48 protein-coding genes and 2 pseudogenes are annotated in these 56,401 nt (G+C 65.7%); 38 read left to right on the forward strand and 12 right to left on the reverse strand.

Annotation, left to right across the window (positions count from 1 at the left end; genetic code table 11):
• Window positions 1–128: 128 nt before the first annotated feature.
• Window positions 129–1,265 (forward strand): thiolase family protein, encoded by a 1,137-nt coding sequence (locus D474_RS28570; protein WP_239647065.1) that lies wholly within the window; start codon window positions 129–131, stop codon window positions 1,263–1,265.
• On the opposite strand, the gene D474_RS0112730 is transcribed toward D474_RS28570, so the two are convergent.
• The 3 genes from D474_RS0112730 to D474_RS0112740 form a co-directional block, all read right to left on the reverse strand.
• Window positions 1,246–1,476: a DUF2283 domain-containing protein gene (locus D474_RS0112730; RefSeq protein ID WP_017613942.1), complete on the reverse strand. Its 231-nt coding sequence runs from the start codon at window positions 1,474–1,476 to the stop codon at window positions 1,246–1,248. The genes D474_RS28570 and D474_RS0112730 overlap by 20 nt on opposite strands.
• Window positions 1,477–1,511: 35 nt before the next feature.
• On the reverse strand, window positions 1,512–1,880 hold the full coding sequence (locus tag D474_RS0112735; RefSeq protein WP_017613943.1) for a VOC family protein: 369 nt from the start codon (window positions 1,878–1,880) through the stop codon (window positions 1,512–1,514).
• Between the two features lie 83 nt (window positions 1,881–1,963).
• Window positions 1,964–2,962, reverse strand: a complete 999-nt coding sequence (locus tag D474_RS0112740) for an aminoglycoside phosphotransferase family protein (RefSeq protein WP_017613944.1) — start codon at window positions 2,960–2,962, stop codon at window positions 1,964–1,966.
• 318 nt (window positions 2,963–3,280) lie between these two features.
• On the opposite strand from D474_RS0112740, the gene D474_RS28575 reads away from it, so the two are divergent.
• Complete coding sequence (locus tag D474_RS28575; protein ID WP_017613945.1) at window positions 3,281–4,375, forward strand: ArsO family NAD(P)H-dependent flavin-containing monooxygenase; 1,095 nt, start codon at window positions 3,281–3,283, stop codon at window positions 4,373–4,375.
• Between the two features lie 646 nt (window positions 4,376–5,021).
• On the opposite strand, the gene D474_RS34100 is transcribed toward D474_RS28575, so the two are convergent.
• From D474_RS34100 to D474_RS28580, 6 genes and pseudogenes are all read right to left on the reverse strand, one after another.
• Window positions 5,022–6,647 carry a tetratricopeptide repeat protein gene (locus D474_RS34100; RefSeq protein ID WP_338045283.1) on the reverse strand — a complete coding sequence of 542 codons (1,626 nt, stop codon included), beginning with the start codon at window positions 6,645–6,647 and terminating at the stop codon, window positions 5,022–5,024.
• Complete coding sequence (locus tag D474_RS33345; RefSeq protein WP_026118436.1) at window positions 6,587–8,182, reverse strand: trypsin-like serine protease; 1,596 nt, start codon at window positions 8,180–8,182, stop codon at window positions 6,587–6,589. Before D474_RS33345 ends, D474_RS34100 begins: the two co-directional genes overlap by 61 nt.
• Window positions 8,183–8,232: 50 nt before the next feature.
• Complete coding sequence (locus D474_RS0112760) at window positions 8,233–8,571, reverse strand: trypco2 family protein (protein ID WP_017613947.1); 339 nt, start codon at window positions 8,569–8,571, stop codon at window positions 8,233–8,235.
• 339 nt (window positions 8,572–8,910) lie between these two features.
• Window positions 8,911–9,150, reverse strand: a pseudogene (locus D474_RS34285) (pentapeptide repeat-containing protein); the annotation flags it as partial.
• Window positions 9,138–9,365: a hypothetical protein gene (locus D474_RS0112770; protein WP_017613949.1), complete on the reverse strand. Its 228-nt coding sequence runs from the start codon at window positions 9,363–9,365 to the stop codon at window positions 9,138–9,140. The pseudogene D474_RS34285 and the gene D474_RS0112770, both read right to left, overlap by 13 nt.
• Before the next feature lie 454 nt (window positions 9,366–9,819).
• Window positions 9,820–10,347 carry a DUF5753 domain-containing protein gene (locus D474_RS28580; RefSeq protein ID WP_275040788.1) on the reverse strand — a complete coding sequence of 176 codons (528 nt, stop codon included), beginning with the start codon at window positions 10,345–10,347 and terminating at the stop codon, window positions 9,820–9,822.
• A 648-nt stretch (window positions 10,348–10,995) separates the two neighbouring features.
• On the opposite strand from D474_RS28580, the gene D474_RS0112780 reads away from it, so the two are divergent.
• Complete coding sequence (locus D474_RS0112780) at window positions 10,996–12,228, forward strand: winged helix-turn-helix domain-containing protein (RefSeq protein WP_017613951.1); 1,233 nt, start codon at window positions 10,996–10,998, stop codon at window positions 12,226–12,228.
• 41 nt (window positions 12,229–12,269) lie between these two features.
• A pseudogene (locus D474_RS0112785) lies at window positions 12,270–12,464 on the forward strand (integrase core domain-containing protein); the annotation flags it as partial.
• A gap of 226 nt (window positions 12,465–12,690) precedes the next feature.
• Here the strand turns inward: D474_RS0112785 and D474_RS0112790 are convergent.
• A complete protein-coding gene (locus D474_RS0112790) occupies window positions 12,691–13,986 on the reverse strand; it encodes an IS701 family transposase (protein ID WP_017613953.1) in 1,296 nt (431 codons plus the stop codon).
• Window positions 13,987–15,609: 1,623 nt separating this feature from the next.
• Between D474_RS0112790 and D474_RS0112795 the strand changes: the two genes are divergently transcribed.
• The 8 genes from D474_RS0112795 (at window position 15,610) to D474_RS31015 (ending at window position 24,534) form a co-directional block, all read left to right on the forward strand.
• Window positions 15,610–16,746, forward strand: coding sequence for an acyl-CoA dehydrogenase family protein (locus tag D474_RS0112795; RefSeq protein ID WP_026118437.1), 1,137 nt, complete (start codon window positions 15,610–15,612; stop codon window positions 16,744–16,746).
• Window positions 16,747–16,787: 41 nt separating this feature from the next.
• Window positions 16,788–18,119, forward strand: a complete 1,332-nt coding sequence (locus D474_RS0112800; protein WP_152476773.1) for a preATP grasp domain-containing protein — start codon at window positions 16,788–16,790, stop codon at window positions 18,117–18,119.
• A 47-nt stretch (window positions 18,120–18,166) separates the two neighbouring features.
• Window positions 18,167–19,390 carry an MFS transporter gene (locus D474_RS0112805; RefSeq protein WP_083931805.1) on the forward strand — a complete coding sequence of 408 codons (1,224 nt, stop codon included), beginning with the start codon at window positions 18,167–18,169 and terminating at the stop codon, window positions 19,388–19,390.
• Window positions 19,391–19,578: 188 nt separating this feature from the next.
• Window positions 19,579–20,937: a pyridoxal phosphate-dependent decarboxylase family protein gene (locus D474_RS31010; RefSeq protein WP_161628674.1), complete on the forward strand. Its 1,359-nt coding sequence runs from the start codon at window positions 19,579–19,581 to the stop codon at window positions 20,935–20,937.
• A gap of 48 nt (window positions 20,938–20,985) precedes the next feature.
• Window positions 20,986–21,966 carry a 3-oxoacyl-ACP synthase III family protein gene (locus D474_RS0112815; RefSeq protein WP_017613958.1) on the forward strand — a complete coding sequence of 327 codons (981 nt, stop codon included), beginning with the start codon at window positions 20,986–20,988 and terminating at the stop codon, window positions 21,964–21,966.
• Between the two features lie 11 nt (window positions 21,967–21,977).
• Window positions 21,978–23,240, forward strand: a complete 1,263-nt coding sequence (locus D474_RS28590; protein ID WP_017613959.1) for an aminotransferase family protein — start codon at window positions 21,978–21,980, stop codon at window positions 23,238–23,240.
• 16 nt (window positions 23,241–23,256) lie between these two features.
• Complete coding sequence (locus tag D474_RS0112825; RefSeq protein ID WP_017613960.1) at window positions 23,257–23,688, forward strand: thioesterase family protein; 432 nt, start codon at window positions 23,257–23,259, stop codon at window positions 23,686–23,688.
• A 102-nt stretch (window positions 23,689–23,790) separates the two neighbouring features.
• On the forward strand, window positions 23,791–24,534 hold the full coding sequence (locus tag D474_RS31015; RefSeq protein ID WP_083931807.1) for a putative glycolipid-binding domain-containing protein: 744 nt from the start codon (window positions 23,791–23,793) through the stop codon (window positions 24,532–24,534).
• Between the two features lie 530 nt (window positions 24,535–25,064).
• On the opposite strand, the gene D474_RS0112835 is transcribed toward D474_RS31015, so the two are convergent.
• Both D474_RS0112835 and D474_RS0112840 read right to left on the reverse strand, forming a co-directional pair.
• Window positions 25,065–25,601: a GNAT family N-acetyltransferase gene (locus D474_RS0112835; RefSeq protein WP_026118438.1), complete on the reverse strand. Its 537-nt coding sequence runs from the start codon at window positions 25,599–25,601 to the stop codon at window positions 25,065–25,067.
• Window positions 25,602–25,610: 9 nt separating this feature from the next.
• Window positions 25,611–26,873: a hypothetical protein gene (locus tag D474_RS0112840; RefSeq protein ID WP_239647061.1), complete on the reverse strand. Its 1,263-nt coding sequence runs from the start codon at window positions 26,871–26,873 to the stop codon at window positions 25,611–25,613.
• Between the two features lie 484 nt (window positions 26,874–27,357).
• Here D474_RS0112840 and D474_RS0112850 point away from each other — a divergent pair, with 484 nt between their 5' ends.
• The 26 genes from D474_RS0112850 (at window position 27,358) to D474_RS0112985 (ending at window position 56,198) form a co-directional block, all read left to right on the forward strand.
• The gene (locus D474_RS0112850) at window positions 27,358–27,837 is read left to right on the forward strand and encodes an ATP-binding protein (protein WP_083931811.1); all 480 of its coding nucleotides are present in this window, start codon (window positions 27,358–27,360) and stop codon (window positions 27,835–27,837) included.
• Between the two features lie 301 nt (window positions 27,838–28,138).
• A complete protein-coding gene (locus tag D474_RS0112855; protein ID WP_017613966.1) occupies window positions 28,139–29,026 on the forward strand; it encodes a tetratricopeptide repeat protein in 888 nt (295 codons plus the stop codon).
• Between the two features lie 188 nt (window positions 29,027–29,214).
• Window positions 29,215–29,352 carry a hypothetical protein gene (locus tag D474_RS32700; RefSeq protein ID WP_017613967.1) on the forward strand — a complete coding sequence of 46 codons (138 nt, stop codon included), beginning with the start codon at window positions 29,215–29,217 and terminating at the stop codon, window positions 29,350–29,352.
• Between the two features lie 9 nt (window positions 29,353–29,361).
• The gene (locus tag D474_RS0112865; RefSeq protein WP_017613968.1) at window positions 29,362–30,543 is read left to right on the forward strand and encodes a cupin domain-containing protein; all 1,182 of its coding nucleotides are present in this window, start codon (window positions 29,362–29,364) and stop codon (window positions 30,541–30,543) included.
• Window positions 30,540–31,445: an aldo/keto reductase gene (locus D474_RS0112870; protein WP_017613969.1), complete on the forward strand. Its 906-nt coding sequence runs from the start codon at window positions 30,540–30,542 to the stop codon at window positions 31,443–31,445. Before D474_RS0112865 ends, D474_RS0112870 begins: the two co-directional genes overlap by 4 nt.
• Window positions 31,417–32,256, forward strand: a complete 840-nt coding sequence (locus D474_RS0112875; protein ID WP_026118440.1) for a phosphotransferase — start codon at window positions 31,417–31,419, stop codon at window positions 32,254–32,256. Before D474_RS0112870 ends, D474_RS0112875 begins: the two co-directional genes overlap by 29 nt.
• Window positions 32,257–32,884: 628 nt before the next feature.
• Entirely contained in the window at window positions 32,885–33,805 is a 921-nt protein-coding gene (locus tag D474_RS0112880) for a hypothetical protein (protein ID WP_152476775.1), read from the forward strand.
• A 382-nt stretch (window positions 33,806–34,187) separates the two neighbouring features.
• Entirely contained in the window at window positions 34,188–35,024 is an 837-nt protein-coding gene (locus D474_RS0112885) for a sigma-70 RNA polymerase sigma factor region 4 domain-containing protein (RefSeq protein WP_017613972.1), read from the forward strand.
• 78 nt (window positions 35,025–35,102) lie between these two features.
• The gene (locus D474_RS0112890) at window positions 35,103–35,543 is read left to right on the forward strand and encodes a hypothetical protein (protein ID WP_026118441.1); all 441 of its coding nucleotides are present in this window, start codon (window positions 35,103–35,105) and stop codon (window positions 35,541–35,543) included.
• Window positions 35,540–37,606 (forward strand): hypothetical protein, encoded by a 2,067-nt coding sequence (locus D474_RS31770; RefSeq protein ID WP_161628675.1) that lies wholly within the window; start codon window positions 35,540–35,542, stop codon window positions 37,604–37,606. The genes D474_RS0112890 and D474_RS31770 overlap by 4 nt, the downstream gene beginning before the upstream one ends.
• Window positions 37,607–37,630: 24 nt before the next feature.
• Entirely contained in the window at window positions 37,631–38,569 is a 939-nt protein-coding gene (locus D474_RS0112905) for a PrgI family protein (RefSeq protein ID WP_017613976.1), read from the forward strand.
• Window positions 38,570–38,646: 77 nt separating this feature from the next.
• Window positions 38,647–40,380, forward strand: coding sequence for a VirB4 family type IV secretion system protein (locus D474_RS0112910; RefSeq protein ID WP_239647062.1), 1,734 nt, complete (start codon window positions 38,647–38,649; stop codon window positions 40,378–40,380).
• Complete coding sequence (locus D474_RS0112915; RefSeq protein WP_051050968.1) at window positions 40,380–42,704, forward strand: type IV secretory system conjugative DNA transfer family protein; 2,325 nt, start codon at window positions 40,380–40,382, stop codon at window positions 42,702–42,704. Before D474_RS0112910 ends, D474_RS0112915 begins: the two co-directional genes overlap by 1 nt.
• A complete protein-coding gene (locus D474_RS28595; protein ID WP_051050969.1) occupies window positions 42,701–43,573 on the forward strand; it encodes a replication-relaxation family protein in 873 nt (290 codons plus the stop codon). The genes D474_RS0112915 and D474_RS28595 overlap by 4 nt, the downstream gene beginning before the upstream one ends.
• Complete coding sequence (locus tag D474_RS0112925; protein ID WP_026118443.1) at window positions 43,570–44,634, forward strand: C40 family peptidase; 1,065 nt, start codon at window positions 43,570–43,572, stop codon at window positions 44,632–44,634. The genes D474_RS28595 and D474_RS0112925 overlap by 4 nt, the downstream gene beginning before the upstream one ends.
• 1,688 nt (window positions 44,635–46,322) lie before the next feature.
• Window positions 46,323–46,670, forward strand: a complete 348-nt coding sequence (locus D474_RS0112930) for a hypothetical protein (protein ID WP_017613981.1) — start codon at window positions 46,323–46,325, stop codon at window positions 46,668–46,670.
• A gap of 8 nt (window positions 46,671–46,678) precedes the next feature.
• A complete protein-coding gene (locus D474_RS33350; protein ID WP_152476781.1) occupies window positions 46,679–47,572 on the forward strand; it encodes a hypothetical protein in 894 nt (297 codons plus the stop codon).
• Between the two features lie 30 nt (window positions 47,573–47,602).
• A complete protein-coding gene (locus D474_RS0112940) occupies window positions 47,603–48,328 on the forward strand; it encodes an SAF domain-containing protein (protein ID WP_083931809.1) in 726 nt (241 codons plus the stop codon).
• 299 nt (window positions 48,329–48,627) lie between these two features.
• On the forward strand, window positions 48,628–49,203 hold the full coding sequence (locus D474_RS0112945) for a hypothetical protein (RefSeq protein ID WP_152476783.1): 576 nt from the start codon (window positions 48,628–48,630) through the stop codon (window positions 49,201–49,203).
• Window positions 49,200–50,501 (forward strand): CpaF family protein, encoded by a 1,302-nt coding sequence (locus D474_RS0112950; RefSeq protein ID WP_017613985.1) that lies wholly within the window; start codon window positions 49,200–49,202, stop codon window positions 50,499–50,501. Before D474_RS0112945 ends, D474_RS0112950 begins: the two co-directional genes overlap by 4 nt.
• Window positions 50,502–50,767: 266 nt before the next feature.
• Window positions 50,768–51,391, forward strand: coding sequence for a type II secretion system F family protein (locus D474_RS0112955; protein ID WP_239647063.1), 624 nt, complete (start codon window positions 50,768–50,770; stop codon window positions 51,389–51,391).
• A gap of 227 nt (window positions 51,392–51,618) precedes the next feature.
• The gene (locus tag D474_RS28600) at window positions 51,619–52,266 is read left to right on the forward strand and encodes a hypothetical protein (protein ID WP_040703524.1); all 648 of its coding nucleotides are present in this window, start codon (window positions 51,619–51,621) and stop codon (window positions 52,264–52,266) included.
• A 217-nt stretch (window positions 52,267–52,483) separates the two neighbouring features.
• Window positions 52,484–52,888, forward strand: a complete 405-nt coding sequence (locus tag D474_RS0112970) for a TadE/TadG family type IV pilus assembly protein (RefSeq protein WP_239647064.1) — start codon at window positions 52,484–52,486, stop codon at window positions 52,886–52,888.
• Window positions 52,885–53,307, forward strand: a complete 423-nt coding sequence (locus D474_RS0112975) for a TadE/TadG family type IV pilus assembly protein (protein WP_026118448.1) — start codon at window positions 52,885–52,887, stop codon at window positions 53,305–53,307. Before D474_RS0112970 ends, D474_RS0112975 begins: the two co-directional genes overlap by 4 nt.
• Window positions 53,304–53,717, forward strand: coding sequence for a pilus assembly protein TadG-related protein (locus D474_RS0112980; protein ID WP_017613991.1), 414 nt, complete (start codon window positions 53,304–53,306; stop codon window positions 53,715–53,717). Before D474_RS0112975 ends, D474_RS0112980 begins: the two co-directional genes overlap by 4 nt.
• A gap of 18 nt (window positions 53,718–53,735) precedes the next feature.
• The gene (locus tag D474_RS0112985; RefSeq protein ID WP_017613992.1) at window positions 53,736–56,198 is read left to right on the forward strand and encodes an OmpA family protein; all 2,463 of its coding nucleotides are present in this window, start codon (window positions 53,736–53,738) and stop codon (window positions 56,196–56,198) included.
• Window positions 56,199–56,401: the final 203 nt, after the last annotated feature.

Consider the following 56,401-nt stretch of genomic DNA (forward strand, 5'->3'; position numbering starts at 1 on the left):
CGCTCACCACCAGCGGCAAGGTTGACCCGCAGCAGATCCTCGACCGGATGGAGGCCGACGATGGCAGCGTCCGCCGCCTCGCCTGACCCCGGCCCCCGCACCCCGGTGATCGTGGCCGCCCGCCNGCCATCGGCCGCGCGGGCGGGGTCTTCCGCGACACCCCAGCAGAGGCGCTCCTCGCCGGGACGATCACCGCCGTACTCGACGAGAGCGGCCTCCCCGCCAACGGCGTGGACGAGGTCGTGGCCGGCAACGCCGCGGGCCCCGGCGGCAACCCCGCCCGCCTCGGCGCACTCACCGCCGGTCTTCCCTTCCACGTGCCCGGCGTCACGGTGGACCGCCAGTGCGGGGCCGGCCTCGAAGCCGTCGTCCAGGCCTGCCGGATGATCGCCTCCGGGGCCGCAGACGCCGTGCTCGCCGGGGGAGTGGAGAGCGTCAGCACCGCACCCTGGCGGGCCGCACGCCCCGCCGACCGGGTGTCCGCGCCGGTCTTCCACGAGCGCGCCCGCTTCTCCCCCGACAGCGTGGGCGACCCCGACATGGGGGTGGCCGCCGAGAACGTCGCCCGCGCCCACGGCATCACCCGGGAACGCCAGGACGCCTTCGCCGCACGCAGCCACCAGCGTGCCGTCGCCGCACGTGAACGTGGCGCCTTCGACGCCGAGATCGCCCGGCTCGGACGCTTCGGCCCCGGCACCGACCGCGACGAGTGCCCGCGCCCGCGCGCCTCCGCAGAACGCTTCGCCCGCCTGCGTCCTGCCTTCGTCGAGGGCGGCACCGTCACCGCGGGCAACTCGTGCCCGCTCAACGACGGCGCGAGCATGCTCCTGGTCACGACCGCCGAGCGCGCCCGCGCCCTCGGGTACCTGCACGCGCTCGCCTTCACCGGTGCGGCCGCCGCGGGCGTGGACCCCAACCTCCTCGGGATGGGCGCAGTCGCCTCCACACACAGACTCCAGCGGCGGAACCCGGGGACGCAGCCCGCCACCGCGGACGTGGTCGAGTTCAACGAGGCATTCGCGTCGCAGACCCTGGCATGCCTGGACGAACTCGGCATCGACCCCGCGCACGCCAACGCCGACGGGGGAGCGCTCGCCCTCGGGCACCCCTACGGGGCGAGCGGAGCGGTGCTGGTCACCCGCTCCTACACGCAGCTTCTGCGTGAGGTCGAACCCCGCCCGGGAGCGACCGCGCTCGCGACGATGGCCGTCGCCGGCGGTCTCGGGGTCTCCGCGCTCTTCACCGTCACGGCGCTGCCCGCCTGACGCGCCCGGGGTGAGCTCGACCCCGACCGGGGTGCGCGGCGCCGTCGAGGACCTCCGGCGCGAGCACCTCGGAGGCGTTGAGGACCTCGACACCCAGCAGGCGCCCCTCGGCGTCGAAGTCGAGGGTGACCTCGCCCCGGCCGCCCGGGGTCGCGATCGAGTGGATCTGCTGTGCGGCCTCGCCCGGCGCGATCGGGCGGCCCAGCGTCACGTACGTCGGCGTCGTAGGTGAGTTCCATGCCGACCTCAGTACTCCAGGCAGAACGGGTGGCCGGCCGGGTCGGTGTAAACCCGGAACCGGTCGTCGGCGTCCTCCTCGACCTTGACCTTGCGCAGCGGGTGCGCACCCAGCTCCAGGGCCAGCCGTTCGGCCTCCTCGATGTCGTCGACCTCGACGTCGAGATGGATCTGCTGGGGACGTTCCGGGTCGGGCCACTCCGGCGGCCGGTGGTCGGGTGCGCGCTGGAAGGCCAGGCCCCAGCCCTCGCCGACCAGCACGTACACCCAGTCGTCGGAACGGTGGGAGACCTCCTTGCCGAGCAGACCGGCGTAGAAGCGCGCGAGGGCGTCCGGGTCGGGGCAGTCGAGGACCACGGAGTGCAGGCGTGGGTTCATGCCCCACAGTGTCGCACCGGGCCCCGACGTTCCACGGGGCTGACACCGCGGTGCGTCCCGCCCCGTTCCTCGGGGCCGACGGGTCACCGCCGGGCCACGACCGCCCGCGCCTGCGCCAGCAGCCCGGTGTCGGAGAAGACCCCCTCGACGTGGCCCAGCGCCTCACGCCGGTCGCCGTCCGAGCCCGCCGGGTCGAGCACCACCCCGGCCAGTTCCGAGGCGTCCTCCAGCACCCGCAGGCCCCGGTAGTACGTGAGCAGGTCCGGGTCGACAGAGTAGGCCCCGTACCCCTCGAGGAACCACTCCTGCTGGCGCCCGGTCACGGGCCGGTCCGCGAGCACCCCGCCGCCCAGGACGAACATGAGGTCGCGCTCGGCGGGTGCGAGCACGGCGTCGTCGAAGTCCAACAGCACCGGGCGTCCGTCCTCGGCCACCACGATGTTCCCGAGATGCGGGTCCGCGTGGCACGGTACGGAACGGGGCAGGTCGGCCCGGGTACGCAGCCTCGCGCCGAGGTCGAGCGTGCGCCGGTGCACTTTTCTGAGTGCGGGACGGTGGGCTTGCCACAGCTCGGTCAGGCGCGCAGTGATCCCTGAGGAGGACGCTCCTTCGAGCTCGGCGTCGACCTTCTCGAAGTAGTCGCCCCAGCGGCTCGGGTCGAAGTCCTCCCGCGGTACGCGTTTGTTCACCTGGCCCACGACGGGAAGCGAGTGCAGCGCCGACAGCAGTTGCCCGAACGCGTACCATCCCGGACGGCCGAGGGGAGTGTCCCAGGCGCTGTCGCCGTCGACCCAGCGTGTGACCGACAGGCGTGCGTCACCGACGTCGACCCACAGGGACCGGCCCCGGGTGGGCACGGGGGGCGGGGCGCTCCCGGCCCGGATCGCGTCGAGTGCGGCCGGCAGCACCATCCCCGCCGGGGAGCCGCTGCCGCTCCACTTGACCGCGAACCGCCGACCCCTGGCGTCCACCGCCTTCCACAGGGAGGCCGCCAGGTCCGCGCCCCCGTCGATCGGGGTGAGCTCCAACCCCTGCAGCTCGTAGTGCTCGCCGATCGCGGTGGTGACCTCGTCCGGGACCATGTTCCTCCTCGCACGCGTGCTCCGCCCCCGGGCCGGGGGCGGTCGGCCGCGCGCAAGGCACGGCCACCAGCATCGTAGGAGGTCGGAGCCGGGGCGCCGCCTGATTCGTTCGCTCTGTTCCGGACGCTCCGGAGAAGAAGGGACACGTCTGGAATGTGTGTGTTGTGCCCGGTTTCCCAGCGGTGGGGCCGGCGCCGTCCGTCCGGAAGTGGCCGGTGCCGGGGCCCAGGGGGCGCACCCGGGAGCGAACCCGGAAACCCCCGGCTGGGATACTGTCCGTCGCTTCTGCGACCTTGGGAGGACATCTTGGGCACGCCCGTGCGCACCGTCGACGTCGCCGTCATCGGTGGCGGCCCGGCAGGGCTGGCAGCCGGGTACTTTCTCCGGCGTGCAGGGGCGGACTGCGTCATCCTCGACGGCCAGGGCGACCCGGGCGGGTTCTGGAACGGCTACTGGAACGGTTACTGGGACTCCCTGCGGCTGCTCTCCTCGGCCGAGCACAGCTCCCTGCCGGGGTGGTCGATGCCGAAGGAACCGGGGCAGGATCGCCCGTCGGCACAGCACGTCGCCGGCTACCTGGCCGAGTACGAGCGCCGCCACGACCTGCCCGTGCACCGTCCGGTGACCGTGAACGAGGTGCGCCGGGCCGACGGTGCGCTGGAGGTGGTCGGTTCCACGGGGACGTGGCGGACCCGGCACGTGGTCAGCGCGACCGGGACCTGGCGGCGCCCCCACACACCCGACCACCCCGGCCGGGAGCTGTTCGAGGGCAGGCAGCTGCACACTGTGGACTACCGCCGCCCGGAGGAGTTCGCCGGGCAGCGGGTGGTGGTCGTGGGCAGCGGAAACTCCGCGGCGCAGCTCCTGGCCGAGCTCTCGGAGGTCGCGGACACCATGTGGGTCACCCGGCGCCCTCCCCGCTTCATGACGGACGACGTGTACGGTCGCGTGCTGTGCGACACGGCCACCCGCCGCGGCCCGGCCGGGGCNCTGGACGACATCGTGATGGTGCCGGGTGTGCGCCGGGCACGGGACCGGGGTGTGCTCGAGGCGCGGCCGATGTTCGACCGGCTCACCCGGACCGGCGTGGCCTGGGCCGACGGCGGCGAGTGGGCGGCCGACGCGGTCCTGTGGTGCACGGGGTTCCGTCCGACCCTGGGCCACCTGGACCCGCTGGAGCCGTTCGACCCCGACGGCGGGGTCCCCCTCGACGGGAACCGCTGCCTCCGGGAGCCGTACCTGCACCTGCTCGGCTACGGCGACTGGACCGGTGCCGCCTCCGACACGCTGCTCGGCGTGGGCCATGCCGCCGAGGCCGCCGTCGCCCCCATCGTCGAGGACCTGAAGACAGGGCAACGGGACGCCCCGGACGCACGAGGACCCGGGGTGCAAGTCGGGGAGAACGCGCTCTGACCTGGCTACTTACTGGCTGGGGCCGGGGTGGGACCCTGATCGAATCCGCGCGTCGGAAAGGATCGAGTGGACCACGGAGTCACGCCGCCGGTGTCGGTTCGGAGGGGGCCTGCGGATGCGGCCTTCCTCGGCTATGCCGGCGCGGTTCATCACGGCTTGTGAGGCGGGTTCTCGGGGGAACGTACGCCTCAGACGCGGGCACGCCGGAGCTGCTCGAATCGAGCCTCAGCAGATGCCGGGCGAACCCTGCCTCGAAGCGTCCTCAGAGTGAGGTCCTCGGCGTGCTGGAGGCAGCGGGGAGGCAGCGGAGCACACGCGGAGCACGGCAAGGGACCCGAACGCACGAAAACCCCGGGTCCGAACGGGTGGGAACGCGTTCTGACCTGGGGTTTTCCCTGGTAGGGCCCCGGGGGATCGAACCCCGAACCCGCGGATTAAAAGTTCCCTGGATACGTGCCGCCACGTGTCACCGCGTACCGTTTCGTGCCGATCCATCCGATCCGCGGTGTCGCCGGATGCCACCCGATGCCGCCCGGTGTCGTTTCGGTACGTAGCCACGGAGCACCAACGGAGCACACGCGGGCCGGTGGCGGTATCCAATGGCACCTCGCGAGGTACTCGTCGGACACCCTCCCGTGTTTCCCTTCTATATTCCACCAGGCCCGGGATTTCTTAGTTTCGCTAACAGTTGGCGAGACTCCTCCAGGTCTTCCTGGTTGGTGGGGTGCTCCTCTGCCAGGATTATCCGGATCTCTACAGCTTGAGTTGTGGAGTTTAGTGCTTCCTCGGTTCGTTCCAGATGTGACAACGCCACAGCTTGTTTATGCAGGGCAGCGGAGAAAATGGACTGATGGGAGTCTGGGTTTTCTTTCGTCAGAGTACGGAGGATCCCGACTGCGTGGTTTATGGCATCAAGAGCGCTCTCAGCATCCCCCAAGGCGCTTCGGCCAGTGGCTTGATTGAGTAGGGCTAAAGCGAGGAGAGAACCGTAGGCCGTGGGTCGATGTTTGGCCAGCGCCTCGTATAGGGGTACCGCTTGGTCGCTTGTTTCGAGCGCTTCTTCGTACCGGCCAAGGCGTCCCAGGTCGGCGGCTAGGCTGTTCAGAGCATGGGCCAGCTCGGGGCGGTATGCATCGGGGTTTTGTTGGTCCAGCTTGCGGCGGATGCTAAGCGATTGTTTGGTTGCACCAAGTGCTTCTTCATGCCGTCCAAGGGCGGACAGGCGATTGGATCTGTAGCTGAGTGATGCCGCCAGATCGGGGTGATGAGTGTTGGGGTTTTGTTTAGCCAAGCTGTGGAGAATGCTGAGAGCTTGGTCGTTTACATCGAGCGCTTGCTTTTCCCATTTCAGGGACGCAAGGCTAATGGATTTGCTGTGTAGGGCTATGGCAAGATTGGGATAGTGGGAATCGGGATCAATTTCGACCAAGGTTTGAAATATCCCGACTGCCTCGGTGCTGGATTCGAGTGCTTTTTTATTCTTTCCAAGTGCCACTAAATGGCTGGCTTTATTGTTCAGGCACTCGGCGAGACTGGGGTGGCAAATTCCGGGGTTGTTTTTATCTATAATGCGAAGGACGATGAGTGCCCGGTCGCATTCTTCGAGTGCTTTTTCGTATCGCCCCAGGGCCGCCAGGCGAGTGCCGTGATTTGTCAAGTATTTGGCGAAGGCGAGGAGATAGGAACCAGGGTTCCGGACTGCTCGTTCTCGAAGTGCGTCGACTACGCGTGCAGTCAGGCGTTCTGCCCACTCATCCAGGCGCTGAGTGAAGCGGGGGAGAGTATCGATGAGCTGTATGAGGATCTCGAGTGAGGTCTCAAGGCTATCTGTGATCTCCTCCAACGCTCGGATGAGCGGTCCAGGGTTCTCTAACTGGGTGCTGACCTCAATAACCGCTGGGGCCAACGTGCGAATGTGTCGTGTGCACAGAGCGGTCAGGCAGCCACTCAGGCAGGCCAGAGCGGAGTGTGCGGCCGCTCGGGCGTACAGGGTCACCAGACGTTCGGCGTCCGTCGTGGTGATGGTGTCCAGGTGCGCGTCGAACAGCCCGGGGTTGCGCTGGAGGCGTTGGCCGAGGAAGTACTCCAACAGCCGGTCGGGCTGAAGCTGTCCGCACACCCCAGGGCCGTCCGTGGGGTACAGGCCGGTGACCCACCGGCGGACCTGGTGTCTGCGGGCGGTGGTCTGTCCCTCCAAGACGGCCGCATCCTTTAGGAGCTGGTCTGCTCCCTCGATGCTGGTGGGCGTGAGGGCGAAGGCCAGGGCCAGCACGTCCCGCAGCGGTTGTGCGAGCTCGGCCTCTCCCAGGCTGTGGGCGGCGGCGGTCTGGTCCCAGTACCGGTACTCGTGGGCCAGCACCCGCCCCTCCACTGCACCGTCGGCGGTGACACTCGTGGAGGCTTGGCTTGCGTCGCATCCAGAAGGTCGGCCAGTGCGCGCATGTGCACACTCAGCACGGTGCCCCACTCGGAACCCGACAGGTCCGGCTCCGTCAAGTCGGCCGCGATCTGGGCCCAGTCGGCCGGCCCCGGTGTGCGGGCCGCCGGTAGAGCGCGGGCCAAGTGGTGCAGGGCGGTGCGGTACTCCCGGGCGCGCTCGACGGTGCGGGGCGCCATAGGTGGCAGGGCCAGTTGTTGGGTGATGTCGGCCAGGAGGTGACCGGTGGCGGTGTTGACTTGCTCCCACCACTCGCCCAGCGTGCGCACCAACAACAGCAGGCGGACGGGGGAACTGCCCGGGGGCCGGTCGCACAGCTCGAGCAAACGGACCAGTTGGGCGGTGCGGGTCTCGGCGTAGTCCAGCACCAGCAGCAGAGGGGCCGTGGTGTCCTTGATGCGGTCGAGCTCTTCGGTGGTCGCGTTGTCCCTGAGCCACAGGGTGGCCCACCGCCGCTCCTGGGCGTCGGGGCGGGCCAGGCGTGCGGTGAGTTCATGGCCCAGTCGGGTCTTGCCCTGTCCGCCGGGACCGTACAGCACCATGGCCGAGAGCGCCCCATCGTCACCGCACCACTGTGACAAGGTGTCCATCACCTGTTCGCGGCCGTGGAAGTCCACCACCCGGCGGTGCGCCTCCAAAAGGGAGGCCGGCGAAGGGCGCTGGTGTGGGCGCGGGCTGTGGGCAAGATGGGTGAGCTCGGCCGGCTCCAACACTTGGGACACACCGTGCTCGGCCAACACCTTCCGGAACCCCGGGTCGTCATGCAGGACGTAGGCGGGAACGATTTCCAGGGCGGCGTGGTCGCGGTGCTCGAGGTCGGCGGACACCACACCCACCAGCACTTGGCCGTCGCCACAGCGCATCGCTGCCCCGGACAGCCCCGCCCACAGCGAACGGCCCTGCTCCTGTTGTCGGAACCCGTGTTGGTGCCGGTTGGGCGGGTGGTCGCTCAGGTCCATCACGTGCCGGTGGTTGACGAAGTGGTTGCCCGGAGCGACCGTGCCCACCAGTTGCGCGGTCTCCACAGCCCGACCGTCGCGTTGCACCAGATCGGGAAAGCCCCACACCTCACAGAGCGTGCGGGGAGCGGTGGTGACCAGCCGCCCCCACCGAGTGGTCACCGCACGCTCGGTCCAGTCCGGGTCAGTGACCTCGACCAGAGCGGCGTCGTCAGGGCCCTTCGGGGTTCCGCGCCAGATGACTGCCCCGGTATAGGGCCGGTGGTCGGTAGCGGTGCGCACCCGTACCTGACCACCGACTTCGGGGACCACATGGGCGCCGGTCAGTACCAGGCGGGGGGCGATCACGTACCCCGAACCGTTGCTGGTGGGGGTGGTGATGCGGGTGATACGCGGGGCGGTGTCCACCATGTACTCCGGTTACCGACACAGGACCAACGGCTCAGACGGGTGCGGGCATCTCAGCGGGTGAATGACGGGGGCGGGGTGTCCTGATCGGTGTCGCGTCGGGTGCTGTTGATGGACACGTCACCGCCGGGGCGAGCGGCGTTGTGCGGGGTGAGAGTGAAGGCGACCTTGTGACTGCTGGTGCGCCCCGCTCCGACCTCGGCCTCGCCAGTGGCGATCCAGGCCGAGAACCCGCCCTTGGCCTTGGCGTCGGCTCGGAACTGGACCTCGAACTCCATCTGGATCGGGCCGACCTCGAAGGTCAGGTCCTGGCCCTGGGCCTGTTGGGCCGCCTGGTCGAGTTCGTAGCGCAGGGTCTGGACAGCAGCGGCGAGACGCAGTTCGTGCTCCACACGATCTCCTCAGAAGACGGGTTCCGATCACGGCCGTTTCACGATCGCAGAGCTCCTGCCGGGGACGTCTGGCTAAGCGTGGCCGCATGTGGCCACACCGTCGCCTGGTCTCGCCTCGGCGCCGCCTCCTTGCTAGGCAGGCTCTGCCTGCCTAGCAAATGGGTTCTGAAGCTTCGCCGAGCTCCACTCAGCGAATCGTCAGTCGAGGTCGAAGACCTCGGGATCGCGTGTACTGCTGTTGGTGAATACCGTTGCCCAGCGCTCTCGTGTGAAGCCGACGACCTTGGAAGCGTCGACGAAGGCGAAGCACGCCATACGCAGCCCTTCCGCGCCCCGAAAGCTCGTCCCATGCATCGTTGATCGATGAAACATTGTGCCGTCCAACAGAGTCGAAGACAGGTCAGCCGACGAGAGATCAGCATCCGCTACGAAAGCGCTTCGCATGTCGGCGCAAATCAGCGAAGCACGCCTCAGGCTTGCCTCCTCAAGGCGAGCGTCGGCGAGCCTGACACAGAGGGTTGTGCCTGCCGGGCACCTCGCGAGCGAACGCTGATCGATGCCCGCTCTCAAGCGCTCCACTCGTAGGAGAGCACGACGGAGTCACGCCAGTCGGCGTCGGTGCGGAGGTGCCTGCGGATACGGCTTTCTTCGGCCATGCCGCCGACGCAATTCCTAACGACTTGCCAAGCGGGGTTCTCGAGGGATCGTGCGACCCAGATGCGGGCGTACCGGAGCTGGTCGAACCCGAGCATCATCACCTGCGTGCGGCGCGGGAGCGCACAGCACCCTGCCATTGAGGCTGGTCTCAACGCCCTGGGCCTGGTGGCGCACCGGCAGCAAACCCCGACCGACTAGACCAATCGTGCTTCATTCCCTCAGCCTACGGCCATCCCCTTCGTCGTGAGGTTCCAGGATGCGGCGCTGCAGTGACGCAACTCCGCCCCGAATCCGGGGCTGTGGAAAACTCCGTTCCGCGACGACGGCGAGGTCGCCGAGCTGATCGGGACGTTTTGCTCGCTGGGTTCTTCCCTGTTCACCACTTGTGCCGGCCTCGCTGCTCGCCCCGACCTTGACCGCGGACGGCAGCCGGCCGAGGAGACCGTGAGCCTGATAGTCGAGACAGCCGTGGAGGACGTATAGCCGACCTCCATGCGTCCCACCCAGAGAGCTCACGGAGGCCAGCAGTGAACGGGCTTGGCCCGGAATCCCTAGGCATGGGGGTTCACGGGGAACCGCGCCCCATTAGGGTCAGTGGTCCGCCTCGGTCAGGCGCTTGATCACCTCTCGCGCATCCTCCTCCTTCAGCGAGAGCTGCAGGAGTTCGTCGTACAACGAGATGTAGCTGTGCACATCGGGAGTCTCGGAGACCGTCACTGGTTTGGTGACCGTGCCGATGTGCACCAAAGAGTCGTCGAAGATCGTGAACTCGTGCGGCACAACCGGCGAAGGCACATCATCGGGCAGAATCGCGATCTCGATCGTCCGGTACGTGGACAGGTGAAGCAGCCGCTCGTACTGAGCCACCATCAGTGCAGGTGAACCGAAGGAACGCCGCAGAGCACTCTCCGTGATGACGAAGCCGAAGTTTCGGCCCCCTTCGAAGAGGATCCGTTGGCGCTGCATACGCAGAGCAATCCCCTCGGGGACCTGTTCGGGCTTGATGGTCGGGCTGGCTTTGAGGACCTCTTCCGCATATTCCGCCGTTTGGAGGAGGCCGGGTAGCACGACGAGATGGTAACCGCATCGCTTTCGGGCCTCGTATTCCCGGTCCCTGATGTAGGTCTGCCGGGGCTCCTGCTGTGCCTCGGTCTGCTACCGGGTGAGTTCGCTCATCGATGCAGGCCTGACCCCGCTCGTCGCGACGCCGTTCCTTGCCTGCTGCGGGCCCTCAACGACGATCTTCGTGGTGGGCCGCACGCGCAGGACGCTGTTGCCCGTCGTCGGGAGGGCCGGCCAAGTCCAGGCCACGCCGCCGGAGCGCACCCAAGGGTGAGGCCAGCTTCGAGGCGGGCGCCCACGCCGTGGCCGGGGCCGGATACGCAGGTCCTCGAAGAACCGCGGATGAACACCCACGCCCACTGTCGGCGACAACCGAGAAGGTCTCTCACAGGCTACCCGCCCAAGGAGTGCAGCCGTCGCAGACATCCGCCACCGGTCAATGTTCCGCGCACACTTCACCTGTGGGTATGAGTTGGGAGCGGGCCACCTGTCGAGCAGTTGCAATGCTGCCTACGTTCGCCGGGCCGTGGGTGAACTGAGGATCTGATTGCTTGCCAACTGGCGCAAGCCATGATGAAGATGCGACATCCTGCGGGGCCGAATGTGGCCGGGACCGGTGTCTGCAACGCGGGTGCGCCCGGATTGACTAGATCGGATATCACCACATTTCTGACGCCTGAGGGGTTCCGACGTTACAGTGACGGCATGGCTGACCCACACCCCCGCCGCGACTCCGTCCTCTCCCCGCCCCAGGCGCGCCGGATCGCGATCGCCGCACAAGGATTCACGGACCCACCCCCCTCGGGCACGCCCAACCTCGCCCACTTGGGACGGGTCTTGGGCCGAACGGGCCTGCTCCAGATCGACAGCGTGAACGTTCTGACGCGCAGCCAGTACTTGCCCGTGTTCGCGCGTATGGGCGCCTACGATCCGGCACTGCTGGACCGGGCCGCCACCACCGCCACCGGTTCGAGCCGAGCCCGTCTCGTCGAGACTTGGGCGCACGAGGCGAGCTTGGTGCCACCCGCCACCCGCCAGCTGTTGCGCTATCGCATGGACGCAGAGCGGGAACGGGAATTCGAGATGGATCCCCATGATTTCGGGCTCGTCGACAAAGTCATAGCAGAGATCGAGCACATCGGACCGGCCACGGCACGGGAAGTAGAGGAGGCGCTCTCCCACGACGCGCCTCGCACCAAGGAGCACTGGGGGTGGAACTGGTCCGAGGTCAAGAAAGCCCTGGAATACGCCTTCCGGGTCGGTGACCTGTGCTCGAACGGCCGCAATTCCCAGTTCGAGCGCCGCTACGACCTGACCGAGCGGGTCCTGCCCGCCGAGCATCTGAACAGCCCGCAACTGGGCCCGCAGGAGGCCGCACGCGAACTCGCAGCAATCGCCGCCCGCTCCCACGGCGTGGCGACAGAGCAGTGCCTGCGCGACTACTTCCGGCTGCCCGCGCGTCTGTCCAAGCCGGCCGTGGCCGATCTGGTCGACTCCGGCGAACTCGCCCCAGTCACTGTGCAGGGCTGGAACCGTCCCGCCTACCTGCACCGGGACGCCCGGGTACCGCGTTCGGTGAACGCACGGGCCTTGCTGAGCCCCTTCGACTCCCTGGTGTGGACCCGCGGCCGCACAAAGGACTTGTTCGGATTCCGCTATCGGTTGGAGATCTACGTGCCCGCGCACCAGCGTGTGCACGGGTACTACGTGCTGCCGTTCCTGCTCGGCGAGGATCTGGTGGCCCGAGTGGACCTCAAAGCCGACCGTCGGGCGGGGGTCCTGCTGGCCCAACGCGTCACGCTCGAGCCCGAGGCTCCCGACGAGACGTTGCCCCAGCTCATCAAGCAGCTTGAAGAGATGGCCGCGTGGCTCGGCCTGGAATACGGCGTCTCCGGTCCGGGCCTGGATGCTCAGATGAGATCCACCGACGGAAAGTAGCTTCGAACCTGCGTGCATCCCGTCGGAAGTGGCGTGTGCCCTCGAGCAAGGTCGAGCGGTTTCACCGCACCTTGCTCGAGGAATGGGCCTACGCCCGGTTCTATACCAGTGAGGATCAGCGCCAGGCGAACTATCCCGGTGTCCCGGATCGGTACAACTACCATCGGCCCCGCACCGGGTACGGAGGTCGGACTCCAGCCGTCCGTGTCACCAACCTGACCGAACGACACACCTGAAATGTAGGTTTCGTGTATCAAGAGGGCAGCCCTGACCTGCAGTGATAGGCAAGATGCCATCACTAGCCCCTGAGAGGATTCCCTGGCCTTCTTCGACAGCTGCCGCCTCGCGCCGCGCTGATCCGAGGGTCAGGATGGAGCGCCCCGATCGCCAGCGAGGAACGAACGACCGTTGACCCCAGTGAAACCGTGGCACTCCTAGTACTCCAGTTGTAGATCCGGTTTGTCATGGTTCTCGGGCGGCCTGTCTGCGGTAATGGCACTGGCGGGCCACGGCTTGGTGCGAGCGTCTGAACAGTGACCAGCCCAGCACGTGCTCGGTATCGGGCTCTTGGGCGGACAGAGCGTTGAGCAGATGAACGATCTCATTGCAGGTCAACGCGACCAAAGCACTCGAAGACGGGCTCTGTTTGCGTCCCTGGGCGGCGGCCATGGCCGCCACGAACGCATAGGCCAGCATCGAAAACAGGCTCCACCGGTGCCAGGAGCACCAGGTGCGCACCTGGTGCTCGTCCAACCCGGCCAACCCCTTGCCCTGCTGGAAGCCTTCCTCGACCGCCCACCGGCGCCCGGCAACAGCCACCAAACGTTGAAGAGGCACCGCCTGGGGCGCGTAGCACCGGTAGAAGGCCAGCTCACCGCTGGTGCGGTTGCGGCGTATCAACACCCACCGGTGCCCCTCGGGGCAGGGCTCGGCCTCAATGAGGGCCCACTCGTAGAAGCGTTGGCCTTTGGCGCCGCTACCGGCCGAGCGCTTCTGCCAGGACTGGCGGGGCAGGAGTACCGCCAGCTCACCGACGCTGGTCGGCCGGCGGGGTAGCAGGATGCGCTCGGTGCGCGGCACGGCCACCACGTAACCGATCCGCTGTTGCTCCAGGGCTTGGCGCAGAGGGGGATTTTGGCCGTAGACCTCATCAGCGGTCACCCACGTCGCTGGGGTGCCGTTGGCCTGGGCGGCGGTGATCATCTGCTGGGCGAGTTCGGGTTTGGTTGCGAAGTCCACGTGGTCGGGGACCCCGGCCGCCTGGAGGCGCTGGGGCTCCTGGGTCCAGGCCTGGGGCAGGTAGAGGCGGTGGTCGATCAGGGCGTGGCCTGCGCCGGTGGCATAGGCGAGGTAGAGGGCGACCTGAGCGTTCTCGATGCGGCCGGCGGTTCCTGTGTACTGGCGTTGGACACCGATGGTTGTGGTGCCTTTCTTCAGGTCGCCGGTCTCGTCCACGACCAGGACCGCATCCTGTTCTCCCAGGTGGGTGCGGGCGTAGGTGTGTAGGTCGGCGATCAGGTCTTCTTCGTCCACTCTGGCCCGTGCCAGCAGGTGTTGGAAGCGGTAGGGGCTGGTGTGGCCGGCGTGTTCGGCCAGGGTCCAGCAGTTCTTACGCGCCAGCGGGGCGAGCAGGCCGCGTAGGAGGTCGCCGACGGTGCGGCGGGGCTCGGGTCGGGCCAGGCCGGGGGAGATGGTCTGGATCAGGTCGTTCAGCCGGTGTGGCCAGCGTCGTGCCGCTACGCTGAGTTCAGCGGCCACCGCCGGGTTCTTCGTTGTCTTCACAACCATCGATGATCACGCGGTGGCCGTCTGTGTGTCCGGTGAATCCCCAGATCAGCAGCTTGCCGTGCTGCCATCTCAGACATATGGGTTCAGGCCAGAGCAAACCGGAACTACAACTGGAGTACTAGGCTGGCGGAGAAGACCCCTCGACAGGTTCTGTATAAGACCGGCGGGAGAAGACCGTGCGGCTCGCGTGTCATGCGCGACGCGCGTTCAGACTGATATACGCGGGTTGGCTACCCCAGGACGGACTGCTTCGGCGGGAACGAGGCCGTGCCTCTAGAGATCGAGCGTGGCCCGCACGGAGGGCTGCTCACAGGTGTCTCGCGGATCGTTCCTCACGCGGGCTCCGTAGGCGTCCTCCCACCGGTCGGTTTTTGGAACCGGGGCTCATGGCTCCAGCACGGCCAGGCTCCAGCACCACCCGGCCAGTTCCCCGGCTACAGCCACCATGGTCACCGAGGGTTTCTTGCCGCGGGCATCGAAACGGGCCCAGCGCCGGTGCAGGCGGTGGTTACATGCACGGACCCGGGACCGGATCGGGCCGGAGCTCGCTCCCACCGTTGGCGCATCTCCCGGGTGGCGTGCCGGTGAGCACGGCGGTGGTGCCAGGTGGCCTTGACCAGCAGACGGCGCACATGCGTGTGTCGTCCTGGTGATGGGCCCCTGAACCCCGATGGGCTCCGGACGGGTGTTCGCTGGGCACCCCCACATACACGCCGATGCTGGAACCGGTAAATCGTTGCCAATCGCCGATCTCGGTGGCCAAACCGAACGCGGTAACCGTAGAGATCCCGCGCAGGCACCGCAGCCGGTTCACCACCGGACCCATTCCACCCGCCCCGGAGCCAGGTGGCAACGGCATAGCAGTCGAACAGGCTCTCGAAGTAGCAGCTCGACCCAGCCAAGTGCCTCCGCCATCGGCAGTCACACCCGCAGGAACCAGCAAAGACGTGGGTACCGGTCTCGGAGTTTGACTGAACGGGCGACTCGTTGCCGCCGCGTATGAAGGCGGTTCCATTGGCGCCGACACCAGCCAGAACTCCTGCGATCATCTCGTGGAGATAGCAGGTTGGGAGTGCGCTCTCGTTCAGTTAGCCCGTTGCGGAATCGGTGGTCAGGCCGTCGTGGGTGTGCAATGCGGAACGATAACCGTTGACCGGGCAACTGGAACAGGGCAACGCTGACCAGCGAAAACCCAAACTTTGCGCAGCATTAAAGTATGTACGCCGACCAGACATGAATATATAACCACAAGTTCACTTCCTGTCCGGATCCGGCCACAATCTTGACCGACAAAAAGGGCGCTCCTAGGATCTCTCCCTGTGCCCTTCTTACGGACAGGGAACAGGAAGTCTCCAGATAGAAGCAGGCCGGATCCCACAAAGTGAAAACGGACCGCGATAAACTGGAACGACGTTTGTCCAGCTAGGGCTATTGCGGTGTGCTGGATAACGGCCATACCCTGAACTGCCATCCCTTCGCACGCCACACTGATAGCCAGTGTGCTTTCCTAGGCCGAACCTAGGATGGTTGATTCGGATCAAAATCCCATGATCTTTCCTGTCCACGCCCCCCAATATGCAATGAGGCAAAGATATGGAATCTAACACCCAATTTCAACAGAAGATCTCAGACGACTTCGCAGCATGGGCGCGCGAATCGGTTGGCTCACGTGCAGACCGCCAGCACAGCCTTCGTGAATTCGATATCGAATCTTGGCGGTACCTGAGTGAACGTGGTATTTGGCGGATCGCGGTTCCCGCAGAACTCGGTGGCGAGAACAACACCTGGTGGGACTTCATCGCGGCTTTCCAGGGTGTAGCACGAGGCGGACGCGATCTCGGGTTTTGTCTCTCGATGGTCGCCCAGGCGGGCCTTATCCGAGCCTTGGTCAGACAGGGCACTCCCGAACAGCAAAAAACCTGGCTTCCCGGCCTTCTGAACGGCCAGGTCAGCTCCATGGCACTGACCGAGGAGAGTGGCGGATCCGACATCAGCAAAATGGCTGTGACGACTGGTCCACACGACGCTCTACTGTCAGGCACCAAGGTCCACATCACCAATGCGCCTGTCGCCGACGTGATCCTCGTGCTCGGGCGCAGCGGCGATTTGGAGCCCAAGGCGAACGCTACGTTGTTCATGGTCGATGCTTCAGATCCCAGGCTGCTTCGCGGCCCCGCCGAGACGATGTTGGGAAACCACACGAGCCCCACTGGCCGGCTCGACTTCGACGGTGTTCCGATCGCTCCCGTCAACGTGCTCGGCGAGCCCGGCAACGGGCTCCACCTCATCCACGAGATCATCGCCTTCGATCGGTTGCTCTACGGCATGCTGGCCACGGCTTACCTCGATCCGTTGATCGATGACCTCCTGAACTTCGTGCACGAGCGCAGGGCGTTCCACGCCGTGCTCGCTGACCATCAGTACGTCCAGGGCCGCATCACTGACATCAAGTTCGCCGTGGAAAGCACGCGCGGGATCTCGCGCAGTGCGATGGAGGCGGTTATGTCGGGATCAGCGGACGCGAGCCTGTTGTGCTCGATCGCCAAATACCAAGCCGCCGAATCCCTTCGGACGGGCACAGAGAACGCGCTTCGCATATTCGGGCATTCCGGATATGAGGAGGGATGGGTCTCCCGCTCGGTGCGCGACGCCCTGGGGGCTGTCATTGCAGGTGGCACGGCAGAGATGCAGAAAAAGAATGCATTCACCCAGATGGTTGCCCTCCGCTGAACCATGACATGAATTATTCACTCCACTGAAAGGGATTCATAATGCCAAAGATTATTGTAGCCAACGTCGACAGTGACGCCATGTGCGGGACGGACATGCCTCCCGAAATCCATGCCCTCAGCTCACTGTGCTGCTGCCGCCTCATCGTCATGGCGGAGGATGAGGATCTCGTAGTCCTTCCGCATGGCGTCTCGGACGCCTTCCTCGACTACGTGAACGAGTTGCTGGGCCGCAACCTGTCCAGGGACAACGTCATCCTGCCGCGCAACGCTGAGTCCGAGCAGATCATCCTCAATTTCGACTCCCTAAACGACGGTACGGTCGAGCGCCGCATCCGTGATCGGGTTGGCTCGGTCAACGGATGGAGCCTGGAAGCCTATTTCCTCGACCGTGCCGCGGTCACGCTGGCCCGGTCCCTGGAATTGGACATCGATCAACTCAACCCCGACTTTCTCCAGTCCGGCGGAGCCGAGACTTACAACAGTAAGATCCTCTTTCGGCAACTGGCCGACGTGTGCAACACCCCGGTCGCCGAAGGCCGGATCGCTGGCAGTGCAGCTGAACTCGCCCACGCAGTCGAGAACCTCATCGCACGCAACGGTCGTGTCATGGTCAAGCAGGACACCAACTCCGGTGGAGCCGGAAATGTCGCTGTGACCATGCACGGTGAAGACGAGTTGACCGGCGCGAGCCGTGTGGTTCCGGTGAAGGAAGGATTCGACTCCGATAAGTTGGCAGCCTCGCTGTGGCCCGAGGTTGCTGTGCAACGCAACACCCGTGTTGTCGTCGAGGTTTACCATCCGTCGACCATGGTGTACTACAGCGAAGTCTTCGTCACCGGTGGCAGTGAATCACCCCGCGTCCTCAACTTCGGCGAGATGCGGATGGAACCGACCTTCATCGGTTTGGAAATTCCTCCCAAGCGGCTCAGCGAGTTCCAACTGGCCGACATGATCGCTCACAGCACGACCCTCGCGTCGGAGGCGGGGCGGCGTGGGTTCCGCGGTTACATGAACATCGATTCCATTGTCACCGTGGAGGGCGATCTGCTGTTTACCGAGGTGAATGGTCGTATGGGCGACTGCACTCACCTCGACTACCTGGCCCGTCGACTGGTGGGCGAGCGTTACGGCATCACCCATACGGTGCTGACTCGCAACTGGGTTCAGGTCCGCGACTTCACTGAGCTGGTGGATGCACTGCGAGCAGAGAATCTGCTCTTCGAGCACTCGAACCGAACCGGCGTCATCCTGCCCATCGAGGACATCGAACGTTCCGGCGTCATCGACTACATGGTGGTCGGCGACACTCCTGCGCACGCTCGGGCCTTGGAGGAGCAGACGGAGCGCCTACTGGCCGGATTGCGCGCGTGAACCCATCTAAACTCGATCGGCCATCCGCCGCCTAGGGAGGCCCGACCTTGACTGAACCAGACGACGACACGAATCAGAACATCAGCCAGGATTCTCGGAAACGCCCCAGAAAAGGGTTGGGCAGTTTGCCCGTCGAGATTCGCATCGTCATCCTTGCTGCCGGCGTCCTCAACATCGGGACGTTCGCGATCGCGCCCTACCTCGCCTTGCACATGCTCGGCCTGGACTTCTCCGCGTGGGAGGTCGGCGCCGTCCTGGCGGTGAACTTGGTGGCGGCTCGCTGTTTGCCTCTGATCAGTGGCATGATCGGCGACCGAACTCGGCACGTAGTCCTGATGCTCACGGGGCTGGGATTGCGAGGTGCTGCCTTCGCGGCTTTCGCCGGGGGCGATTCCTTCGGTTGGTTCTTCTTCTGCTCGGCGATGGTCGGTCTCAGCGGCGCACTGTACGAACCCTCGGCCAGCGCCATCATGGCCGGTCAGAACGAAGAAATCCGTAAACGCGGATTCTCCTTCCTCAACCAGGCCCAGAACATCGGCGCCGTTGTCGGACCGGGGATCGGTGCCCTGCTCATCGCCCTCGACGCCCATCTACTCTTCATCGCCAGTGGCGCCGTGACCGTGCTGTTCACCCTGCCCGTCTACCGTGTCCGCCACGCCCTGCGCACCGAGCAGACCCAGGAGACGGTCACCGGATCGCTCACGCGTGTCTTCAAAAACGGGTTGTTCCTGCGGTTCGGCCTCGCGATGGGGCTGTTCTGGGTCATCGACTCCCAACTCACCACGTCACTACCGATCTATGCCAGTGCACTGTCCGGTTGGGATGAGATGGCCGGTGCCGTGCTCGCTGTCAACGGCCTCACAGGTGTGCTGGCCGTGTTCGCTCTACGCCACCAGTTCGAAAAGCGTGCGGCACTCCTGTTGTCCGCAACTGGAATGACGGTGGTCGCCCTCTCCATAGGAGCGATCGCCTTGGTTCCGGCCCTGCTATGGCTGCTGCTGTGCGTGGTGCTCTACAGCATCGGCGAGACCTTGGTCTTCGTCTCTGCCGACATCTACATCGCCGAACTTGCCGACGAGAAAGACGCCGGGGCCTTCTTCGGTGGACACGACGTCTTCTGGGCCCTTGGTGGAGCCATCGGTTTCTTCCTCGGAGCGGCGAGCACGCACAGCCCGATGACGTGGGTAGGCCTGGCCGTGCTGCCCGCTCTGGCGGCCGTGCTCATCGGTACCAACGCCTATACCGCCCGTAAGAAAACTGTCCGGAACTGACCCTTCCGTGCAAGTTCGACTGCTGAGGCCATCGACGATCGAATGGGAATGGTCCCATGTCCAATCAGCCCCCTCATCACTCGCCACTTAAAACCGAATCACTCGACCTGTCCCTAGCGGGAAACGATCCCTCCCTCACCGCGGTATCCCACCTGACCGAACACACCCTGACCGCGCTCCGTGCAGGTTTGGTACGTCGAAGCGGTCCGGCTCCTGTCGGCGGCCCGGGGGACACCTCGAGCGAACTGGCCCGTCAGTGGCCGGATCCGCTTCCCCAACGGGGCATCGGCGCAGAGAAGGCCATCGACGCACTGCTCCCGGCCGTCGCGGCGGGTGCCGTGGATCCCTCGCACCCGCGATGCGTCGCGCATCTGCACGCGCCACCCTTCGCTCTGGCCGTAGCTTCCGACCTGGCGGCCGGCGTCTTCAATCCATCCCTGGACTCCTGGGACCAGGCAGGTGCGTCGGTCGACGTCGAAACACGGCTCTGCCGGTCCATCGCGGAACTCGTGCATTCCGATGAACCTGACCCCGATGCCCTGGTCACGACGGGGGCTACCGAATCCAACCTGGTGGCCATGCTTGTGGCCCGGGAGCGGTCTAAGTCCATGTCCGAGGGCGCTATGCCGGTGGTCTTCTGCGCCGAAAGTGCCCACCACAGCGCCCAGCGTGCCGCCTGGATCCTGGAGCTGGAGCGACCGAGGATCATTCCCACCGTTGAAGGCCGGATGGACACGCTGGCGCTGGATGCAGCTTTGGCGGCCGAATCCCGTCCGTGCTTGGTCATCGCTACAGCCGGCACCACTGACCGTGGCCGCCTGGACCCCCTCGAGAGCGTCGCATCCCTGTGCCGAAAGCACGGCGCCCGCTTCCACGTAGACGCCGCCTACGGCGGTTGCGCCCTATTCAGCGATCATCATGCCCATGCGTTGGCGGGGGTGGAGACGGCGGACAGTGTCGCATTCGATTTCCACAAGTTTGGAGGGCAACCACTCGCCGCGGGCATGGTCACCTTCGCCCGCAGCGAGGACACCGCTCTGCTCTCTGTGAGCGCCGACTACCTCAACGCCGATGACGATTCCGAAGCAGGACTGCCCGATCTCCTCGGCCGGTCCCTGCGCACCTCCCGTCGCCCCGACGCGCTCAAACTCGCTGTCACCCTGCTCGCGCTGGGCCGAGAGGGCTTGGGCGCCACGGTCGACCGGTGCTGCGAGATCGCTCGATCGGCCGCCCACCTCATCGACGCCGACCCGGAACTGACCCTCATGGAAGCACCCGAACTCAGCACGGTGCTGTTCCGTCCAGCGCTCGCTGATCGGGCCGGCGAACCCGCTGGTTCCCACATCACCGCCGAGATCCGTCGATCACTACTCGCCAACGGCGACGCTGTACTCGGCCGCGCCTCCCTGCCAGATCAGGAGCACACGCCGAAGGTCTGGCTCAAACTCACCCTGCTCAACCCCCACCTGACCACTCTTGAGCTGGAAGACCTTCTGAGCCTGGTCAAGTCGGCCACTCACCGGCCGTCCGCAGCCGCGGTCACCTGAGAACACCAGCTATACGCGGCACGGATGACAACCGAAAAGGAGACTCTTATGCCTACAGGCATTCTGCAACTCGGGTCATACATCCCCGACACTGCGATCGACAACGAGGACATCGCCAAATGGACCGGTGCATCGCCCGACTGGGTGACCGAGCGCACAGGCGTGCGCACCCGGTACTACGCGGATGCGAAGACGCCGACCTCTGAACTGGCCGAAAAGGCTGTGCGCGATCTGCTCGCCGATGACCCCTACACGGCCGAACAGATCGACCTGATCGTCGTGTCGACCTGCACCCCCGACCAACCGCAGCCCGCCACCGCCTCGCACCTTCAGCGGCGGCTCGGACTCGGCCCCACCGCCGGATTCGACATCAATTCCGTATGCACCGGATTCCTCTGCGGACTGACCTCCGCCAAGGGAATTTTGGAGACGAACGGGGGCACCACCGCCGTCGTGGTGGGCGCCGACAAATTCAGCTCCATCATGGACCGTTCGGACAAGAAGACCGTCAGTCTGTTCGGTGACGGGGCCGGAGCAGTGCTGATCGGGAAAGTCCCCGAAGGCTACGGCATCCACTCCACCGTTCTGATCGGAGACGGGGACACCGCAGATTTCGTCGGCGTCGACGCTGGGGGAACCTCGCTCCCGAACACGCCCGAAGCCCTGGAACAGGGTCGGGACAAGCTACAAATGCAGGGCCCACAGGTCAAGGACTGGGCCATGACGAACGTACCCAAGCTCGTCGACGAGGCATTACAGAAGAACGGGTGGACCACCGATGACGTAGACCGCGTCATCTTCCACCAGGCCAACGTGAAGATGCTCGATAAGCTCCTCGAACTCATCGGCATCGATCGCAGTAAAGCCCCCATGACAGCGCCCGACTTCGGAAACACCGCCGGCGCTTCCATCCCGCTCACTCTGCACCAATCGCACATCGAGCGCCCCCTACAACGGGGAGAGCGAATCCTCCTGGCTGCCGTGGGTGGCGGCATGACCGCCGGTGCTATGACGATGACGTGGTACTGAGAGGGGCTGCCATGCCGGAAACACCACTGATCGATCACGCCGAAGGCGTGCACATGGTAGACACCGAGGGGCGTATCTACCTGGATGGCTGCTCGGGAGCGATCAACGCCAACCTCGGCCACGGGCACCCCGAGATCACTACGGCGATTCATGCGCAGATCGACCGAGTGTGCTCGGCCTATCGCCGGCAGTTCGGCAGCTCCGCGCTGTCGGAGTTGAGCCGCGAACTCCGTGCCTTGGCTCCAGGAGAGTGCGCCTCGGTGCTGTACGCCAATTCCGGATCCGAGGCGGTAGAGACCGCCGCACGCCTCTCCCTCGCCTACCACCACGAACGAGGACGACCTGAACGCACACTCGTCCTCACGGAGGAACCGAGCTACCACGGCATGACAGCCGGAGCACTATCACTGTCCGGTCACCCCCTTCGTCGGGTGGGCATCGAAGCTCTACTCGACAACGGATCGGCCGGTCAGCGCGTACGGCCGAAGACCCCCGGTCAGCGCGCCGATGCACACGACTGGAACCGAGCTATCCAGGAAGCAGGCCCCTCAAGGATCGCTGCCGTCATTGTCGAACCCGTCGGCGGGGCGGCCACTGGCGCTGCGGTCCCCGACGCCGACACACTGCCTGCGCTGCGCGAGCTCGCCGACCAGCACGGATTCCTCCTTATCGCCGACGAGGTGATGACAGGGTTGGGACGTACCGGCACCTGGTTCGCTTCGGCAGCTGGTGGTGCCGTCGCCGACCTGATCGCGGTAGGCAAGGGATTGACTGCCGGGTACGCCACCATGTCAGCCGTACTCGTACAGGCCGGCCTGGAACGTGAGTTGCGTAGCCCAGCCGAAGATTACGTCTTCGGCCACACCATGGCCGGCAATCCCCTCGCTGCCGCCACATCATTGGCGGTCGTTCGCTACCTCCGCCGCGAGGACATCACCGTACGCGTCAAAGAGATGGGCGAACTCCTACGAAGCCGGTTGAAGAGCCTGCTGGGCGAACATCCGGCAACCCTCGAAGGAGTGCGCGGCGCCGGCCTGCTTCAGGGCCTCGCTCTGCGCACCAGCGGACGCACTCCGCTAGCCAGCGCCGCCGGGCTGGTCCAGGCGGCTCAAGAAGAGGGATTGTTGCTCTATCCATCGGGGGTAGACAGCGCGACCGAATCGGTCCTGGTAGCACCAGCCCTGACCATCACCGAAGGTGAGGTTGAAGAACTGGTCACCCGTTTGCGCTCAACTCTCGAACTGTTCGAGAAGCGGTACCTCAATACCACCTGACGACCGAAGGAGTGTCATGACCGACCGACCCGAAGCCATCCCCTCCGGAAGCACCCCCACCGACCCGGACACGCTCGCGGGCGCCTCACACACCATCGAGCACGTGGTTGCCCCTTCTGACACCGCCGCGAACTGGGGAAACGCGCTGGATGTGCTTGCCACCCCGGTCCTGCTCTGGTTGGGAGAAGTAGCCTGCCAGCAGCTTATGGAAAAGGCCGTCGGCCCAGGAGAGATGTCGCTGGGGGTCGCGCACAACTCGGCGCACCTGGCGCCCACCGTGCTCGGAGATCACGTGAAAATCACCGCAACACTCGAGCGGTGCTCCGACCGCAAATTCTCTTTCCGAGTCCAAGCTTGGGACTCGCGCTCCTGTGTCTTGCAGGGGACACACACGCGCGCGGTGGTACAGCGCGAGGAGTTCACCGCAGCTTTGTTCGCGTCGCAGTAACCTCTGAGTTCACCCACGGCGAGTGAGGGCAACCGCTCCGTTCAGCAGCCTCCTGTGAGCGGGGCGGTTGTCCGAGCACGCCGCAAGCCTTACCCTGGGTGCATGAGAGATCACCTTATGCGCTCAAGGTTCATGCGTGCGTGGAAGATGGCCCACGACAAGGGGTTTGTCTTCGCCTGCGGAACGATCGACGGAACCTATCTACGAGCACACTCGGGCTCCTTCCATGATGAAGACGAACCCTATTTCGTCACCTTCGACCTGATCTCAGGGCCGCAATACCGAACCCGGACCATTGACGTGACAGTGCAAGGTCCCGCGCGAGATCGCTCGCTGCACCTGGAACGCTCGGAGCAGGGTTTGTGGACGGCGCTGCTGCAAACCGAAGGCGGAAGGCAGGCCGACCCAGAACTTCCCGACTTGCATGACGCTGTCGATTGCGATCTCTGGCTGTCGCCTCTCACGAACATCATGCCTGTGCGCAGATCAGGACTTGCAAAACCTAGCCCCGCAGTCGAAGAATCCATCTCCCACGTCATGGCGTGGATCGACCTGCCCTCGCTGGCCGTCCACCGTTCGAGGCAAGATTACCAACGACTCCCCTCCAATAGCGACGGTCCAGCGATGATCAAGCTGAGCGACCGGGACTCTGAATTCAAAGCGGAGATCGAGGTGGACACGCAAGGATTCGTCATCGACTACCCAAACATTGCCACCCGTGTGGGCGAACTCGAACGCATCGAGGAAATGATAACGGAAATTCCATCTGGCCTGAGGGCACCGGTGCGCGCCAAGTACGACTCACTCGTATCAGATATGGCGGGGGATAATTTCGGTAGACTGTGAACGACTGGCGAGAGCTGGCTCGGGATCCGCGTTTCAGTAGCGCCTGCTCACCTTGCACCTGCTGGGCCTTCCCACCGCGCCTGCGGCTGCAGCACCGGTGGCACATCATCGGCTCCCACACCGGCCGCAACCGCTNCGACGGCCGGGACGGCTCACTGTCGCTCGCGCGGGGAGGACTACACGGAGGTTCGCGCATGCGCAGGATTGCCCCACTCACCCCCGCTCGCGCGGGGAGGCCCGGCGCACCCCGCACCTGAACGAACTCTTGACCCACTTGGCTGTGGTCCTGGGAGGGCGGGCTGGCGCCCGCCTCACCGGCCACATGGCTGCTGCGGTCGGCCGGATGAGCCTGCAGGTATGAGTTTCCGTCTTCGGAGAAGTTTTTCTACTAAATGGACTTCGGGTTAGTCGTGGGCGACCACCTCGTGTCGGCTCGCGTAAAACGCTCGGCCGGGCGCATTCGGCCGAGCGTTTCACCATTTCCTGTCCGTGCACCGCACTTCATATGGTGCGACGGCTGGTGTACGTCTTCAGGCGCTCCACTCGTCGCAGAGGACCGAGTGCACGATTGAGTCACGCCATCCGGTGTCGGTTCGGAGGTGCCTGCGGATGCGGCCTTCCTCGACCATGCCGGCTCGGTTCATCACGGCTTGCGAGGCCGGGTTCTCGGGCGAACGTGCGCCCCAGATGCGGGCGTACCGGAGCTGCTCGAACCCGAGCCTGAGGAGGAGCTCGACGAGCTCTGCGCCGAGGCCGCGTCCCCACAAGTCATGGCGGATCGCGAACCCGATCTGAGCCGAATGGGGGCGCTCGTCCTGGGCCATACGTGCTGCGCCGACGAGCCTGCCGTCGAATTCCGCGGCCAGCATGTAGACCGTGCGCGGGTCAGTCTGTGCGTCTTGCACAGCGGAATCGATGACCGTCGAGCACTGGGTCACGGTGCGCGGAGTGAAGCTGAGGTGCTCGACGGTCGTGGCGTCGCCATAGACGCTGTGCAAGGCCTCGACGTCGTCCGGCTGCATCTCTCGAAGGGTCAGTGATGGGCCGGTGAGGGAGACTGGGAACATGTGCCGAGGCTAGCCTGCCGTGATGGAAGCGGTGGGAGTCTGGGCGTAGACGTCCATGGCTTCCCTGAGCTGTCGGACCGTTGCGCTCCCAGTGTACTCGGGCTTACGCAACGGGTCATGGACCCGCATCACGCTTCGCACGATGCCCGCGATCCTCCGGTTGGCGGGGAGGTCGAGAACTGGTGTGAGGGCCTCCTTCGCCCCTTCGATCTCCCCGAGACAGGCGTGGGCGAACGCCAGGTCCGTGCGTGAGCCCGCTTCGTCGCCGAACGCCCAGTCGTCGCTGTTCTCCTGGTGGGCTGCCTCATAGGAGGCCACGGCACGTTGCGCGGCTTCCTTCGCCTGGGGCTCATCTCCCGGGACCCATATGCGTGTCTCAGCCTCGTAGTACTCCTGCCTGCACGGTGCGAAGCGCATGAGACCGCCCATCGAGTCGAGGTCGTCGGGTTCCATGGCTTCCCGGAGCTCGGCCGCTCGGGTGAGCGTTGCAACGGCCTTCTCTCCATCGCCGAGCGCTGCCCAGGTGCGCGCGCTCTGAGCTGCGAGCCAGACGGCGCCGCTACCCGTCGTACGGCCGGTGAGGGCTTCGGCTGCGTCGGCATAGCGAGCGGCTTCGCTGGTCCAGCCGGCCCAGTAGGCCATCAGGCTTTGCTGTGCGCGCACACGGATCATGAGACCCGGGTGGTCGGCCTGCTCCGCGCAGATCGCGGCGGTCCTCGCCTGTTTCATGGCCGAGCGGGGATCCCCGGTGTCGTGGCTGGCCTTGGCGAGCATGAGGCTGAGAAGCCCAGCGAGAACGTAGAGGTCCTTGCCGTAGCGCGGTTTCTGTCGGCCTTCGAGCTGGACGAACGTGACGTCCTGCGCTTCGATGAGGTCACTGAGGACGTCGTTCAGCGCGACACGGGGGTATTCACGTGAGATGCGTGCGGTTTCCTCGTAGAGGGCTTGAATGGTCTCCGGCCCTGTGGTGGTGCCTTCCACCAGCGCACCGAACCGGACTGCTCGTTGGGCGGCCATCTCGACCTTCCTCTCAGAGGGTGAATGGTGAATCTGTACAGGCGTATGGGTGTGCAGCGACCCTGAGGAGGTGTTTTCCGGTGGCGTCGGGGACGGTTGACTGACGCGTTGGAGGACCTCGCGCTCGCTTTCACCGAGACGGTCAAGGCCCTCCGCGCTGAGCACGTTGAGCGGCGCCGTTCCGTAGAGGCGTGCGAGGGCGACGACTTGGACCGCTTGCGGCGCGCGTCCTCCGGGCTTCGGCCAGAGCTCCACCCGGCTTAGAGTCGCTTGGTCCAGCAAGTGCCCGGGGGTCGCTTCGGTGAAGCGAGCTGCGGCCTCCGCCTGACTCCATCCGCGTACCTGCCGGTATGCGCAGAGAGGGCTCACACCGGTTTCCGACCGCACTTCATGGGCGATTTCGTCGTCGGATCGCCCTTGTTGTCGCATGCGATCAACGAGTGAGCGGATTGCTGCTTTCGTCCACTTGGGCATCGTTCTCCTTCCGGCGGCGCAATAACAGGGTGCCCAAGGATTCCGCAACCGCAACGGCGAAGGTCATTCCAGGCCCACGTACTGCGACATAGAAAGTGGATCTGGTTCACGTTTTCCCACTTCAGAGCTGATGCCTGGCGCATAAAAACTATGGCTCCAACCCTGGTGTTTTTTGGTTGCTGAACGTGTTCGATCGAGAACGACAAGCAGCCAGTGAGCACGTACGGCCCTGCAGAGGTGAACAGAGGTGAGAGGCATGGGAGTGATGTCGGCGGCCCACCCGCTTCCCCGGCGCGTACCGGGATACTCGAATGGAGAGCTGCGGAGGGGAGGCCGTAGGCACGCCGCGGTGTTCAGCTCCTCCTCCCACGCCGCCGCGGGGGCGCGGCGATGGGCCCGACAGGTAACCGGTTTTCCCCCTGCGGAGGCGTCCATGCTGGAGCTGGTCACGAGCGAACTCGTGTCGAACGCGCTCCAACACACGGCGAGTGGACGCCCGGGTGGATTCTTCACTATCAAGATCGCGTTCATGACCCCTTCGTGCCTCCGCCTTGAGGTCACCGATGGTGGCCCCCGGGTCACCGACAAGTGCTCGTTTCCCGACTGGGGTGGGGGACCGGTCGACTCCGACCACGGGCGCGGCCTGGCCATTGTGGGCGAGGTGAGTAGGCGGACGGGAGTCCTGGGCGTCGTGGGCGGACCGCTCACGGTCTGGGCGATCCTCGACCGGGCTGACCTGCGGTAAGGGGCAGCGATGGGGTGGCAGGTCGCTGATGACATTGAGTTCTACGAACAGGCCGAGATCCACCACGCGCAGCTACGCCCGCGTTGGTGGGTCATGTGGTCGCCGATCATCGCCGACCTGCGAGCCGCCGAAACACGCGGCACCCGATCCCACCGAGGGTTCCCTCCTCGGAACCGACCCCGATGACCCGGCGCGGCGGTGCGGTCGAACCCGCCCGTGCGCGGTGAGCGCTCCTCCCTCCAGCCAGCGCGCCCCGCACTGCCGCGCCGTTCCACCCCGGCTAACGAAAGGAACCCAACACGTGGACTCCAGCTTGGATGCAGCCGAACGCGTGACCGGCGACCTCATCGACATCTTCCTGCCGCTCGCGCAGGCGGCCGACCGCAGGATCAACCCACGCCGCTGGACCCTGGCCAACTACAGCAGCGCCCGGCATGACGCCTTCGACTCCTACAAGGAGGCGCTCGCGTGGATGGACTTCGCCGCTCCGGTGACCCGCGGGGCGATCCGGATCGCCAACGCGAACGCGCGGCATGAAGCCGCCTGGAAGCTGGCCGAGGCCCTTCACGCGTGGCTGCACGTCCGCAAGGACTGGACCAGCTGGAAGACCAGCCACGAGATCGCCCTGGAATCGGCCCGCGAATGCGGCGCCGCTCCGCTCGCGCGCATCCTTGCGTCCCTGGGCGAGTACCACCTGTGGCAGGACGACCTCGTCAGCGCCGAGTCCTACCTGTTGCGTGCCCGCGCGCGCTGGGCGGAGGCCGAACACCTCCTGGGACAGGCGTCCTGTCTGGAGGCGCTCGGCATGCTCGCCCTGAAAAAGAAGCAGCCCCAGAAGGCGAGGGAACTAGTCAGCGAAGCTCGCGAGCGCTTCGCGGCGGAGGGCCGGGAGCGCGCGGTGGTGCTGATGCAGCGCCGCATCGGCGAGACCTACCGCGACGAAGACGCCTTCGCACAGGCCATCAGCGCTCTCGAACCGGCGTACCGCTGGTTCGTTGCTGAAGGCGACCACTACCAGCAGATCCGGACGGGCCGCAGTCTCGCTCTGGCTCTGGAAGGCGCGGGCTCCGCCGGCCAGGCACGAACCCTGCTGAACGAGCTGATCAGCGTCGCCACAGCGAACGGCGCCGAGGCCGACGCACACGAACTCTCCCGCTTGATGCCGGAGCCGGTCGCGGCGGGAGCCTGAACCCCGTCCGGTCGGAACTTCCCCAGGAATCCGGCCGGACGGGCCGCAGCGGCGGGAGATGACCACGGTCGACACCTGGTGGGGGGACCACTTCTCGCCGCCCGGCAGAAAGGAAGCGATGCCAAGCCCACGAGCCCCGCCGCAACGGGTGTGCACACCCCCCGAAACCTCACTCACAAGGAGTCTTGATGGACACCAGCACGCAGCACTCCGACGACGACCTTCTGATGTCGGTGGAAGACATCGCCTCCGTCCGCTCCCGGGGAGACCAGCCCTCGGACGGCGGCAGCACCGGCCGCTCGGACACCAACGACGGCGCCCTGTAGGAGCACACCGTGACCGCTGACCTGATCAGCGGCCGTCTGGGCGGGGACGTGTTCCCCGCCCAGGTGCTCGGCCGCGAACACCACCGCTACCCGGCCCCCGAGGGGCAAGAAGACGTCTTCGCCGAGCTGCTCACGTGGCCAGCGCTGAACAACCTGCTCGCCACACAACGCCTCGACCCACCCCGCATGAGGCTCTCGGCCGGCGAACTCATCGACACGAGCACGTACACCCGTCTGCGTCGCTACCGTCGGATGGCCGACTGGAACGCTCCGATTCCGAACCTGTTCCATGAGCAGCTTCGGGAGGGCGCGACTCTGGTCGTCGACGCCATTGAAGAGATGCACCCCCCGATTCGCAGGGTCGTCACGGAGCTGGAAGCTTGGTTGCGCACCACCATCCAGGTGAACGCCTATGCCTCTTGGACCTCGAAGCAGGGATTCGGCGTCCACTGGGACGACCATGACGTGTTGATCCTCCAGGTCTCAGGGCGCAAGCGCTGGCGCATCTACGGGACCACCCGCGTCGCACCTCTTCACCACGATGTCGAGTTCTCCACCGAGGAACCCACCGAACCCATTGACGAGTTCGTCATGGGCCCCGGGGACATCCTCCACGTGCCCCGGGGCTGCTGGCACGCGGTCGCGGCCTCGGAGGGGGAACCGAGCCTGCACCTGACGTGCGGCCTGGTCACAACTACCGGTGCGGACTTCCTGCGCTGGTTGACGCATCAGCTGATCGAGCACGAAGCAGTACGTACCGACGTCCCACATCGGCCCGACGAATACGGCCCGTGGTCTCGATCCATCGCCGAGTTGATCAGCAAGAAGCTGGAATCGGCCGTTGTGGTGGACGAGTACTGGAGCTACCTGGACGCGACGGACGAGCCCCGTCCCGTCTTCAGCCTCCCAGTTGCGGTGACCGGCGAACTCACCGATGACACGTTGGTCCGACTGGCCTCCCTACGAGGATCCGTGACCGTGGACGGGGACGTGGTCGCCTACGCAGCGCAGGGACGTCGCTGGCGGTTCCCGGCGAAGGTGGGCCCGATGATCAACCACCTGCACCGCAACGGCACGAGCAGTGTCAAGGAACTGAGCGAGCTGGTTCCGGATGCGCCGCCCTCCGCCGTGGCAAAGCTGTTGCGCACCCTGATGGACGACGGGGCCCTGGTCTGTGAGGTCGGCACGTGACCCTCCTCGGAATGGGGACCTACCGGAGCCGCGATGCAGCCACGTCGGCCGGCATCGCGGCTTCGGCCGGTTGCGCCCTCATCGACACCGCGCCCGTCTACGGCCACGGCGCCCATCAGGCGGCCCTCGCGCCTGTACTGCGCACGCACCCGAACGTGAAGGTCGCCACCAAGGTCGGATACCTGACACGAGGGCAGGCTCAGGTCGCCCTCACCGCCGGAGCGCTCACAGACGAGGAAGCGGCCTTCGGCCACAGCATCGCCCCTGCGTACGTGCGCCACCAGATCGCCATGTCCAGGATCGAACTCCGGCGCTTTACGCCGGACATCGTCTATCTGCACAACCCCGAGCACCAGGAAGAGCGCAGCGACCTTCACGCTCGAATCCGTGCCGCCTTCGCCGCACTCGAAGATGAAGCCGCACGGGGCATGATCCGTGGCTATGGAGTGGCCACTTGGACCGGGTTCGACTGCGGAGCGTTCACGGTCTCCGATCTGGTCCGCTTGGCGCGAGAAGCAGCCGGGAGCACACAGACGGCCCTAACGGCTATTCAACTCCCCGTGTCCATGGTCAACGTGGCCCCGATTCGGCAGAGCCTCAATGGATGCGGACCCCTCCACGAGGCCAACGAGGCAGGATTGCAGTCCTGGGCTTCCGCGCCTCTTCACGGCGGCGAGCTCCCTTCCCTGATCAGGCCGAAGCTCGCTGACATCGTGAGACCAGGGGCCAGCGGGGTTGATGCGGCCTTGCTGATGACCGCTTCCGCCCCTGGACTGACCGGCCTGCTCATCAGCACCACGAACGCCGGTCACTGGAAGCAGGCGGCCGAAGCCGTGCGTGATCTCTTGCCTGACCACCGACTCAAGGAACTCTGTGAACTCCTCGACCCGGAACCCACATGACCTGACCGCCCAATGGCACCATGCCGTCGAATACCTCGGGGCGACAGCGATCCCGGGCATCGCCCTGCATTCGGGAGTCGGGGACAGGACTCTGAGTGGTCCCGTGAAGGCACCGACCGGGGGTGAGGCGTGGTTGCGCGTGATGTCCTCCCCGCGTCCGGAAGGCAAGATCTGGGAGGGTGCGACGCTGGCGGAGGAGGTCCTCAGCGACGACGTTCCGCGACCGAGGCTGCTCGCCGACTACACGTGGTCGGCAGATGGCGTCTACTTCCGGGCTCACCTGTGGGAACGGGCCCGAGGGCGCACGCTGTCTGATTCCCCGGTTCTCACATCGCCCCCTGAGGTGTCCGACGACTGGTGGCGGAGCTTGCGGGCCGCCGCCAACGCCGTGGGGCGCGCCTCGCTCCCACCAGGCCGGGAGGTGATGACGCAGGCGTTCATCAACCGAATTCCTGGCTTCCTTCCCGAACTGGAAGGAGCGGACCTCACCGTTGGCGATTGGCGTACGGCCCACGGAGATCTCCATTGGGCCAACCTCACCGCGAACCCGTTGCAGCTTCTCGACTGGGAGGGCTGGGGTGCAGCGCCCGCCGGCTATGACGCGGCCGTCCTCCTCGCATATAGCCTGCCCGTTCCCTCTGTCTCCGAGCGTGTGCGCAAGGAGTTCGCAGCCGAGTTGGTGACGCTGACCGGACGTCTCGCTCAGTTGGTGATCTGTGCCGAGATCATTCAGGCGAGCGAGCGCGACGACCTCCACGCACGCCTACGCCCCTACGCCGAGAACCTTGTGGCCGAGCTTGCTCCGCAGTAGCTGTACGAGGCGGGGCCCGGTGTCACGGATCAGAAGTACCGGGCCCCGTGGGCTGTGCTTTCCCCTCCCATGGATGTGGGCTCTCGCAGGCGTGGCCGGATTGGCGGCAGCTTGGGGGAACGTGTTCAGCCCACGCCCAATCATCCGCAAGGGCTAGTGGGCGCTCACATCCCACCCGGGGACGGCCCTCGCGGTCCTCCGCGCTCTCGACTGGGTGAGTGCGCCCAGGCCACGGCCAGGCCGTGGGCGTTCGCACTCCGGTCCTGGCTGCCGCCCCATGGCATCGCTCCCGGGTATCAGTCATGTGGGTGTGCAGCTGCGCGGGGCAGGGCCTTCGTAAAGATGGGAGTTGCTGTCATCTTCACAGTCGGCGCAGGAAACGCGTGGTGCTTGCCTAATGGCATGCCCTGGGTCGTCTATGGTGTGTGGAACGGCGGGTTNNTCCTGACCTGGCGCTGAAGGATGTGGCACATCTGCTCCGCCTAGCAGACGAGTGATGACTACGGCCCCTTCGGGGATGGTCTTGTTCTTGCGTTTGGCCGGGCAGACGTGGATACGGAGACCCATGTCATCGAATTCCGTCCAGCGACGCACGGCCAGGAGCCGGTCCCGGTACACCGGTGAATCCTTGCTGGAAGCCCAAGTCGGCGTTCCCCGGGCCAAAGAAGACCACGGGCTGGACGCCTGCACCCCTCAGCAGCAGGCGCTCCGGGCGCTTTTGGCTGTTGCGGTGTTCAACAGTGACTACCTGGGGGCACCGCCGCGGGACTGGGGCGCCCATATCTTGAACGTCTATGCCTTCCATTTGTCACCTCGGTTTGACGACCTCCACATCGTCACCGACGTACCGGAGAACGTTGCCAACCGCCTGATTTTGTCGGGCTTCGAGCATGAGTATCGGATCCCCGGCATGAGGGCTGTGTGCTACGGCCCGGATCACACGCGGTTCTGGCACGTGCCCACGGGCGCGACATTCTTGGTGCGTTCTCGGGGCCGGGCAGGGATGCGCCTCAGGTGCGGGCTACCCTGTTCCGGCAGTTGGCAGGCGAAGGATGTGCCGATGCTGGAACACCCCATGAGCTCGGTGGAACGCAGCGAGTGGGGCGCTGTGCCTCCCATGAGCACCAGCAGCCTCCGACTCTTGTCAGGACTGTTTACTCGGATGGCACTACGGTCTCCGGACCGCTCGTGGGCGACCGCAGGCTGGCATTTTCCTCCCCACGACGTCCCTGACGCCTTCCCCTACCAGGCTGGTGCGGGCAAGATGCTATGGGGATCCGGAGACCATTGGACACTTCGGTGGAAGGGCTTCCCAAACCCGGAATTTGTCGCCACGGCGCTGACCGATCCCACCATCGGTATGAAGAGCGCGGAGGTGAAGAGTGTCGGCGAGGACCTCGTGGTCTTCTACGGGTCCGCGCAGCTGCGGCTCGTTGAGGAGAACCGGAGCGTCCTCGGTTCCTCCGAGGAAGTCCTGAAAGTGCTTCGAAGCAGGAAGAATCCTTCGCTTCGCGGGAGCCGTAAGCGGGGCCTTCAGGCAGAGCCCTGATCCTCCACCGGTGATGAGGGGTTGGCTGGGACGTCGGCCGGCCCCTCAGATCTATGTCTGGCGCACCATGTTTGAGTGTTCGTGAATGTCGATATTCCGCATGTTCGTGTCGGAAGAATTTGCGGGCCCCTGAGGTGTGCACGAACTGATTGGTGCTCGCGCAGTGCTCATGAGGGTATCTGTGCAGGTGAGGGCAGGGTCGGCGGAAACGCTCCTGTGAGGAGGAGCCAGGTTCTTGGTGGAACCTTTACCTGCGCGAGTGGGCAATGAGTGCGTACTGAGCTCGGTTCGAGACCGTGGTGAGCGACGTGTGAGCAGCCCGTGAGAAGCGCCCTCGGTGGGATGCCGGTGTCCTTGAACACCGGCTACTCGAGGAGCGCCCGTGGCTCACACGCCGTCGCCGCTGGAAATCGTCGAATCCCACTTCGTGCACCTGGCACCCACCCATCTGACTCTCCAGGGAGGCCACGTCCACCCCTGGTTGCAGGAACGGACCTACTCGCTCTACGAACTGCGTGAGGTCCTGATGACGCGGAGCACCCCCTACGCCGTTCGCGATGCGGTGTGGCGGCACACCATCGGGGCTGCGCGGCTCTCCCAGGACTGGATGGTGGGTGCCCTGGGGCTGTGCATGCCTGCGCTCCGTTCAGTAGCACGGCGCGCCTGCCGGAACCTGACACCGAGCGGCGTTGAGTCGGTGGAGTCAGCGATCCTCTGTGACGTCATCGGCCGGGTGCGCACCATCAACCTCGACTACGCGCGGTTGGCCTGGTACCTGACCCGCCCCGCGCTCCGAGCGGCGCTCTCGGCCCGCAAGCACGAAGCGGAAGCCCCGGTCCCGGATGACGAGATCGGACAGAGGGAAAGCCCCGGGGAGAGCGTCACCGCGAACCCTGAACTCCTCCTGGTGTCCGCAGTACGAAACGGTGTGGTCTCGACGGACCAGGCGCGTCTCATCGTCCGAACACGGACGGAGAACGTTCCCCTGGCGCAGGTCGCTCGTGAACTGGGTGTCTCCTACAAGGCCGCAGCCAAGCGCCGTGAACGTGCCGAAGCACGGCTCGTCGCAGCCGTCCACGCCGGCGAAGTGACCATCGCCGACGCCCTCACCCGTGTCCGCGAAACGCCCGCCCCCGGCAACCCGGAGCCGGGTCTCGTTGCTCTGACCAAGAATCCCCCTGCTCTCGTGTCGCATTCGTCCTTGCCGCTGGCTTCTTAAGGGCGCAACCGGGCACCAGGAGCAGCTCGAGCACAGCTCCTGGTGCCCGCGCCCGGCACGAAGGAGCAGGTGGGACGAGTGCGAACACAACAATGCAGCCGTACCCCGGCACAGCGGGCGTTGCGCTGGTGTGTGCTGTCGACGCTGGCGGGTTGTGCCGCGATGTGGGTGGCGCTGTTCGGCGATCTTGTGGCCGGTGCAGACGCTGCCTGGGTCTGGGCGGAGCAGGATCCCCCTGTCGAAGGGCCCGATGAGTCCGCCGAGGAATCCACAACCCGCATCCGAGCGGTCGTGAACCGGGTACGACTCGTACTCATCGCGATCGCCTCGGCCTTGGGGACCCTCTTCCTGACGATCGCCGGGGTTCGCTGGCTGGTGGCTAATGGCGAGCCCGGTGCTGTCGACGGTGCCAAACGTGCGCTGACCGGGGCATCCCTGGGGTACGGGATCGCCATCCTGGCCACCGTGCTCATGGAGATCCTGGACTGGATCATCAGTGCGGGTGGTGACGGCACATGAGCGTCACCACAGGACTGCGGATGCCTACCGAGCCCGAGCCGCCAACGGATGAGCCGCTGCCACCTCCCTCCGATGACCCTCTCCCGCCGCCTGAGGAGCCCGAACCGGAACCCGAGGAAGAACCGGAGCCCGAAGGGGCCGAACCCGAGCCGGAGATCACCGATGAGCCGCTGCCCGAACCAGAGGACCCCCGAGAGGACGAACCTCCGCTGCGAGAGCAGGAGGAGGACGAGAATGACGACACAGTCGAGTTGGAGACCGAAGGTGACGTCTTCGACTGCGGACTGGGCGAGCCTGGTTGTCATGTCAGTAATTGGTTCGCCGACTTCGTCATTTCGGGACTGAACCCAGCCCTGGGTTGGTTGGCGGAGAAGGCTTTCTTTACTCCGTTGCCGACTGCAGGAATGGAAGCTCTACACAATGGGATATTGGCGACCAGCAACGCGTTCTATGTGATCTTCATTGTCGTCGGCGGACTGCTGGCGATGTGCTTCCAGACGGTGCAAACTCGCTACTCAGCCGCGGACATTCTGCCACGTCTAATCTTTGGTTTCATCGCCTCAAATTTCTCTCTCTGGGCGACCAGGGAGATGGTGAGTGCATCCAATCAAATTGCGGTGGCTATCGCCGCCCAGGGAATCGACGCTCGCACAGCGGCAGAGAACCTTCGGGATCGGATGGACGTTCTCCTTCCGGACGCCCTCGTGTTCACACTCTTTCTTCTCGTGGTCGTCGTCGTGTTGTTGGTGACGTGGATCTTGACCGAGGCCGTTCGTATCTGCATGGTGATTGTTCTTGTCATCGCAGCACCGATGCTCCTGATGTTCCACGCTCTCCCTCAGACCAACAGGCTCGCGGAACTTTGGTGGCGTTGCATGGCTGGTCTCTGTGCGATACCGATCGCACAGAGTATCGTCTTCATCGCCATGGTCAGGCTCTTTTTCGAAGGGCAGATGACTCTTTTCGGTGCGTTCAAGGATCGGCCAGTGAGAGAGGATGAACTGGACGATCAAGCTCTGGTCTTGGACGGGAGCTCCGAGACGATTATGCTGGCCAGTACCGTTCTCTCATCTCCCGAAGCCGAGGTTCGTGATGCAGACTGGCTTCTGAATATCATGCTGTTCTTGGTTCTGCTTTATGTTCAGATCAGGATCAGCACTTGGGTGATGAAGCTAGTGTGGCAGCCCAACCCTGGGACATCCCCGATCGCTGCGTTGCTGAAGAACATCGCTTGGATGATGGCCTTCCGGAAGGTCGGAAATCTGGGCTCGTCCACACTGGTGAAGAATGGGCTGGACCTCGGATTCCGGATGCCTAGCCCTCCCGGATTCACGCGCCAGGGAACACTCAAGAGACCTGTTATGAATTCCTCGTCGATATCCGGGTCTTCTCGCGCTAGAGGTAACGCTCCGGATGGGAGGAAACTACAGGGTTCCCACGCTCGAAGGGTAGCGCAGGGAAAACAAGGGACGCCCCCTGGAACCGTGGTCGCGGGAGGAAGTCGGGAAGTGCCAGGAAGCTCCGGTAACCCGGTCGGTACGGCTGACCCCTACGCCGAAGGTCCTTCTCCTCGCTCTGGTCAGGCCGGAGTGCCCCCGCAGCCGCCTTCGCAATCCGTACCGCCCAGGACGGGCCAACCCCCACACGCAGCATCCCCCCGCGATGGGCCCTCGGACACAGGTGCGCCCCGCCGGCGCGCTCTCGAGGTGGGAGGCATGCCGGGGTCTCCGAAATACGGACAGCAGACTCTGTTCCCACGTCCCGGGCCGAGCGCGGATTCGAACGGTCCGGCGTCCAGCCCTGGTCGGCGGTGGCGCCAGGAAGTTCTGCCGACGCCGCCTCCGACGCGAGTGCCTGGCCGCCGCGCGACGGAGCGCCTGGGCATGCCCGGCTCGAACACCCGTCCTTCCGCCGGGTTGCGCCACCTGCCGGAGATGCCCGCTCTGAACTGGAACAAGCCGCCTCATGTCAAGGGGCAGCGGGCGTTGTTCCCCAACCCGAAGAACCGGTGGCGAGGGAAGCAGTACGGCCTGTTCGACCGCCCTGACAGGAACACCAAGTAAGTCCTCGACGAGAAAGGACACCGCGTGGCCGTACAGGACGCGTCGGCATGGCGGGGCCGTATCCCTGCTGACATCGACCGGCCCGAACCTCTCGTGTTCGGTCTCACCGCACGTCAGTGCCTGATCATCTTTCCCGTACTGCTTGGGGCCTGGGCCGCTTACCTGATGCTCAAGGACGTCGTGGCGCTGTGGGCGTTCGCGCTCGCCCTGGCTCCCGTGCTTGGCGTGGTGATCGCCATCGCGGTGAGCGAGCACGGCGGTCGAGGGCTAGAGCGCGTCGCCGCGAGTGCGTTGAACTGGGCGCGGGCGCCAAAACACCTCGTGGGATCGCCTAACGAGAAGATCCGGGCCCTGCCCCGGTGGGCCCCTCGGCTACGGCGACCGCCTCGTCTGGAGCCCTTGCGCCTGCCCGCTTCGGCGATCACCTCCGAGGGAGTCATCGATCTGGGTGGGCGGTGCGCGGCCATGATCGCCTGCAGCACCTTGCCGTTCCAACTGGCTTCCGGGCGCGAACAGGATCAGGTGCTGTCAGGATTCGCCGGTGTCCTCGACTCGTTGGCCGACCCGGTGCAGATCCTCGTCCAGCGACGCAGGGCCGACCTGGGGGAGTACACCGCGATGGTGCGCGACAACGCGCAGTACCTCCATCCCGACCTGGCCGCGACAGCCTTGGCGCACGCTCAGTTCCTGGAGGAGCTGGACGCCACGCACCAGCTGTCACACCAACAGGTGCTGGTGGTGGTCACCGCCAGTGGCACTGCTCGTCGCTTCGGAGTATCGCTGCTACGCCGTGCCGCGGACACCGCTGACCGCCTGGCGACCCTTGGAATCCGGACTCAAGTCCTGGGTCAGCACCATGCCGAACAGGTCCTTCGGGACTCGATGGTGGCGCCGGGGACCAGCCTCACCGACCCGGAACCACCGGTCGGTGAGGCCCTGGGGGACGAAGAGGAGGACCGGTGAGCTCTTTCCGTCGTTTGTGGGAGCGGGCGGGATCGTCCGCGCTGGGAGGACCGGCGCTCCACGTCGGAGCGCGGCACGTGGACGTAGAAGGCGGGGTGTGCCAGACCCTCATCTTCACGGGATATCCGCGTGAGGTCACCGCCGGCTGGGCCGAACCCCTCATGTCCTATCCGGGCCAGATCGACGTCAGCTTCCACGTCGAGCCGGTGCCCGCGGCCACGGCCGCCACCCGGTTGCGCAAACGCCGAGCCCGACTGGAGTCGGCGCACCGCACGAGCGCGGTCCAGGGAAGGGTGGAGGATCCGCACCAGATCACGGCCGCTGCAGATGCCGCCGAAATCGCCGACAGGATCGCGACGGGCCGGGGGCGCCTTTTCAGGGTCGCCACCTACATCACCGTGCACGCTCCCACCCTGGAGGCCCTGGAAGGGGAACTGCAGCAGGTTCAGGCGTTGTGCGCTTCTTTGCTCGTGGACGCCGTACCCTCGACGTTCCGTGCTCTGCAGGGGTGGATCTCCAACCTGCCGTTGGGCACCGACCTGCTGAAGGCAGGCAGGTCGATGGACACCGATGCGGTGGCAACCCTCTTGCCCTTCACCTCACCGGAGCTGGTGGCTGACCTCGGGGAAGCCACGGTGGTCTACGGCACGAACACCCACAGCAACGGGGTGGTGGCCTGGGACCGGTGGTGCGGCGGCTTGGACAACCACAACTCGGTGATCCTGGCCCGTTCAGGCTCGGGAAAGTCCTATTTCTCCAAACTCGAGCTGCTGCGCTCACTACTGGTGGGGGTGGAAGCCACCGTCATCGACCCCGAGGGCGAGTACATCCGGCTCGCAGAGGCAGTCGGCGGGACGGTCTTTCGAGTGGGCACCCCGCAGGGGCGGTTGAACCCTCTCGCCCTGCACCAGAGCCCAGATGCGTTCACCAACAGGGCATTGTTCGTGCACACGCTGGTCGCTGCGATGGTCGGTGAGCTGTCCGCGACCGAGAAGACGGTGCTCGACCGTGCTGTCATCACCGCCTACGCGGAAGCAGGAATCACCCGGGACCCGACCACCTGGAACCAGGATCCGCCTGTACTGGCCGACCTCGCCGCCGCCTTGGAGGACGTGGCCAACGACGGAGCGGTCGGCGAAGACCAAGCACGCATCGCGCGAGAGCTGGCCGGGCGGCTTGAGCCGTACACGCGCGGCTCTCACGAGGCGCTCTTCGACAACTCCCGCAACACACGCATGGACGGTCACCTGAACGTCGTCTCACTCAAAGAGCTGCCCGATGAGGTACGCACGGTCGGGATGCTGCTGGCCCTGGACGCCACATGGCGGCAGGTCACCACCGCGTCGACCACGCGGCCACGAACCGTGGTGGTGGACGAAGCATGGCTGCTCCTACAGGAACCAGCCGCGGCCCGGTACCTCGCCCGGTTGGCCAAAGCCGGGCGAAAACACTGGGTGGGCCTCACCTTGATCACCCAGGACGTGGGAGACGTGCTGGACTCGGAGCTGGGTCGGGTGGTCATCGCCAACGCCGCCACGCAGATCCTGCTCAAGCAGGCCCCGCAGGCCCTCGATCGAGTCGCGGAGACCTTCCAGCTCTCCTCGGGAGAGACGCACCTCGTCGGTAGCGCGCCCCGAGGGTGCGCGCTCTTGGTGGCCGGCCACCAACGTGTGGGCTTCGCCCCGGTGGCGTCCGAGGCAGAGCACCAGCTCATCACCTCCGACCCGGCCGAACTCGCAGTACTTCGGGACGAAGAGAGCGACGCCTCGAACACTGCGGCTGACGAGGACGAGATGTCGGGGGAGGAGTGATGGGTACCTACGTTCTCCTCACGGGGATGATCCCTCTCGCAGGGCTACTGTTGTGTCTAGCGGTGCTCGGGTGGCGAATCATCCGCCACCGGTACCTCTGCCGGAACGCCCGGCTGGTGGAGGTCATGCAGCCGCCCGAAGCGACTATGGAGAACGCCCTCGCTTTCTGGCGGCACGCCATGGGCTTGCTCAAGCCGCGATGGACGCGATGGGTGCTCCAACCACACCTGGCTCTGGAGATTCTCGCCTCACCCGCCGGTCTGCGCTTCCGGGTCTGGGTACCCGGAGCCATACCTCCCGGCACGGTGGAACGGGCTGTCAGTTCGGCATGGCCCGGGGCGACCACGTCCACGAGCCACGTGTCTTCCGACATCCCGCCGATGCAGTTCGGTGCCTACACCACCGGTGGGCTTCTGCGGCTGGGACGGGCCGAGGTATACCCCCTCCGGACCAAGTACGACGACGACCCACTGCGACCCCTGCTTGGCGCTTTCGAGGAGCTGACCGAGGGGGACCAGGTGCTCGTCCAGATCACCGCCCGCCCGGCAACGGGTCGACGAACCGCACGGGCTCGCCGGTCCGCGGCCCGCCTGAACGGACACACGAACGCCATGATGATGGCGGTCGATGCCCTGGACCCCACCGTCAAAGGCAGTGGAAACGCCCGGGCAGCGACCCTGCCGGGCATCGGCGACGACATCCGCGCGATCCTGGCCAAAGCCTCGTCCCCGCGCCTGGCCTGCGACATCGCCTACGTCCTGACCACCTCTCATCACGACGAAGCGGCCCAGGAACGCCTGCGGGGACGGGCACACGGGGTAGCCTCGTCCTTCGCCGCGTTCACCAGCGGCACCAACCACCTGCATCGCCGTCGCATGTTCGCCCCGCGATGGCGCTCCACACGTCGATTCCTCGGACACGGATTCCTGCTCTCCACAGCCGAACTGGCCGGGATCGCACACCTACCCACCGACACTGCGGTTCCAGGACTGACCAGGGCCGGAGCACGTCCATCTGCACCCTCCCCGGTTATCCCGCGCGGGGGAGAACACACGCGCGTGGTCGGTGACACCGACGCCGGCACACCGCGCCCGCTTGCGCTTGGCGTGGCCGAAGGCCGCCAGCACACGCACGTCCTCGGCAAAACCGGCTCAGGAAAGTCCACCTTGCTGGCCAACCTCGCGCTCCAGGACGCGGAAGCAGGTCGTGCCGGATTGGTCATCGATCCGCGCGGGGACCTGGTCACCGACATCCTCGCCCGCCTGCCCCAGGACGCGGTGGATCGAGTGGTGCTCTTCGACCCCGATGACAGCGGCCTGCCGCCCCGCTTGAACCTGCTCCAGGGCGGAGACCCGGACTTCACGAGCGACACGGTGGTGGGAATCTTCCGGCGGATCTACTCCGACTACTGGGGTCCGCGCACCGACGACATCTTGCGTGCCGCCACGCTGACCCTGACCCGCGCCAAGGACCCGGCCCTGACCCTCGGCGACATCCCGCGCCTACTCGCCGACGACCATCTTCGTCAGAACGTGCTGAGCAAGGTCGCCGCGCACAGCGGAGCGGATGAGGCCTTGTCCGACTTCTGGGGTTGGTACGGCAACCTCACCGAATCGGCGCGCTCCGCGGTGACGGGGCCCATCCTCAACAAACTCCGTACTGCGCTCTTGCGTCGCTGGGTGCGGCAGGTCCTGGCCTCGGGCCCCTCCACCATCGACCTACCGTCCCTGTTCGACAGCGGCCACCTCGTTCTTCTCCGGCTACCGAAGGGGCGCCTGGGCGAGGACACCTCGAGCCTCGTCGGCTCGTTCGCCCTTGCAGCGACATGGCAAGCGGTGACCGCCCGCATCCACACACCCGAAAACCACCGCAAGGACCTGGCCGCCTACGTGGACGAGTGCCAGAACTTCCTCAACCTGCCCGGAAGCTTCGAAGACATGCTCGCCGAGTCCCGCGGTTACCGACTAAGTCTGATCCTGGCACACCAGGAGCTCGGGCAGCTCCCCAACGACCTGCGCAAGGCCCTCTCGGCGAACGCGCGCACCAAGTTCTTCTTCACCGCATCCCCCGACGACGCGGCCAGCCTGTACCAGCACACCGAACCTGTACTCAGCGCCTACGACCTCACACACCTGGGTGCCTACCAGGCAGCTGTGAGACCCCTCGTGGGCGCCAAGGAACAGCCGGCGGCGACGGTGCGCACGAGGCCGTTGCCCCCAGGGATCACGGGCCGCGCAACCCAAGTGCGGAAGGCAGCACGCAGATACAGCGCCGTCGATCACCAACCGCTGGACGACCCGCGAGGCCCGGGAGGGCAAGCGTGAGCACACACGGTGAAGCAGAGCCCCGACCCGTACTCAGCGACTACGCAGGAAAGCTCCTATGGCTGGCGCGCAGGGTTACCCCTCGGGACCAACGACTCCTCTGCGACCTGTACGACCACAACGTCATGACGACCCACCACCTCCACCGGGTTCATTTTCCGCGAGCCGAAGCGCGACGCGCTCGTAGGAGGCTGCACCTGCTGCACCAGTACGGGCTCATCACGGGGTTTCGTCCCCACGGGCGGCTCCGCGCCCCCGTCCATTGGATCCTCGCCCCGCTCGGCGCCGCCCTGGTTGCCGAACACCGAGGCCTCGAGCCCGAAGAGCTCAACTTCCGTCAGGACCGAGCGCTGGCACGAGCACACTCCGGGCAGCTCGGCCACATGGTCGGCCTTGTCGAGTGTTTCGCTCTGACCACGGAGGCGGCACGGGTCGTGCCGACCGCACACCTGGTGCGGTGGGAAACCGAGCGCGACTGTGCCCGACGGTGGGGACGCTTCATCCGCCCCGATGCCTACATGCGCTGGCACCAGGGCACGAGCGAGTTGGACGCCTTCTGGGAGTACGACACCGGTACTGAACCCCTCACCAAGGTGCAGCGCAAGATGGCCGGATACGCACGGCTCGCACGTGAGTCCGGGCTGCCCTCGATCGTGCTGTTCGCTCTGCACTCCGAGGCGCGAGAGGAACACCTCGTGGCACGCCTGGCTACCGATAGGACGCCGACGGTGGGCGTGTACATGACGACCCACGCGAGGCTGCGAGACCAGGGGCCGGCGGAGCAGGTGTGGCACACCGACTGTGCGGAGCAACTGACTCTGGTCGACATCGCACGCCGTCACCACGTACCCGAACCCGGAGACGCATGATCCGTTTTGCGGTTTGGGTCGGTGTGCTCGTCTTCGTGCTGGTGCCGATCTTCATCGGCGCGCTCTCCGACACCGACCCCGGTGCCCATATGCCGGAAGGCGGGGTAGAGGGCATACCGGATGTGCTGCTTATGGCCTACGTCCAGGCGGCTACGCGCCTCGAGGAGGACCATCCCGAGTGCACGAACATGACGTGGCCGGTGCTGGCCGGTATCGGGAAAGTCGAATCCGACCATGCGGCGGGAAGCGAGATCTCTTCATCCGGAGACGTGAGCCCCAAGATCATCGGTCCGCGCCTCGATGGATCAGGGGCCGGCGGCAACCTCACCCCCCACACCGACTCTGACGACGGTAAGTGGGACGGGGACACCGACTACGACCGGGCCGTGGGGCCGATGCAGTTCATTCCCACGACCTGGGCTTCCCACGGTGCGAGTGCAACAGGGCGAGGTGAGGGGGACCCGCACAACGCCTTCGACGCGACCTGGAGCGCAGCGGTGTACCTGTGTGACAACGGCGCTGACGGGGTGGACTTCGCCGAGCAGGCCGATCTGGAGTCGGCGTTGTTCAGCTACAACCGCTCACGTTCGTACGTGAACGAAGTGAGCGGCCACATCGAGGAGTACACCGAGCTCGCGGCGCAAACGGTAACGGAGCGACCGATTGTCGGCTCGGGCGCAGGCAGTGAGCAAGGTCGAGCGGCTGCCGAGTGGGCTCTGGAGCAGGTGGGCCTGCCCTATGTCTGGGGAGGACTCGGCCCCGAGGGCTTTGATTGCTCCGGACTCACCCAGCAGGCGTGGGCGAGGGCCGGAGTGGACATCCCGCGCGTGACCACCGATCAGGTGAACGTCGGCACCAGGGTCGGCCTGGACGAGCTCCAACCCGGTGATCTGCTGTTCTACGACACCGGGGGCCCAGGCGGTTCTCCGGCTCACGTGACGATGTACGTGGGGGATGGGGACATGGTCAACGCCCCCCGAACCGGGCAGGATATCCGCGTAGAGCCGGTTGAAAGTGAGTACTACAGCCCCAGGTTTGTCGCGGCCACTCGGCCCGGATGATATGCCGCTGAACCATCTGAGTTAGACTCTTCGCGTGGCCGGAATGAACCGAGGGCGAACCGCAGCATTGGTATCCGTGACCTGCTTGATGCAAGCGTCAGCGGTCGCATCCGGTTTTGATGGCACCCCCACCCTTTGGCAGATCTTTATGTTCGCCGCAGCGTCTCTTCTTGCTGGTGCAGCTGTGGTACTTGCAGGCGAGCCCTCTGCTTCCCTCGGGCGAGCTCTCCATATTAAAAAAACCTGAGAGCAGACCATAGACTACTTTGTATTCTATGATCTCAGGTGAATGTCCGATTCATCACATTTGAGGCATGGCGGCGCCGGTCCGCGGTCTCGGCTCGAGGCTCGCTGTAGACCCGCAGTCCACCTCGCGTGAGCGCCTCGCTTGTTTGTGCAGTTCAGAAATGGCGACTCTAGAGGGCTTCGTGATCCCTTGGCTCCAGGGGTGATTTGTCGCCTTTGGTGCTGAAAGTTCGCATTCGGAAACTCGATCCGCTAGTCGAAGGCCGTAATTCAGTTCGCGGTGTTTGCGTGAAGGGGTTGAACCTTCTCGCGAGTATGGGGAAATGTGTTCGTCGCATCATCCGGGTGTGGCGCCAGTCGCCAGGGTTACGCGGATGCAGGTGCGGAAGTGCAGCCTGGGGGAGCGCTCCGGGGTCAATGGCGCCGACCTTGGAATCCCGCGGCAGCCCGGAAAGAGTACACACAGCCACAAATAAAGACGCCTCGAGCGGTGCTCCAACACCGCCCGAGGCCGATTACCCCTGAATCAGCCAGGAGGCAATCATGAGCAATGTTACCGGTCGGCATCGACGGCGCCGTCGCGGTTGGGTCGCCCACGCACGATGGATCGTTGGGGGTGTGCTCGCCGCGCTCCTCGGGGTGGCCTCGACACCGCGCATCATCCTCACCGAAGCATGCGAATCTGCGAGGGAACCCCGAACAACCAAGGTGTCGGCCGTGTCGCAGGAGCCAGCCTGGGTTGGGCGGTATGAGCGTGCGCAGCGACTCCACGCGAGTCGTGCTCGGGCCCACTACCTCGAAGCTGAGCGGCAGTCGCCTCCGGCGTGGGCGCTCAAGACTGGCTGGTGTGTCGACGATGACGGTGTTCGTGGTGTGCGTCCGTATTTGGTCTGTCACGAACAGAGGGCGGGGAATATGAGCTATTCATCGGAACGTGTCATTCCGCCAGGGAAGCAGATGGCGGCTGCCGGTCCCGCACCTCATGGTGGCTCCGAATGGGCTGAGTTGGCGGGGCTCGTTCGCCAGTGGGTCGAGCTGCCTCCCCAGTGCCATGCCTGAGTAGAGAGAGGTAGGCGGGGCTGCATCTTCTGTGCGGCCCCGCTTTTGGTGTTTCTGCAGGTAGGGCGTGCGACATCGAGATCCGGTGACTCTCTCCACATTTTTCCTCACGTTGAGTGTTTAGAAACCGGTTGTGCGATGACTCTGCGTATGGCTACTGTCACCTTGCGAAAACGCGGCGTGCGCGCCGCGAACGGTGATGGATCGGTGGTGACATGCGAGCGCTCAAGGGGTGCTGGGTTGCTGTGAGTGCGGCTGCGCTCATGACGAGTTGTTCGACGCAGGGGGATCACAGCGAGGGCGAGGTCCCCCCTACACCACAGGCGCTCGAGACTGCGCCAAGTTCTTCCCACGAGGAGCTCGCGCTCGATGCATACCGCGGCATGTGGGATGTGGTGGTCGAAGGAGCGCGAGAGGGCTCGGTCGGACACCCGGACCTGTCCGATTACGCCCAGGGACAGGCGCTCGAACTCACCACGGACATGCTCCAAGGGGTCACTGCGTCCGGCGAGCCTGAGCTCGATCCGGAAGTGGTCATGACCGACCTCGACGCTTCACCCAGCACGGTGAGCATCGAGGACTGCATCGACAGTTCGGACTGGCTTGTTTACGAGGACGGCGAGACCACGGGCGTGGGAGAACGCCGTCGAGCAGCAAGCGCCGAAGTCGTCCTGGTCGAGGAACAGTGGCTCGTGGACGACCTGTGGTTGGAGGACTACGGCTCATGCTGAGGCAAGACGTGCAGGCCACGGTCAAGCTTCCCCTCCTGGGGGCGTTCAGCGCGCTTGCCCTGCTCGTAGCTGCGACGGCTGCGGAGGCCGCCGACCTCCTGTCGCACACCGAATGCTCGAACGGTGAATGCCACGTGGAGGCGGCCACCCCCGAACAGCTCCGATCCTCGGAACAAGCCCCCGAACCGTTGCAAGGCCCATCCCCTGAAGGGGGCCAGGGGAACACTGGCCCGGGCTCGGGCAATGGTGGTGACGCCGAGGGAGGAACGAGCGCATCGTGCGTGTACGACGATGCCGAGTTCCGCTCTTCCGGCCAGGAAGGGCCTCTGCCTGCGTCCCCAGGGTCCGCCTCGTGTGATTCCGCCGCTCCTGACAGGGGTCAGGGAACCCAGCAGGAAGCTGAAGAAGCGTTCCAGCCGGAAGCCCTGGCGGAGCAGGCGCGCGCGGCCATGAGCCCACCGGCCCCGGAGATCGGAGCCGCGCCCCCAGTGGACCGCCCCCGCTTCGTTCACATGCCTGCCTGGATGTGGATCGACGATGCCTCCTGGGAGCCCGTGACGGCCACCGCTTCGGTGAGCGCAGGATCAGTGACCGTGACCGCGAGCCCGGACCAAGTGGTGTGGGACACCGGTGACGGAAACGAGGTCGTCTGCAAAGGGCCCGGCACGGTCTATTCGCCTCAGCAGGACGAGGACGAAGTTTCCCCGGACTGCGGTCACACCTACACGGCCCTGCCCTCAGCAGGGGTCGAAGGCGAAACGGACCTGACTGCGACCTGGGAGTGGCAGGTGTCGTGGAGCACCACCGATGGAGAAGGCGGGGACCTGGAGTCCTTGACCACGACGTCCAGCGTGCCCATTTCGGTGAGCGAGATCCACTCCGTCATCACGCGTATTCGCTGACGCTCCCACAAACGAGATGAAAGGGCAGGAATGGTCACGCTTGCTGATCCTGCGAAAAAAGAGGAGAAAAGGAAACGCGCTGATCAGGTGGACAGCGATGAATGGGGTTCCGTCCGGTTGGCTGCGGCATCCCGTCGCCGGTGGAAGTGGGGCCTTCTGGCGGGCGCTCTGATCACGGCTGGTGCTGGAGTTGGCGTCGTGGCGAGCACGTGGGGAGACACGACGCGAGCCGTCGCAGTGCTGACCGCGGATCTGCCCGCAGGTCACACGGTCACTGCCGACGACATCCGAACGGTCGACTTGCACGAACCGGATGGGTTCAGGCTCGTGTCGCCCGACATGGCGGAAGGGATGGTCCTGACGCGGCCCGTTCCTGAAGGGTCGCCCCTCGTTGCGGCATCTGTCGCTGACACTGCGCTGTGGCCGGAACAGGGACAGGCAGTGGTGTCGGTTCCGGTGACCAACATTCCGTCCGGAATGGAAGAAGGAACGCACGTCGACCTCACGCCGAAGGCTGCCTCCGAGGACCAAGGCGCCCAAGACGCAGACACGGTGACCGGCATCGTTCACCGGGCGGACCATCCGGGGCAGGAAGACGAGCTCGGCGTTGACCAGTCGGTTGTGGAGGTGGTCCTGCCCAGGGAGCAAGCCGTCTGGCTCTCCGGCTCCATGACAGGGGACGAGGTCGGGCTCGCCGTCGTCAACCCGTGGGACGGATCGGAGCCCGAGGAAGAGGAAGGGGAGGAGCCCGAATGATTATCGCCGTATGTTCGCTCAGTGGAGCTCCGGGCGTGACGAGCCTGGCCACTGCCCTGGCGGCGTGCTGGCCCTCTACCCCGCTGACGGTCCCGATTCTCGTGGAAGCCGATGCTTCAGGAGGTGACGTGGCTTCCTGGCACGGCATCGACCTTGGGCAGCGCCCCGAGGGGCTGGTGTCCTTGGCAGCGGCCTCACGTGCAACATTTCAGACGGCACAGGTGGACGCTGATGATTCGCCTTCCGCCTTCACGCCGCTCCTCCGTCATGCCACCGAGCTTCCCGGTGGATTGCGTGTGGTGTCCGCCCCGAGCGACCCGCTGGAAGCAAGCCGAGCGGTCGATGTTCTCGCGCAGTCTCCAGGACTGCTCCGTACGGGCAGGGTGACCATCGTCGACGTGGGCAGGGCGGTGCCGGGGTCCGCGGGGGCGGCCCTGCTCCGGCATGCCGACGTCGCCGTGGTCCTGACCGACGTGACCGACGTGGGGCACGCACACCGGCTACGGGTGTGCGCCCCGGTCCTGGCCTCGCTGCGTCATGACGGGGTGCGTGTTGGGCTGGCCCTCACCGGTGCCTGCCCATATAGCGACGCGGAAGCATCCGAGGTCGCGGCTCAGATACCTGTCTGGTCGCGCATCCCTCGGGATGAGTCCGGGGCGGCACTCGTACGGGGAGAGCACCGCCCGCCAACTCGCATGCGCGACCGCTGGGGAGCATGGTGGGCCCGACGCAGCGGCTCCGAGAGCTTGGAATGGATGCCGCTGATCAAGACCGCGAAGGCCCTGAGCGAGCTGTGCGATGACTTCTCCGGGCTCGGTGTTGGGGCCGGCGTAGGCCGTCCGGTTCGCCGCCCACAGGAGGTGGAAGCGGCATGACCACTATCAACACACCGGAGGCGGGCACCGGGTCCACTGAGCGGTCGGTACGTGAAGCCGCTGTCACGATGGCGACCCAGGTTACCGAGCGACTGGCTGCCGACCCCGCAGCGGCCGCGCACCCCGATCGCGTGACCGACCTTGTCGAAGCGCTCCTGGAAGACCACGCTCGTGCTGCACTTCAGAAGGGCACACATGCGCTGCTGAACTCGCAGGACGAGTCGAAGCTGCGCCGCCTGGTGCTCGACCGAGTCCTCGGGTTGGGGCCGCTGGAAGAACTTCTCGCCGAGCCGGACGTGGAGAACATCCACATCAATGGCGCCGACGACGTCATCATCGATTTCGGCGGGGGGCACCGGGAAAGGCGACCGGCGGTGGTGGAGACCGACGCCGAACTCGTCGACTTGGTGCAGCGTGCCGCTGCCCGAGCACCCGGTGGTGAACGCCGGTTCGATGCTGCCGCCCCAATCCTGTCGATGGAAATGCCGGGTGGTGAACGGCTGTCGGCCATCATGCCCGGCGTCGCCGTGCGCCCCACCGTGACCATCCGTCGTCACCCTCAACATCACCTGCAGTTGGGTGACCTCGTGCGATCGGGCACACTCGACCAGACCGCTCGCAATCTGCTGGTCGCGGCTGTTCGAGCACGGTTGAACATCATCGTCAGCGGAGCCACGAACGCGGGCAAGACCACCCTGTTGCGCGCATTGCTGGGCACCCTGGACGGCGAGCGGATCGTCACCGTGGAGGATTCCCTCGAGCTCGGGCTGCACCGCCACATGCATGACGCGGACGTGGTCGCCCTTCAGGGGCGCCCGCCCAACGTGGAGGGCATTGGGGAAGTGACTCCGGCAGAACTGGTGCGCGCGGCGCTCCGGATGTGCCCAGATCGCGTCATCGTCGGAGAGAGCCGCGGCCCGGAGACACTCGCTCTGCTCACCGCCATGAGCATGGGAACCGACGGGTCGATGTCCACGCTCCACGCCTCGTCCAGCCAGCAGGTCTTCACCAAGATCGCTGCCTACTGTGCGCAGGCCCCCGAACGGCTGACGGCTTCCGCGACAGCGACGCTCACAGGGGCCTCCGTTCACTTGGTGGCCCACATCGACACCACGGAGGCTGGGGAACGAATGGTGACCAGCATCCGTGAGGTCGTCGGCGCAGAAGGCGAACAGGTTCTGTCGAACGAGCTGTACGTGCGCTCAGGCGAACCTTCCGGAGAGATTGTGTGCGCGCCCACCGGTGACATCGGCCAGCGCCTGGATCGCGCGGGGTACACGGCCCGGGGGTGGACATGACGAGCTTGTGGGACTGGAGCTTTGGCGGCCCGGTACTCGGTGGTGCCCTGTGTGGAGCGGGTGTCGCCTGCGCGGCCTACGCCCTGAGCATGATGCGGAGCCGAAGGGCCGGCGGGTCTGTCACCCGGTGGCTCGGCCCATTGCACGATCGCCGCATCTGGACACGGTTCGTGTGCGCGGCAGGGGCAATGTCCCTGGTGGGCCTGACGACGGGATGGCCCGTGGGGACGGTGCTGGCGGCCGCAGCCGGGTGGTGGTTGCCCACCTTGTTGACCTCCGACACGAAAACTCGGGCTGACGCTGAACTCGCCGAGTCCCTCGCCACTTGGGTGGAGCAGTTGCGAGACATGCTTCATGGAGCGGCGGGCCTGCACCAGGCCGTTTCGGCCACGGTTCCTGTTGCGCCGGAGCGGATCCGGGAAGAAGTCCGGGAGCTCGACGGGCGGTTGCGCGCTGGGCAGCCCATGGAGCAGGCGGCTTCCATCTTCGCCCGTGTCGATTCCAACATCGGAGACCTCGTTGGCATCACGTTGATTACTGGGGCCTCCCGACAGGCTGGTGACCTTGCAGGGATGCTCGGCCGCCTTGCAGAGGCGGCACGGGACCGAGCGACCACCGTGGAACGAATCTCGGCCTCTCGGGCGACCACCTCGACCTCCGTACGGATCATCGCCGCCGCCACGACCCTCATGTTGGTGGCGATGGTGGCGTTCAACCCCGCCTTTCTCACCCCGTTGGGCACGCCCACAGGCCAACTCGTCCTCGGCCTGGTCGGTGCCCTCTGGGCCGCTGCATTCTTCTGGTTGTCCCGTCTCGCCTCGCCACCCCGGCAGGCGCGCCCCTTCTCCCTGGCCCAGGCGGCCACCGTCGGCGCGGGCGGTGCTTCATGAGCACGGTCACGCTCGCGCTGACCGGAGGCCTGATCGGTGCGGGGGTGTGCGCCGCCGCCTACGGACTGCGACGCCCCCGCTTGGTCGAACGGTTGGCTCCACGACCGCAACCGGGCCGGGCATCGCAGCAGCCGGGGGAGGCTCGGACACACAAGATCGGGAATCGCGCGGGGCATCTGTGGGCTCACGTGGGCATCCCGGGGCCACGTATGACCAGCCTCCTCGCTATGGCGGGCACGACGACGGAGGCCTACAGAGCGGAGAAAGCCGTCGCCACAGGGCTCGGGATCCTGCTCGGGACGGCTCTGACGACGCTTGGAGCGTGGGCTCTACCAGGGTGGCCAGTGGTTTGGCTGCTCGCAGTCACGCTTGTGGCCGCCTGCTTCCTGGCCCCTGACCTCGCCGCCTACAGCGCCGCCGCTGAACGCCGAGCCGAACTCCGCGCCGCCTCCTCTGCCTTGGCCGACCTGACGGTCATGGGCCTGGCTGCAGGGGCCGGACCCACAGGAGCGGTCACGTCGGTACTTCAACTGGGCCAAGGCCCCGCCCTGGTGCGTATCCGCGAGTCCGTGCAAGCCGCGACCGTCCGGCACCGACCTGTGTGGGAAGGGTTGGAGGACCTCGCAGCAGCAACCGGAGTGCGTGAGCTGGGCGAGGTGGCTGCATCCCTGCGGTTGGGCGGTACCTCTGGAGCGCGCACGCGGACCTCGATGACCGCGAAGGGGCAGTCTCTTCGCGCCCGGGAACTCGCCGAGGCGGAAGCCGATGCGCACGCCGCCACCGAGCGAATGAGCTTGCCCACCACCCTGCTGGTGGTCGGGTTCCTCTTCCTGATCAGTTACGCGGCCCTCGGCCACATCACCGCGGGCTTCTAAACGGAGAGATTGAAGTGCAGAACGTTCTTCGGCATGCCTACATTCGGCTACTCGCATGCGTCGTTCCGTCACGGCCAGTGGTACGGGATGCAGGAGCGGCAACGACCGACTGGATCCTGATGATCATGGTGTCCATCACCATCGCCACTGCTGTCGGAGCGATTCTGGTTTCCGAGTTCACCACCGCTGCGGAGTCCATCGACCTGGGTGTGAACGGGTGAGGGCAAGCATGTTGCGGCGGGGGAGTCGGGAAGACGTGCAGGGGGGTGATCAGGGTGGCACCGAATCGCTCTTCGTTCTGCCGGCGGTGTTCGTGATGGTGCTTGCCGTGATCCAGGTGGGTGTGTGGGCCCACGCTCAACACCGCGTACAGGCGATCGCCTCGCAGACCCTCGCGAGCGCACGAACCATTGAGGGTTCCACCGCTGCCGCCCACCGTAGGGCAGATATCGCACAGGAGCAGCTGGGCGGCGCGATGCTGGACCAGGTGGAGGTGGACGTCACCCGAGGGTCGGACCGGGCCGAAGTGTCGGTCCGAGCTCGGGCGGTCAAGGTGGTTCCGGGGGTGGATCTTCCTGTGAGCGCGCAGATCTCGGGCCCCGTCGAACATTTCGCACCATGAGCGTCTCGGGCAGGAAGCGTCGAGGAGACGACGGAGGCGCGTCGGTCGACCTGATGTTGCTCGCTCCGGTTCTGGTGCTCCTCCTGGTGCTGATGGTGGTGGCAGGGCGACAGGTCTCAGCGGCGCTGACGACACAGGACGTGGCCTCTGCAGCTGCGCGGGCCGCCTCGCTCCAGCGTGACACCGCCTCGGCGCGGGCACACGCTCAGGCCGTGGCCCACGGCGAACTGGCTGAGCGGGGTCTCTCCTGCAGTCCCTTCACGGTGTCGGTGGACGTCTCCGGGTTCGATGCCGGCGGAACAGCGGAGGTGGAAGTGGTGTGCACGGTCAACTTCCTGGACCTGGGCGGCTTGGGTGAACGCACCCTGCGTGCCTCAGCAGCTTCTCCCGTCGACCCATACCGAGGGGAAACGCCATGAGTTGGGGGCGAGGCTCCAGCGCCGAGAGGGACGCCGGGAACGCCTCGGTGTTCCTCATTCTGTTGATCCCGGTCGTCACCCTCGTGTTCGCGCTGGTCTGGGAAGCAGGCCAGATGCTGGTGGCCAAGAGCGATCTGCTCGAGGCAACGCATGCTGCTGCTCGAGCGGGCGCCCACCAGGTAGATACCTCGGCCGTCCTTGCCCACGGTGAAACGGTCCTGGCTCCGCAGGCAGCCGAACGGGCAGCCACTGAGCACCTTGTTCGGGCAGGCGTGTCCGGCCGAGCCGAAGCGGACGGAGAGCAAGTGGTCATCCTTGCCCGCACCACCTACACCCCCGCGCTACTGCCGATCGGCTCCCAAGTCATCGAAGCCGAGGCCAACGCCGTCGCGGTGCAGCCCTCTGGCTGAATCGGAAAGGAAAGCAGCATGTCCTACGGCCGATGGCCGTTGGTCGGTTCCTGCATGGCATCGCTGGCCTTGCTGGTGGGACCGCCTCTGCTCGTCCGCTGGCTCGGATGGCCCCTCGGCGAACACACCTCGTGGGCCTGGTTCATTCAGTACTTGCGCTCGGGCACTGTCCCCCACGAGGCCGTGGTCGCCGGGTTGGTTCTTGCTCTCTGGGCGTTGTGGGCGGCGCATCTGGTCGTGGTCCTCTTCGACGTCCGCGCTGCCCTGCGTGGATTGACGCCTCGGATCGGCCTGGTGCGCATGGTCTGGCTCTTGGTGGCCGGCGGCACGGTTGCGACGAGTACGCAGACGGCTGTTGCCGCTATGCCCGCAGAAACCCCCGCTGAGGTTCCCCCTGCGTCCGAGCTGTCGGTGACGGAGAGCGGAGAGGACGATGGCGAGGAGACCATCGAACGCCAACGTACGCTCTCCGGGTTTCCCTTCGATTCGGCTGCTCTCACCGCTGAGAAGAAGGAGTCCCTCGGACCGACCATTGAGCTCCTCGATGCCTTCGGGCACCCTGAGGCCTCGGTGACGGTGACCGGGTATACCGACCCCATCGGGGACCCCGCCTACAACGAGGCGCTGGCCGAAGAACGGGCGAAAGCGGTCGCGGACCACCTACGAGAGCATCTGGATGACACCGTAGAGATCCAGGTCATCGGGGGCGGGGTCGCAGAATCATCCGTCGATACCCAGGTCCCGTACGAAGAGTATCGCCGGGTGGAGATCGATTACAGCCTGCAGTACCCCCCGTCGCCAGAGCCAGACTCTTCTGAAGAGGAGCCTTCCGAGGCCACCGAGTCCTCGGAACCGGTCGGCATGGACTCGTCCACCGTTAGCGAAGAAGGCGGTGCACTGTCCGGGGCGGGAATCGGAGCCGCTGCCGGAGCGATCGGCGCCGCAGCCGGGTATGCGGTCGGCCGACTCCGTTCCTCTCCGTCCTCGACCCGGCCGCGATCCTCGGGCCGGAAGGGCCCCAGGCTCGAAGTTCACGACACCCCTGGTGAAGTCGACGGCGGTAACGAGGGACATTCCGAGGGTCTGGTTCGGCGCGAGCCACGGATGGATGGGTCCGCGAATATTGACCGCGACGGCTACGTATTGCTGGCGGATGGTCTCTGCGTCAACAGCCGAGGAGGGTTGGCTTTCACCGGGAGATACGCAGGAGCAGTGTTGGGCGCGTTGGCCTCAGGCCACACGGCTGAACGTACCGTCACCACCAGGGCTGCTTTCGTTGCCCTGGGCGGAGCCGAGGGAACGCTGCCGGAGGGAACCAACCCGGTCTCCGGCGTTCAAGGTGTGCCCATCGCGGTCGAGACGAGTCTCTTGTCCGCCGCACGGCAAAACGAGGAGGGAGAGCAAGCGGGCGCCGGCACCAGCCCGCTGCTTCTCCTGCTCGAAGCCGAAGAGGTCGATGCTCGGCCGGACCTGTGTGAACCGCTCGTCGCCTCTTCCGAAATCGTGGTGTGCGTCCTAGGCGGGACCCGCCACGCAGCCGTGGAGGTGCGCTGCGAACGAACCGACCGTGTCGTGCTCAGAACAGCCGGCGGTGACCGGACCATCGTGACCCCGCTGCGCCACGCACCTGATCCGGAGAATGAGGAACTCAGGCCGTCCTCCGAACAGGGGGTGTCCGAGACTGGCGCAAAATCCACCGCAGAAGGCGAGCATCCGGCCCCTGTTCCGGAGAGCGAAGGGGAACCGAGCGAGGAGGCGACGCGAGCGGTGCAGGTGCGCTTGTTCGCTGAGGACGCTGTGGTCACCGTCGCAGGGGAGCACGTGACGGGGCTCCGCTCAGTTGCCCGGACTTTCCTGGCGTTCCTGGCCCTGCACCCGCACGGCGCGGACGTCGCGCAGATCACCGAGTCCTGCTTTCCCGACGTCAGCCCCGACAAGGCGGCCGCGTGCAGGCGAAACGCAATGCACAGCATCCGTAGCGTGCTTCGGCCACTCTTGAGTTTGGATGATGCGCAGATCATTCTCAAGGAGGCCGGTCGATACCGGATCGACGAATCCCTCTTCGAATTCGACCTATGGAAGTTCCTCCGATGCGCTGAGGACCTGAAGAAGCAAGGGAAGAGCAAGTCGCGCCAGGGTTGGCTGGAACTTCTCGATCTCCACAACGAGACCTTGCTTCATGGTCGTGCAGAACTATGGGTGGAACCAGCAAGGGAACGGTGCACGCGGATAGTCGTCGATGCATGCGTGCAGCTCGCTGAGTCCACTGAGGATCACAGCGAGAAAATGCAGTATCTGGAAATGGCGGTTCAGTTCGATCAATATAACGAGCCGCTGTACCAGAGGATGATGAAGGCCTACCTGGATGCCGACCTTCCGGAAGGCGCCCATCAGTCGTATCGGGTTCTGAAAGCCAAGCTCAAGGAGCTCGGAGAGAAGCCGGGCAGGGAAAGTCGGCGCCTGGTTGAAGGGAAGCTTTAGGGAGGAGAGAGGGCCCGTAGTGGGTCTCATTCGAGGCTGGAGTGAGGGCCAACGGGTGGGCCCCCACATGGGCCACCGGGTGGGCCGTCCTTGGCCGGCCCACCCGGGTCCCGGCGTACACGCAGGTCAAACCCTACACAGGTGGGCCTTCGGCTGTCCAGACTCTTACCCGAGTGGGTAGTTCTCTTCACGTAGCGGGGGGG

The organism is Nocardiopsis salina YIM 90010 (genome assembly GCF_000341025.1).
GTDB lineage: Bacteria > Actinomycetota > Actinomycetes > Streptosporangiales > Streptosporangiaceae > Nocardiopsis > Nocardiopsis salina.

What these genes read in the sequence shown, in the direction of transcription:
- D474_RS0112735 (WP_017613943.1), bottom strand. Translation starts at nt 1,880, where the DNA reads ATGAACCCACGCCTGCACTCCGTGGTCCTCGACTGCCCCGACCCGGAC.
- D474_RS0112740 (WP_017613944.1), bottom strand. Translation starts at nt 2,962, where the DNA reads ATGGTCCCGGACGAGGTCACCACCGCGATCGGCGAGCACTACGAGCTG.
- D474_RS33345 (WP_026118436.1), bottom strand. Translation starts at nt 8,182, where the DNA reads ATGGTGGACACCGCCCCGCGTATCACCCGCATCACCACCCCCACCAGC.
- D474_RS0112770 (WP_017613949.1), bottom strand. Translation starts at nt 9,365, where the DNA reads ATGGCAGGGTGCTGTGCGCTCCCGCGCCGCACGCAGGTGATGATGCTC.
- D474_RS0112780 (WP_017613951.1), top strand. Translation starts at nt 10,996, where the DNA reads ATGGCTGACCCACACCCCCGCCGCGACTCCGTCCTCTCCCCGCCCCAG.
- D474_RS0112795 (WP_026118437.1), top strand. Translation starts at nt 15,610, where the DNA reads ATGGAATCTAACACCCAATTTCAACAGAAGATCTCAGACGACTTCGCA.
- D474_RS0112800 (WP_152476773.1), top strand. Translation starts at nt 16,788, where the DNA reads ATGCCAAAGATTATTGTAGCCAACGTCGACAGTGACGCCATGTGCGGG.
- D474_RS0112815 (WP_017613958.1), top strand. Translation starts at nt 20,986, where the DNA reads ATGCCTACAGGCATTCTGCAACTCGGGTCATACATCCCCGACACTGCG.
- D474_RS28590 (WP_017613959.1), top strand. Translation starts at nt 21,978, where the DNA reads ATGCCGGAAACACCACTGATCGATCACGCCGAAGGCGTGCACATGGTA.
- D474_RS0112825 (WP_017613960.1), top strand. Translation starts at nt 23,257, where the DNA reads ATGACCGACCGACCCGAAGCCATCCCCTCCGGAAGCACCCCCACCGAC.
- D474_RS31015 (WP_083931807.1), top strand. Translation starts at nt 23,791, where the DNA reads ATGAGAGATCACCTTATGCGCTCAAGGTTCATGCGTGCGTGGAAGATG.
- D474_RS0112835 (WP_026118438.1), bottom strand. Translation starts at nt 25,601, where the DNA reads ATGTTCCCAGTCTCCCTCACCGGCCCATCACTGACCCTTCGAGAGATG.
- D474_RS0112850 (WP_083931811.1), top strand. Translation starts at nt 27,358, where the DNA reads ATGTCGGCGGCCCACCCGCTTCCCCGGCGCGTACCGGGATACTCGAAT.
- D474_RS32700 (WP_017613967.1), top strand. Translation starts at nt 29,215, where the DNA reads ATGGACACCAGCACGCAGCACTCCGACGACGACCTTCTGATGTCGGTG.
- D474_RS31770 (WP_161628675.1), top strand. Translation starts at nt 35,540, where the DNA reads ATGAGCGTCACCACAGGACTGCGGATGCCTACCGAGCCCGAGCCGCCA.
- D474_RS0112915 (WP_051050968.1), top strand. Translation starts at nt 40,380, where the DNA reads ATGGGTACCTACGTTCTCCTCACGGGGATGATCCCTCTCGCAGGGCTA.
- D474_RS0112925 (WP_026118443.1), top strand. Translation starts at nt 43,570, where the DNA reads ATGATCCGTTTTGCGGTTTGGGTCGGTGTGCTCGTCTTCGTGCTGGTG.
- D474_RS0112930 (WP_017613981.1), top strand. Translation starts at nt 46,323, where the DNA reads ATGTGGGATGTGGTGGTCGAAGGAGCGCGAGAGGGCTCGGTCGGACAC.
- D474_RS0112940 (WP_083931809.1), top strand. Translation starts at nt 47,603, where the DNA reads ATGGTCACGCTTGCTGATCCTGCGAAAAAAGAGGAGAAAAGGAAACGC.
- D474_RS0112950 (WP_017613985.1), top strand. Translation starts at nt 49,200, where the DNA reads ATGACCACTATCAACACACCGGAGGCGGGCACCGGGTCCACTGAGCGG.
- D474_RS28600 (WP_040703524.1), top strand. Translation starts at nt 51,619, where the DNA reads ATGGCGGGCACGACGACGGAGGCCTACAGAGCGGAGAAAGCCGTCGCC.
- D474_RS0112975 (WP_026118448.1), top strand. Translation starts at nt 52,885, where the DNA reads ATGAGCGTCTCGGGCAGGAAGCGTCGAGGAGACGACGGAGGCGCGTCG.
- D474_RS0112980 (WP_017613991.1), top strand. Translation starts at nt 53,304, where the DNA reads ATGAGTTGGGGGCGAGGCTCCAGCGCCGAGAGGGACGCCGGGAACGCC.
- D474_RS0112985 (WP_017613992.1), top strand. Translation starts at nt 53,736, where the DNA reads ATGTCCTACGGCCGATGGCCGTTGGTCGGTTCCTGCATGGCATCGCTG.